Here is a 54,652-nt window from a genome sequence, read left to right on the forward strand (position 1 = left end):
ACCTCATTATTTTCACGACGGGTAACGAGCTGATGGGCATGGGGGACTTTACTGGAAAGAGCCAAGCCTACCTTGAAAATCATTGGAAGCAGGTGATATGTAAGCGCATTTGCATCGAAATTGGTCGGAAAATAGATTTTGCTGTTACTGATTTGGAAATGTCTTTCGTAGAAGCTGCGGAGTTAGAAGGCTATAAAGACCTGAATATCTTGTCGGCGCTTACTGAGCGAACTGGCGGGATGCTGCAAAAAGTGCTTAGTGCGGTGGGTGGCGCTAACATTATCGAAGGAACTAAGAAAAGAGGCGTTGAAAACGCTGAGCAGGCCTTGAAGAATTTCCAGAGCAAAGGTGAGCGAACCGTGTGGTTATTCATCGATGACATTGATGCAAAATATATTGATGATGACGATCATCAGCAGCGTGTAGGAGCCTTTTTCAGCGCACTACGAGCGCTCGCGTTTGGTGTGTCTGGGTTGCGTTTGCGAGCTAGCGTAAGAACTGATGTTTGGCGTAACCTCAGAAAGATGGAGGACCAAGATAAGCTGCGTGAATTCATTACGGATATATATTGGAATGACAACGCTCTTAGCTCGATATTTACCCGTAAAATACTGACATATTTGAGGAGGGAGAATTTTTTGCCTGCTTTTAAATGGAATGAGACGCAAAATTATCCTGACTTAATGGACCAGATTTTTCGAGGTCGATTCCATTGGTCGGGTTCTGCCGTTGACCCTTTTATTCCAATGAAGTTTCTTGCGGGTAGTCGGCCCAGATGGATGGGGCAGTTGGCAAAAATGGCGGGAGCGCATGCAGGAGCAAGACGTATCGATGAAAATAATGTCTATGCGGCAATGAGGGATTTTGGGCAAGAGAAAATTTCCGATATTCAAAAGGAGCATTCCCATCAATTTTTGCAGTTGGATAAGCTAATTCAGTCGTTTAGAGGTGGTAAGCGTGAATATAATCGCTATCAACTTTTAAAAGCCATATCCGAAAAATTTGTTGGCAAGATTGTTTCTGTCCCTGCTGTTAATGGCTTTCCATATCAGAATGTAGAACAATTGGCTGAATTTCTTTTTGAGATTGATTTTTTAGTTGCTCATCGCTCTGTCAATTCGGATTTCATCACTTACAGCAACGACCCGGACTTATTTTCTACTGAGGAAAATAATCAAAATAAAATTATGTGGACCGTGCATTCAAGCTATCGAAATTTTTTGGGAATAAATTGATAGATAGATTGCTATCTCTTGGCTTAATCGGAATTGAACCGGCGTCCGCAACCTTGGCCCGGTCCCTAGGGGCACACCGTGGGATACACTCCGGGGGCACACTTTTCAACGCCCTCGACGTGCCTAACGTAGTGGAGTTTTGTAGCTCAGCTCTAAGTTGTTGAAAACAATGGTTTTTTAGGTGGGGGAACACTCGGGACTTCGCTCCCGCCAGCTCCACCACTCAAGACACCGCCACACTCTGGAATCCCCGGGGCTGTGGCGGTTTTTCTTTGCTCCGGCCAGTGATTCGGTTTCAGGGAAGTCGCGCGCACAGCTCTTTCCTGCTCACAGGCCGTTTGCACCGCGCCCCGGCATCGGTTGCAGTCAGCAGCGACGGGAGTCAAGACACAGCCCTGAGCCTGACGGAGTTCACTTGGCGTTCTGGTGCACCGGACCGAGCCGGGCGCAGACGGATCCCGCCCTTCCAGCAAACCTGCAAGCCCTGCGGGCTCCGCATCACTGCGCTGCCACCCGCTCCAGTCGGGCCACGGCCTCCTGCGGCAGGGTCAGGCTGCCCGCCGCCAGGTTCTCATGCAGGTGCGCCCCCGAGGACGTTCCGGGAATCAGAAGGATGTTGGGCGATCGCTGGAGCAGCCAGGCCAAGGCCACTTGCATCGGGGTGGCCTCCAGTTGCTTCGCCACTTCCGACAATCCGGCGGACTGGAGCGGCGAGAAGCCGCCCAAGGGAAAGAAGGGCACATATGGCACCCCCTCGCTGGCCAAGCGGTCGATCAAGGCATCGTCCTCACGGTGAGCGATGTTGTACTGGTTCTGCACGCAAGCGATGCGGCATATGCGTTGGCCGTCGGCAATCTGCCTTGCAGTGACATTGCTAAGGCCGATATGCTTCACCAGGCCCTGCTGCTGCAACTCTGCGAGGGCGGTCAAAGGCGCCTCGAGCGAGCCCTCGGCGGGGCCATGTACATCGAACATGGCGCGCAGGTTCACCACCTCCAGCTTCTCCAGTCCGAGGTTGCGCAGATTGTCGTGCACCGCCTGGCGCACCTGATCGGGCGACAGCGCGGCATCCCATGAGCCGTCTGCGCCCCGCAGGCAACCGATCTTGGTCACGATCAACAGGTCATCCGGGTAGGGATGCAGGGCTTCACGGATGAGCTGGTTCGTGATGTGGGGCCCGTAGAAGTCGCTGGTGTCGATGTGGTTCACGCCAGCTTCAACGGCGGCCCGCAGCACGGCGACTGCGGCGGCACGGTCCTTGGGCGGGCCGAAAACGCCAGGCCCGGCCAGCTGCATGGCGCCGTATCCGATGCGGCGCACGCGGTGGTCGCCAAGAAGCAGGGTGGTGGGTGCGGCTGTCGCCAAGGTCATCGTGCAATCCGTGGGGTTGAGGTGAATGGCGTTCACTCTATTCGTCGATCGATTGCCTGATAAGGCGGCACAATCCGCACGGTCTGTGCAGGATTTGAAACAATGAACATCGACCTGGGTGACCTCAACGCGTTTATGGCGGTGGCGCGCATGCGGGGGTTCCGTGAAGGTGCCCGGTCCATCGGTAGCAGCGCTTCGGGCTTGAGCCTGGCAGTGCGCCGGTTGGAGTCTCAACTGGGGGTGCGGCTGTTGCACCGCACGACCCGGAGCGTGGTGCCCACGGAGGCCGGTCAGCGCCTGCTTGAGCGCCTGGGCCCGGCGTTGGGCGAAGTGGCAAGCGCGCTAGATGTGGTGAATGGCTTCCGGGACAAGCCGGCCGGAACACTCCGCCTGAACGTGCCTATGGGCGCATCCCGTCTGGTGCTGCCGGCCTTGGTGCCGGAGTTCTTGCAAGCCTTCCCCGACATCCAGTTGGACGTCGTCGTCGAAGACGGGTTCGTGGACCTGCTGGCCAGTGGTTGTGACGCGGGCATCCGCTACGACGACCGCCTGGAGCAGGATATGGTGGCCGTTCCAATCGGCCCGCGCGTGCAGCGCTTCGCGGCAGCCGCGTCGCCTGCCTACCTGGATCGCCGCGGGCGTCCAGCGCACCCCCGAGAGTTGCTGCAGCACGATTGCCTGCGGGGGCGTTTCGCCAGCGGCACCGTGCCGCCCTGGGACTTCGAGCGCGCGGGCGAATCGGTTCGTGTGGACCCCGTGCCGCGCATGGTGGTGCGACTGGGCGCGGCGGCCGACCTCGCGGTGGACGCCGCCGTGGGCGGCGCGGGTGTCATCTACATGTTCGAGGACTGGTTGCGGCCGTATCTCTCCAGTGGCCAGCTGGAGCCGGTACTGGCCGAATGGTGGCCGAGCTTCTCCGGGCCTTTCCTGTACTTCTCGGGCCGCACCTTGTTGCCAGCGCCCTTGCGGGCGTTCGTCGATTTTGTGCGAGAGCGGTCCACGCCGGATGGGGCAGTGTCTCTCGCCGTCGCCCGCCAGGCCGGCCGGCGCCCGCTGTGCTGACAACCCTCGGCCACGCGAGCCCGCACCAACGCATGCGGGCCTGGCAGAAACAGATCAGCCCACTGCAACGCGTGGGCTGATGGAATCGGGCGCACCGCCGGCCCGCCCTGGGCTGGCGCGGCGGGGTTACTGCGGGCCCAGCTTGTCGATCAATGCTTTGAGTTCTTCCATCTCCGAGGGCTTCAGATCGGACAGCGGCGCACGCACCGGACCGGCGTCACGGCCGACGATCTTGGCGCCGGCCTTGATGATGCTGACGCCGTAGCCTTCCACGCGGTTGCGGATGTCCAGATAGGGCATGAAGAACTCGCGCAGCAGGCGGTGCTGCGTCGCCATGTCGTCTGCAGCCACCGCCTTGTAGAACTCCATGGCGGTCTTCGGGATGAAGTTGAAGACGGCCGACGAATACACCGGCGTGCCCAGCGCTTTGTAGGCTGCCGCGTAGACCTCTGCGGTAGGCAGGCCGCCCAGGTAGGAGAAGCGGTCACCCATCTTCATGAAGATCGAAGACATCGTTTCGATGTTGCCCACGCCGTCCTTGAAGCCGATCAGGTTGGGGCAGCGGTCGGCCAGGATCGCCAGTGAGTTGGGCGTGAGCTTGGTGCGGTCGCGGTTGTAGACGATGACACCGAACTTGACGCTGTTGCACACCTGGGCGACGTGTTCGATCAAGCCAGCCTGGCCGGCTTCGGTCAGGTAGTGGGGCAGCAGCAGGATGCCGTGGGCGCCCAGGCGCTCGGCCTCCTGGGCATGGGCGATGGCGGTGCGGGTCGGGCCGCCCGCGCCCGCGATGATCGGCACCTTGCCGCGGCAGGTGTCCACCGCCGTCTTCACGACACGGCTGTACTCTTCTCCCGCAAGCGAAAAATACTCGCCGGTGCCACCTGCGGCGAACAGTGCGCTCGCGCCGTACGGAGCGAGCCATTCCAGGCGGGCCGCGTAAGACTTCGCGTTGAATTCGCCCTGCGCGTCAAAGTCGGTGACGGGGAAGGACAACAGGCCGGAGCCCATGATGGACTTGAGTTCTTGAGGTTGCATGGCTGCGCTCTGAGGGTGGGTGATATCTTGGGTGGAAAGCGACGGAAGGGGCGAGGGGCCGGGGCGGGCGGTCAGGGCCGGAGCCGTGCCCAGCGCGGCCGGTCCAGGCGCCTTTCGCGGAAAAATGGTCAGTCGAGTCGGATGTTGGCGGCCTGGACCACCGTCGCCCAGCGAGCGCGTTCCTTGGCGAAGAACTGGTCCTGCTCGGCAGGGGTCATCGTCACCACCTCGGCGCCCTGGCCGGCCAGGCGCGAGCGGATGTCGGCCGAGCGGATGACCGTGATGAGGGCCTTGTTCAGCTGCTGGACGACCGCATCGGGCGTGCCCTTCGGCGCGAGGATGCCTTGCCAGGTACCGGAATCGAAGCCGGTCACGCCCTGTTCGGCGATCGTCGGCACATTGCCGATGAGCGGCATGCGCGTGGCCTTCGACACGCCCAGCACTTTCAGCTTGCCGCTTTGCACATGCGGCAGGGTGGCCAGCATGCCGTTCATGAGGATCTGCGTCTGGCCCGCGACCGTGTCCTGGATGGCGGTCACGCCGCCCTTGTAGGGCACGTACTGCCACTTGGCGCCGCTGGCACGCTCCAGGGCCACGCCTGCCAGGTGGGGTGCGCTGCCGGTCGCCGTGACGGCGAAGTTCAGGTCCTCGGTCTTGGACAGCGCGATCAGCTCTTTCAGGTTGTTGGCCTTGACCGAGGGGTGCACGACCAGCAGGTGAGGCGAATACGCCAGCATGGTCACGCCGCGCAAGTCCGCCGAGGGATTGAACTGCAGCTTGGTGTAGACCGAGGGGCTGATCGCCAGCGCGCCGACATCGCAGAGCAGCAGGCTGTATCCGTCAGCCGGCGCCTTGGCCACGAAGTCCGCACCCAGGTTGCCGTTGGCACCTGGTTTGTTCTCCACGATCACCGGCTGCTTGAGCAGCTCCGACAGCGGCTGGCTGATGGAGCGGGCAATGATGTCCGAGCTGCCACCGGGCGGGTACGGAACGATGAGCCGGATCGGCTTGGAAGGCCAGGCGGCAGGCTGGGCGAATGCGGCGGTCGCGGACAGCAGGGCAGCGGCGCCCACCAGTGCCGAACGGCGGTTCAAAGTCATCGATGTCTCCTGGTTTATGTTGTAGGTCATCATACAACCAAAGATTTTGCAATGGCAAGGGGGTTTGTGGCTATGACTGGTGCGGAAGGGGCCAGGCGAAGGGGGGGGGGCGCTGGGTGCACGACATCAGGCCGTGGCGCCGCAGCGGCCTGGCCGTCGCGGAGAAGGTTGCCGGGTTTCGTCTGCCGAGGGCTTGCTTGCAGCGAAAGGTGATCGCTGGACTGGCGATGGGCGATGCGCGAAGACTGATTCAGTGCGTGCGTGCGTGCGTGCGGGCAGTTGCGGTCGCAGGGCGGCCGGCATTGCGATCGGCATCGCGGGCTGCGCGTTCTCGATGTGGCGGCGCATGCCTGCGGTGGACCATCCAGATCCAGCGCCTGCGCCCCGAAGGCGATGGGTTTTTGTGTCCGCCGCGCCCGGACGGTCAGACGGCTTTGGCGGCCTGCTGGGCCAGCCGCAGCCGTTCGCGGCTGTTGGTCAGGTGAATGCGCATGGCCGCGCGCGCCGACTCGGGGTCTTGCCGGGCAATGGCCATGAAGATCTCTTCGTGCTCGCGGTTGACGCGGTGCAGATAGGCGTCCTCGGGTGGTGCGTTGCGGATCGCCGCGATGCGTGTGCGCGGTATGAGCGTCGTACCGAGGTGGTTCATGATGTCGGCGAAGTAGGGGTTGCCCGTCGCCTGCGCGATCTGCAGATGAAAACGGAAGTCGTGCGTCACCGCATCGCCGCCTTCGGCCATGCTGCGGGCAAAGTCGTCCAGCGCGTTGCGCATCGCCGCCAGGTGCTCGTCGGTGCGGCGCTGCGCGGCCAGTCCGGCGGACTCGGTTTCAAGGCTGATGCGCAGCTCCAGCACGGCGAGCACATCGACCGACGCCGCCAGCTCCGAGGGGTCGAGCCGGAACACACCGCCGGCACGCGGGGGCAGCACGAAGGTGCCTATGCCGTGGCGGGTTTCCACCAGGCCCGCCGCCTGCAGCTTGGACAGGGCCTCGCGCACCACCGTCCGACTCACGTCATGCACGCGCATCAGCTCAGATTCGGTCGGCAGCTTGTCGCCCGGGCTCAAGACCCTGTCACGCACCTGGGCGCAGAAATGGTCCACCAGCACGTTGGCCAGGCCCCGAACGCGGCGGGGCGGCAGGGCGGCGGACGCCGTGGCGACAGCGTCGGGCGTGTATGCGGGTAATCCCTTTGGCAGCGTGCTCATCGTCTGATGATAATCCCCCTCACGTTGTACGACAACATATAACAAATCGCTGAAACTGTGCCATGAGCCAAAACCTTCGTGTCCACCGCCTCCTGTTGACCGGCGCCGCCGGCGGCCTGGGTTTTGTCCTGCGTGAGCGCCTGGGCGCCTTCGCGGACATCGTTCGCCTCTCCGACATCGCCCCCATCCCGCCCGCTGCCACCGACCGTCAGGCCGCCGAGGAGATCGTGCCCTGCAATCTGGCCGACAAGGCCGCGGTGGATGCGCTTGTGCAAGGGTGCGACGCCATCGTGCACCTGGGCGGCGTCTCCGTTGAACGCCCCTTTGAAGAGATCCTGGAGGCGAACATCAAGGGCGTCTTCCACATCTACGAGGCGGCCCGCCGGCACAACGTACGGCGGGTGGTGTTCGCCAGTTCCAACCACGTGATCGGTTTCTATCGGCAGACGGAGCGCATCGACGCGAATGCGCGCCGCCGGCCCGATGGCTACTACGGACTGTCCAAGTCGTTCGGCGAGGACATGGCCAGCTTCTATTTCGACCGCTACGGCATCGAAACCGTCAGCCTGCGTATCGGTTCCTCGTTCCCTGAACCGAAGGACCGCCGCATGATGAGCACCTGGCTGAGCTATGACGACCTGACCCAGCTGGTCGGCAAGGCGCTGTTCACGCCCAACGTGGGCCATACGGTGGTGTTCGGTGCATCCGACAACCGGGATGCCTGGTGGGACAACCATGCGGCCGCGCACCTCGGCTATCGGCCGCAGGACAGCTCCGAACGCTTCCGCGCCCAGGTCGAGTCCCGGCCCGCGCCTGCGGCCACCGACCCGGCTGCCATCTACCAGGGGGGTGCCTTCACCGCCCAGGGTCCCTTCGAGGGCTGAGGCGGCCATGTCGTCTTTCTCTGCCGCCGACGGCGCGGAACTGGTGCTCGATGCGCGTTGCGCCACGGGGGAGAGCCCGGTGTGGCGTGCGCAGGAGCAAGCGCTGTACTGGACCGATATTCCGGCGCGCGTGCTGCATCGCTGGGCGATGGGGCAGGGCGCCGCGCAGCGGGGTGCTGCACACCCGCTGTCGGTGGGCGCCGCGCCCGATGCGCAGCGCGCAGCTGCGCCGCACGACGCGCACCGGCAATGGCAGGCGCCCGAAATGGTGGCCTGCATGGCCGCAGTCGAAGGTGTACCCACCGGCCGCTGGATCGCGGGCCTGGAAACCGGGGTCTTCCTGCTGGAGCTGCCCGAGGACGCGGGCCTGGACACCCTGGCCGCGCAGCGTCTGGCTGCCGCTCCACATGCCCGGGACGGCATGCGTTTCAACGACGGCCGCTGCGACCGCCAGGGCCGCTTCATCGCCGGCACCATGCTGCAGGACATGGGCGCTGCAGCGCGCGTGGGCCGGGTGTACCGCTGGGGCCCGCAGGAGGTCGCCAGCGGCCGTCTGGCGGACCTGGAGCTCGGCGAGCTGATCGTGCCCAATGGCATCGCCTTCAGTCCGGACGGCCGCACCATGTACCTGTCGGACTCGCATCCGCAGGTGCAGGCCATCTGGGCCTTCGACTACGACACCGACACCGGCACGCCGCACGGCCGGCGGCTGCTTGCCGACATGACGGCGCTGCCGGGCCGGCCCGATGGCGCGGCGGTGGACGTGGACGGCGGCTACTGGATCTGCGGAAACGACGCCGGCCTGGTGCACCGCTTCACCCCCGACGGCCGGCTCGACCGATCGCTGGCCGTGCCGGTGAAAAAGCCCGCGATGTGTGCCTTCGGCGGCGCATCGATGGACACGCTTTACGTCACGTCCATCCGCCCTGGCGGCATCGACCTGGCCGACCAGCCGCTGGCCGGCGGCGTGTTCGCGCTGCGGCCGGGCGTGCAGGGCATGCCGGAGCCCGGGTTCCGCTTCGCTGGCTGATCTGCCGCAGGCGCCCCCGACCATCCAACCGTTTTCCTGAAGCCGAGCGGAGCACCTTTCCTTCTCACCGCGCGGACCGACGCACCCTTTTCCTTCTTCCAACGACTCCACAAGAGCAGAGGCAAACACCATGAAACCATCGACTTTCAAGGCCACGCTGGCAGCCATCGCCGCAAGCCTGTGCGCCCTCGGCGCCGGGGCCACCGAGTTCCGCTCGGCCGACATCCATCCGGACGACTACCCCACCGTCACCGCCGTGAAGTTCATGGGCGAGCGGCTCAAGGCGCTGTCGGGTGGCAAGCATTCCATCAAGGTGTTCAACAACAGCGCTCTGGGCAACGAGAAGGACACCATCGAGCAGGCCAAGATCGGCGCGCTGCAGATGGTGCGCGTGAACATCGCGCCAATGAACAACATCTGCGCAGAGACGCAGGTGCCGACGATGCCGTTCCTCTTCCGCTCGGTCGATCACCTGCACAAGGTGCTGGACGGCCCCATCGGCGAGGAGATTCTGAAGAGCTGCGAGAAGCAGGGCTTCGTCGGCCTGGCCTTCTATGACAGCGGCGCGCGCTCGATGTTCACGGCCAAGAAGCCGGTGCGCAGCTTTGCCGACATGAAGGGCCTGAAGGTGCGGGTGCAGCAGTCCGACCTGTGGGTGAGCATGATCGAGGCGATGGGCGCCAACGCCACGCCCATGCCCATGGGCGAGGTCTACACGGGCCTCAAGACCGGGCTGATCGACGCGGCCGAGAACAACTACCCGACCTACGAGAGCGCCCGCGCCTTCGAGGTCGCCAAGTACTACACCAAGACCGAGCATTCGATGGCGCCCGAGATGCTGCTCTTTTCCAAGCGTGCGTGGGACCGCCTCTCGCCAGAGGAGCAGGGCTGGATCCGCCAGGCCGCCAAGGAATCGGTGCCCTACATGCGCAAGCAGTGGGCGGAGCGCGAGATCAAGTCGCTGGCGACGGTGAAGGCCGGCGGCGCCGAGATCATCGAGATCGACAAGGCTCCGTTCCAGGCTGCGATGAAGCCGGTGTACGACAAGTTCATCACCGACGCCAAGTTGAAGGACCTGGTCAAGCGGGTGCAAGACACGAAGTGATCTCGCGGCGGCCCGGCGGCGCGTCTCCCGCAGACGCGTCGCCAGGCCGATTGCTCCTGGTTTCATAGCTGCAGGCGCTTGATACACGGGCGCTCGTGGCCTATTTCACCTCAAAATTATGTACACAAGACTGTGTCGCACGCTGGCGCGTGCGTGCATGTGGCTGGGCATCATCGGTCTCGTCGCCGTGATCTGCGCGGTCAGCTGGCAGGTGTTCGGCCGCTACGTGCTGAACAACACGCCGACCTGGGCGGAAAGCCTGGCTTTGCTGCTGGTGCTCTACGTCACGATGTTCGGAGTGGCCGTGGGCGTGCGCGACGCCGGCCACATCGGCCTCGAATCGTTCCTGGTGCTGGCGCCGGACTGGCTGCGGCTGAAGATGGAATACCTGATCCACGCGCTGATCCTGGTGTTCGGCGCCGTCATGGCCTGGAGCTGCGCGTCGCTCGCCGAATCGGTGTGGAGCTATCGCCTGCCCACGCTGTGGATCTCCGAAGGCTGGAAGTACGTGCCGGCAGCCATCGCCGGCGTCCTCATCGTGATGTTCTCCATCGAACACATCATCGCGCTGGCCCATGGCCGCGAAGTCGAACCCGCCTGGGGCTGAAGCGAAACAAGCCATGACCATTCCACTCCTGATCCTGAGCCTGTCCTTCACGGTCTTTCTGCTGCTGGGCGTGCCGGTCGCGTTCTCCATCGGCCTGTCGGCCCTGGCCACGCTGCTCTACGAAGGCCTGCCTCTGGAAGTCGGCTTCCAGCAGATGACGTCCGGCATGGGCATCTTCTCCTTTCTCGCGATTCCGTTCTTCATCTTTGCCGGCGAGCTGATGCTGTATGGCGGTATCGCCGACCGCATCGTCAACTTCGCGCGGGCCCTGATCGGCCACGTGCGTGGCGGCCTGGGCATGTCGAACGTGGTGGCCTGCACGCTGTTCGGCGGCGTCTCCGGCTCGCCGGTGGCCGACGTGTCGGCCATGGGCGCGGTGATGATCCCGATGATGAAGAAGGAGGGCTACCACGCCGACTACGCCGTCAACGTGACAACGCACGCGGCACTGGTCGGCGCACTCATGCCCACCAGCCACAACCTGATCATCTATGCGCTGGCGGCCGGCGGCAAAGTGTCGATCGCGGCGCTGATCCTGGCGGCCCTGGTGCCTGCACTGGTGCTCACCGTCAGCAACCTGGCGGCGGCCTACCTGGTGGCGGTCAAGCGCGGCTATCCGAAGGGCACCTTTCCCGGCTGGCACATCGTGGCCCGCTCGTTCGCAGCGGCGCTGCCGGGCCTGTTCATCGTCGTGCTGATCCTCGGGGGCATTCTCTCGGGCATCTTCACCGCGACCGAGTCCGCCGCCGTGGCGGTGCTCTACGCGCTGGGCCTGACGATCTTCCTCTACCGCACGCTGAAGTGGGAACACTTCATCAAGGCGGCGTCGAAGGCGGTGCGCACCACGGGCGTCATCCTGCTGCTGATCGGCATCTCCAGCACCTTCGGCTACCTCATCAGCCTCTACGGCGTGGCCGAATTGACGGGCAAGATGCTGGCGGAGGTGACCACCACCCCGTGGATGATCTTCCTGCTGATCAACGTCATCCTGTTCGTGCTGGGAACCTTCCTGGACATGGCGGCCACCATCCTGCTGTGCACGCCCATCTTCCTGCCGATCGCGCAGGAATACGGCATGACGGCGGTGCAGTTCGGCATCGTGATGTTGGTCAATTGCGCCCTGGGGCTGAATACGCCCCCGGTGGGCACCACCCAGTTCGTCGGCTGCGCGATCGGCGGGGTCTCGGTGGGCACGGTGATGCGCACGATCTGGCCGTTCTATGGCGCGCTGATCTTCGCGCTCGCGCTGGTGACCTTCGTGCCCACGTTCTCGACCTGGCTGCCCAGCCTGTTCATGGTCGTGAAATGATGTTTTAGTCCGGGCCGGCCCCTGGCGGCACAGCGCGCCAGGGGTGCCGGCCAGGCGCGCGAATGGCGCAGAAAAGAAGGGTGGGGCATCCCTGCGCCAGCACGCTGCGCGCGCTGTGAAGTCCATCCCCAAAGCACAAGGCCCAGTGAAGACTGGGCCTTGTGCTTTGGCGCTGCGGTGCCAGCGCTTCAGGTCGCCGCCGCCTGGACTCTCAGCGAGGAGGCATCCGTGGCCAGGGCATTCAGCGAACCGTCGCCGCCCATGCGGAAGTACGCGGCCGGGCTGTTGGCCGTCATGATGTACGCGCCCAGGCAACTGGCCGGCAGGGTCATCGTGCCGACGGCTTCGTCCTCACCGATGTGGAAGGTGGCAGCGGGCAGATCGGCTGCCAGCGTGAAGCCGATCAGCAGCACGGTCGCGCGCGTGGCGACGCGATTGCCGATGATCTCGATGCAACCGACCGCCTGGTTGAGCACGTACTCGCGGTCTGAATAAGTGGCGTGGCCGGACAGGGTGATGACGCGGACGCCACGCACCTTGATCACTTCGCCGTTGTCCCAGGTAGGAGACAGGTCAAGCGGGGTGAATTGCTGGAGCAGCCCCTTTTGCTGTCGGGTTCGCAGTGGATAATTTCCCATGGTGTTCGCATTCGTGAAGCCGAGGGCCTGTCCCGCCGTCAGCGTGCCTGAGAGGGACGGCAAGTCAACGGTATTGTGGGAGGCCATGGATGGAGATCCGTGGAAAGTTTTGAAAAGAACTGCCCCTTTGCAGCCCGTAAGTGAGTCTCGGTCCCGTGTCCGCGGCGGATCGTAAGAACCGTCTTACATGGGGGTCATCCAATGCCGATGTCTGCTTACAAAGTAAGCAATCGTGTATTTTTTGTCAATTCACGCCCGTGCGCAACCTCCTGCGACCGCCGCAGCTTGGGCCTCCTGCCAACCGTGGCAGCCCCCGCAATCACGCTGTAAGCAATCCACGGATCAGCCACCACGCCCGGCCGCGCGCTCAGGGTAATCCTTGCGCGGCGCGGTCCGGCGCAATCCCTAGAATGGCCCGGAGCGCAATTTGATGGGGCACGATGCCCGGAGGAGCCAGCTGTGCCAGAAGACAACCAATCCACCGCCGCCCCGGCAACCACCGCACAGCGACTGATCAAGAAGTATCCGAATCGCCGCCTCTACGACACCTCCACCTCCACCTACATCACCCTGTCGGAAGTCAAGCAGCTGGTGATGGAGGGCGAGCCCGTGGCGGTCCGCGATGCGAAGACGGGTGACGACCTGACGCGCAGCATCCTGCTGCAGATCATTCTGGAGGAAGAAGCCGGCGGCGCTCCCATGTTCACCGAAGCGGTACTGGCCAACATCATCCGGTTCTACGGCCATGCCATGCAGGGCTTCATGGGCAGCTACCTCGAGAAGAACGTACAGGCCTTCACCGAGATCCAGGCCCGCATGACCGAGCAGTCGCAGGTCATGACGCCCGAGATGTGGAGCAAGTACATGCATCTGCAGTCCCCGATGCTCCAGGGCATGATGGGCAGCTACGTGGAGCAGTCGCAGGCCGTCTTCACGCAGGTGCAGGAACAGATGCAGAAGCAGACCGAGCAGATGCTCGGCGCGTTTGGCATCAAGCGCTGAACTTTTGCTGCGGCCTGGCCGCGTTCTCCAGTCGAGCGGCGGTACCGGGCTCAGTCCGGCCGCTCGCCCGGCAGCAACTGCATGCCGGTCCTCTTCACCAGCTCGGCATAGCTGATCGGCCGGCCCACCTGCGCGCTCGGCGCGTTCTGTTGCCAATGCGCCCAGCTCCTGCCCGTCGATGGATCGAACACCAGCTTGAACAGGTGCGATGGCACCGCCACGCCGCCGGCCCCGATGCGCTGCGCGCCCGGCTCGAACACCGGTCCGGTGATGACGTAGACGTCGCCCTGCGCACGCATGGCGTAGCGGCGGGTGTCCGCCTCGATCTTGGCCCAGGCCCCGCCGTTCTGCTTCGGGTCCTGCGGGACCATGTTCGCCAGGCTGAAGCTCTGCGCCATGGCGCTGGGCGTGCCCATGTCCGCCGCGGGCGCCATATGTCCCCGTGACCAGCCGGAGCCCTTGTAGTCGGCCAGCTCGGCACGCTCGCCGCGCGGCAGGCGGGCATCGGCATAGAACTTGTCCGAGCGCTTCAGGCCGTCGCCTGCCTGCAGGATCTGCCGGTTCAGGCGTTCAGCCACGTAGACCGGGGTGCGCGTGGCGCCGCTGTGGAGCACGGCAAACGCGTCGAAGCACAGCTCGCGCAACTGAGGTGCATGCGGCGTGACAGGGGCCATCCAGCCCGCGAAGTGCTGGGGGCACGAGGCAAAGGCGGTGGAGGTGGATGTGGTGGATGTGGTGGATGTGGCTGAGGCGGCAGGGGCTGTGGACGTGGTGGGCGGGGCAGGTCGCCGGGCCTGCGCCGGTCCGAGTCCGGGTGTGATGCCGCAGCTGGTGGCCTGCAGTCCGACGACACCGAACGTGAACAAAGCCATCAGCCACCGCCTGGCGCGGCTGCTGGAGCGAGGAGTGAGGAGGGAGGTCGATGGTCTGGCCGGCTTGCGTTTGCGCGTTTTGCTCATACGCCGGCAGTCTAAATGTCAACCAACTGTCAAACTGAGGCGCAGGCCATTCTTTGGGTGGAAGCAGCCCTCTCGCGTGTTCCGGCCGAGCACGCGAATCTCCCCCGCCAGCCCGCCAGCCCGCCAGCCTTGGCCGAGCAACCCGTGCATGCTCTCCAGGGCCTCCCTGCGCCCGTGCCGGCGTAGCAACTCCCTGCAGGGCGGGCTTCACCCACGCAGGGCTTCCCGCTGCCGGCCGTGACGGCTGGGATGGCGGCATTTACAATCGGCGCCAGTTGCGCCCGGGCCTGGATCGGCTCGGCGCTTGAGAGCCGGTCCCGCCCCTCTACGACAAGCATCGATCCCGCTGCGAACCGTCCGGCCTCAATCCCCGACACGGCGTGTTGCAGTGGCCCGGCTGGCCTCGGTGCCTGGCGGCCTGCCGGCCGGCCTCGGCCCGGCATCGCGATGCTTGTCGTTCTGCCCCAGACCGGTGCCCCACTGCCCACTTCGTTGCGCATGTCCACTGACGCCATCGGCTGCGCACATTGCTCTGGCGCGGGTGAGGCAGACCCAGACAGCCACAGACAAGACCTTCCACGATCGACCCGTACATGACTGAAACCGTTGCACAACCGGCCCGCGCACCGCGCATTGGGATGGTGTCCCTTGGCTGCCCCAAGGCGCTGACCGACTCCGAACTCATCCTCACGCAGCTGAGCGCCGAGGGCTACGAAACCTCCAAGACCTTCCAGGGCGCTGACCTGGTGATCGTCAACACCTGCGGCTTCATCGACGACGCGGTGCGGGAAAGCCTGGACACCATCGGCGAGGCACTGGCGGAGAACGGCAAGGTGATCGTCACCGGCTGCCTGGGCGCGCGCGCGGGCGAGGGTGGCAGCAACATGGTGCGCGAGATGCATCCGAGCGTGCTGGCCGTCACCGGCCCCCACGCCACGCAGGAAGTGATGGACGCAGTCCACCTGAACCTGCCCAAGCCGCACGACCCCTTCCTCGACCTGGTGCCCGGTGGCTTCGGCGTGGCGGGCATCAAGCTGACGCCCAAGCACTACGCCTATCTGAAGATCAGCGAAGGCTGCAACCACCGCTGCACGTTCTGCATCATCCCTTCGATGCGGGGCGACCTCGTTTCGCGTCCGGTGGGCGATGTGCTGAACGAAGCCCGCGCACTGTTCGAAGGCGGCGTGAAGGAGCTGCTGGTCATCAGCCAGGACACGTCGGCCTACGGCGTGGACGTGAAGTACCGCACCGGTTTCTGGGACGGCAAGCCGGTGAAGACGCGCATGCTGGACCTGGTCGCGGCGCTGGGCGAGATCGCCGAGCCCTACGGTGCCTGGGTGCGGCTCCATTACGTCTACCCGTATCCCAGCGTGGACGAAGTCATCCCCTACATGGCCACCGGCAAGGTGCTGCCGTACCTGGACGTGCCGCTGCAGCACAGCCATCCGGACGTGCTCAAGCGCATGAAGCGGCCGGCCAGCGGCGAACGCAACCTGGAGCGCATTCAGCGCTGGCGCGAAGCCTGCCCGGAGCTGGTGATCCGCAGCACCTTCATTGCCGGTTTTCCGGGCGAGACGGAAGAAGAGTTCCAGCACTTGCTCGACTTCATGCGCGAAGCCCAGATCGACCGTGCCGGCTGCTTTGCCTACAGCGACGTGAATGGCGCCGCTGCCAACGAATTGCCGGGCATGCTGCCGATGGCCTTGCGCGAAGAGCGTCGCGCCCGCTTCATGGCGGTGGCCGAGGAAGTGTCCATCGCACGCCTGCAGCGCCTCGTGGGCGCGACCATGCAGGTGCTGGTGGACCACGCGCCGGCACTGGGCCGCAAGGGCGGCACCGGCCGCAGCTATGCCGATGCGCCCGAGATCGACGGCGTGGTGCACCTGCTGCCGCCCGAGAAGATCAGCAAGCAGTTGAAGGTCGGCGAGTTCACCCGCGCGCAGATCGTGGGCGTGCAGGGGCACGATCTGGTCGCCCGGCCGATCTGAGCGCCCGCTGGGTCGCGCCGGCTCCATCGCCTGCCAGCAGGGCGCTGGCAGCCTGGCGAGGCCGGACCCATCGCGTTGGCTGGTGCGGCCGGCTGTGGGCCCTGCGATCTGGGAGGCCCGAGCGGCTTCGTCCGCCACGTGCCGCTCCAGCGAGGCCGGGGCGACTGCCTGCCAGCCAGGCCACGAGACCTGGGAACACCGGATGCCAGGGGCTTTGGAAGCGTGGCCGCTATTCGCGCGATAGCCACGTTTGCCTCGCAAGGCCGTGCCATTTCCCTAAGATCGCGCGATGTTCTTCCCGCTGCCGCGCACCGCTACCGCACCGTTTTGCCCGTCCGAGGTCAAGGGCTCCGTCCGCATCGACCCCGGCCTGCCGTTTCACAGAAAGCTGCTGCGCTATGCCGGGCCGGGCCTGCTGGTGTCGGTGGGGTATATGGACCCGGGCAACTGGGCCACGGACATCGAGGCCGGTTCCCGGTTCGGCTACGGCCTGCTGTTCGTGGTGCTGCTCGCCAGCCTGGCCGCCATGCTGCTGCAGACGCTGTGCGTGCGTCTGGGGCTGGTAGCGCAGCGTGACCTGGCCCAACTGTGCCGCGAACGCTACGGGCCCGTGGCCAACCGGTTGCTGTGGGCGGGCGCCGAACTGGCGATCATCGCCTGTGACCTGGCCGAGGTGCTGGGAGGCGCGTTGGCGCTGCACCTGCTGTTCGGCGTGTCGATTCCCGTGGGCATCGGCATCACGGCGTTCGACACCCTGCTGGTGCTGGGGCTGCAGGGTGCGGGTTTCCGGCGCGTCGAGGCCATCGTGCTGGGCCTGGTGGGCACCATTGCGGCCTGCTTCGCCGTGGAGCTGGCGTTTGCCCAGCCCCTCTGGTCGCAAGTCGCCGTGGGGTTCGCGCCCAGCCTGGAGCGGCTGCAACAGCCCGGTGCCCTCTATCTGGCCATCGGCATCGTCGGCGCGACGGTGATGCCGCACAACCTGTACCTGCACTCATCCGTGGTGCAGACGCGGCTGGTGGAAGATACCGACGCCGGCCGCCGGGAGGCGATCCGCTTCTGCACGCTGGACGCCGTCATTTCCCTGTCCCTGGCCATGCTGGTGAATGCCGCCATCATGGTGCTGGCCGCCAGCGCTTTCCACGGCACAGGTCACCAGGACGTCGCCGATATCGCAGACGCCTACCGGCTCATCGAGCCGCTGGTGGGCAGCGCGCTGGCCGCCACGCTCTTCGGCGTCGCGCTGCTGGCCTCCGGTCAAAGCTCCACCTTTACCGGCACCATCGCCGGGCAGATCGTCATGGAAGGCTTTCTGAACCTGAAGATTCCCTGCTGGCAGCGCCGGCTCATCACCCGGGTGCTGGCCCTGGTGCCGGCGCTGGCGGGCGTCTGGTGGCTGGGCGACGACAGCATCGGCAAGATGCTGGTGCTGAGTCAGGTGGTCCTGAGCTTCCAGCTGCCCTTTGCTATGTGGCCGCTGATCCGTTTCACGAGCGACCGTGCGCTGATGGGGAGCTTCGCGAACGGACGCGCGTTGCGGGTGCTGGCCTGGGCGCTGTTCGCGGTGATCTCGGTGGCGAACGTCTGGCTCGTGGGAGTGGTGCTGGCGGGGTGAGAGCGGCTGCCACGACGCGTCTGGTGTCGTTGCCGCCATCCTGAGTGGATCGTGGGCGGGGCGGAGGTTCCCGGCCCTTGGGCGGGGCCATGACCCTGATCCACTGCTGACCGGCGCGCCACCAGTTGGCGCCCGGGCACTGCACGCGCTCGTCAACATGCGCAAAGCGGCGCTGCTCGATGCGCTGGATGCGGCGCGCATCGCGAAGCTGGGGATGGATTGGACGGCGGTCCGGCAGGGTTGCCGGACGAAGTGGACGGCGCGCACCCGCGTCTGCTGCCGCGATGACGACGCACTGCGGCGCTTACGCGTGTACGCGCTGCCGATCAGGCCGGCCAGCGTGCTGGTTCGTCGGCGCCTGCTCCGCTGCGGCCTCCGGCTCACACCCTGCGGCGCAGGCTGCCGATCCGCCAGCCGAAGTGGGTCCCCGCCACGGCCCAGAGGATCGCTGCCGCACCGGCTATCTGCACCGGACCCAGCCAGTGTCCGAAGGCCCAGGCATCGACCAGAATCGCCACGATGGGATAGATGAACGACAGCACGCCGATCGTGGACGTCGGCAGCTTCTGGATGGCGCTGTAGAGCAGCGTGGACATGAGTCCCGTATGGATGGCCCCGATCGCGGCCAGCAGGGCCCAGACGGCCGGAGACGAGGCGCCGGCGGGCAGGCCGGCGAACGGCAGCATCAGCACGCTGCCTACGACGAGCTGGATCAGTACGATCAGTCGGGCCGGCACATCGCGCAGCTTCTTGGTGAGGGCGGCCGCCAGCGCATAGAAGAATGCCGCCGCCAGCGCGAGGCCGAAACCGGCAAGGTAGGCAGGCGACGGCGTGCCGGCCGTCGCGCCGCCGATGACGATGAGCACCAGCCCGATGAATGCCAGGCCCAGCCATCCCCCTTGCGAAGGCGTCATCCGCTCGCCGAAGAGCATCGCACCCAGAGCCGCCAGCATGAACGGCTGGGTGTGGTAGGTGACGGTGGCAATCGCGATGGAGGCATGCGAAAAGGCTGCGAAGAGCAGAGTCCAGCTGGCGGCGAGCGCCACGCCGCCGACGGCCGCGATGCCGGCCTGCCGCAGGCCGATGCGGCGGACGCGCGCCTCGGGCGTGCCCAGGCAGATCGCCGCCAGAGCCGCGGCGCCGAACGCACAGCGCCAGAACACCACCGACGCCGCCGGCATTCCGGTCAGCAACACGCACCAGCCCACGGTGCCGGCAATGGCCATGGCCGTGCTCATCTGCAGCATGCCTGCCGTTCTGGGGTTCATCTGCGGGCTCCGTATGCTTTGCGCCGCAGCCGGCGTCAGCGCGAGGGAAGGAATATCCGTTGTTGTTCGTTAAAAAGAACGATTGAGCGATATGATGAATTTCTCTCGGTCGTTCGTCAAGTCGAACGATTGTTTGATTTGTTGGATAAGCCCCATGAATGTGTCCCCCGTCTCGTCTCCCATCGATCTGGTGGCCGCTGCCCTCCGCCGTGAACGGGAGCGATTGGGACTCTCTGTGTCGGAATTGGCCAAGCGCGCCCGGATCGCCAAATCCACGCTGTCGCAACTGGAGGCGGGCAGTGGCAACCCCAGCCTGGAAACGCTGTGGGCGTTGGCAACGGCATTGGGCGTGCAGGTGACGCGGCTGATCGCCGAGCCTGCAGGCCATGTGCACGTCATCCGGGCCAACGAAGGCGCCGCCCTGGCGTCCGCGCAGGCGAATTACGCCGCAACGCTGCTGGCGGTGTGTCCGGCCGGCATGCAGCGTGATCTCTACCGCCTGGCGGCGCAGCCCGGGCAAGCCCGGACATCGGACAGCCATCTGCCCGGTACCGTCGAGCACGTCGTGCTGTGCAGCGGCCGTGCCCTGGTCGGGCCTGCCGACCGGCCGGTGGAACTGGCCCCGGGGGACTACGCCCGTTATGCGGCGGATGCGAGGCATGTGTTCGAGGCGCTCGAGCCGCACACCACGGCAGTCCGGCTGATCGAGCATCCCTGAGGCTTTCGCACGCCGGCCCCGGGGAGCCAATGAAAAAGGCACCGGCCATGGGAATGGCGGGTGCCTTTTTCAGGGGAGAGCGAGGGGGCGCGCCGGTGGGCGCGCAGCCCGCTCAGACGCGCTTGCGGTATTCGCCGGTGCGGGTGTCGATTTCGATCTTGTCGCCTTGGCTGACGAACAGCGGCACGGGCACTTCGAACCCGGTGGCGATCTTGGCGGGCTTGAGCACCTTGCCGGACGTGTCGCCCTTGACGGCGGGTTCCGTCCAGGTGATTTCGCGCTCGACGCTGGTGGGCAGTTCGACCGAGATGGCCTTGCCGTCGTAGAACACCACTTCGAGGGCCATGCCGTCTTCCAGGTAGTTCAGCGCGTCGCCCATGTTTTCGGCTTCGACTTCGTACTGGTTGTATTCGGTGTCCATGCAGACGTACATCGGGTCGGCGAAGTACGAGTACGTGCATTCCTTCTTGTCGAGGATGACGTTGTCGATCTTGTCGTCGGCCTTGAACACGTTTTCTGTGCCGAAGTTGCCGATCAGGCTCTTGAGCTTCATGCGCACCGTGGCAGCGCCGCGGCCGCCGCGGGCGTATTCGGTCTTCAGGACGACCATGGGGTCCTTGCCGTGCATGATGACGTTGCCGGCGCGGATTTCTTGAGCGATTTTCATAGCAGATTGCTGGGGTTGAAGCCGCTCTACGTGCTGAGGCGCGCGGGGTGCCTGCATCCACCAGGCTTCAAATCATGGTGTTGCAGGCCCGGCGCCAGCACATGTTCCGCGGCGGGGTGCACCGGCTGGGCGCCCTGATCGTCTGACCAGGAGCTGCCGCCTTCAATTGGCGCAAAGCCGTGGATTTTAGCTTTTTTCGGCCACGAACCCCATCAGTTGCGTCAATAGATCGTCCTGCGCCAGCAGACGCGCCCGGGCGGCCTGCACGCAGGCCTGCCAGTCGGCCAGGGTGGCGGCGGTGATCGCGGGCAGCGCGACGTCGCTGCCTACGCCGTTCCATGCGGCGTGGAAGCGTCGCAGCGACTCGGGCGCGTCCAGCCAGTCGAGGAACGCCTGCAGCTTGGCGTGGTGGGCGTCGTCGTCCTGCGGGTAGATGTGCCACACGAACGGCCGCCCGGCCCAGAGGGCGCGCACCAGCGAATCCTCGCCACGCACGCAGTTGAGATCGCAGGCCCACAGCATTTCGTCGAAGGCCGGTTGGGGGCAGGGGGCGAGAAACTCCACTGTCAGCGTCGGATGCGCGGGCTGGAGGGCTTGCACCGCCGCCGCCGCGCGGCCCGGCGTGGCCAGCAGCCGTGCATTCCCGCGGGCTGCCAACTGCGCAACCAGGGCCGGCAGTCCGGCCGGCTCGTAGCAAAAGAGCGACACCGCCAGCTGTTCTGCGCCGATGCCGCGGCGGGCGCGCCATGCGGAACGGTCGAAGGCGGCCTGCCGCTGCAGCAGGTCCGCCTCGCGCAGCAGCCCGCCGGTGCGCGGAGTGAAGCCCGGGTAGAAGAACCAGCGGGTGCAGCCCGCCCCCGGGCCGCTGGACTGCAGGGAGGGCAACCGGTGGCTGCGCTCCACGAAGGGCTCGGCGGACAGGTATTCCAGGTTGATCCAGAGCGGTTTGGAGTGTTTTGAGCCTTCTGCGCCCATGGAATGGGCGATGGATGCTATGAAATCAGGAGCGATTTCGCAGCCGAAGGCTTCAACGACCACATCGCCCGGCCCGCCCGGCGGCGCCGAGGTCGGCCAGGGCAGCACCTGAACGTTGGGCGCTCCCGCGGGCGCCATCCACGCCAGGGCGCTGGCGTCATCGGTCCACAGTCGGACGCGCTCGCCCCGCGCCGCCAGCTGCGCGCACAGCCGCCAGCACACGCCGATGTCCCCGAAGTTGTCGATGACCTGGCAGAACACGTCCCAGAGGCGCGAGTGGGAAGAAGGGTGGGGCGTCACGCCACGGCCTCCTCGGGTTCGGGGGCAGGGCCGCGCAGGTGGTCCACCAGCAGCCGCGCCACGCTGGAGAGCGATTCGCCCGAACGCACGCACAGCGACAGCCGCCGTTGCGCCCAGGTCTCGCGCAGCGGCACCACCCGCACCGGGAGGGCGCCGCGGTAGAGCTGCGCGCTGCCGCGCGGCATCACGCCCACGCCCAGGCCGGCGGACACCATCAGGCAGAGCGCGTCGTAGCCCGTGACCTGGATGCGCAGGCGCAGCGGGCGCTCCAGCTCTGCGGCGGCCCGCGTGAGCACGTGGTTGATGGCGCTGCCCGGGTGCATGCCGACGAAGTCGCAGTCGATCGCGTCGGCCAGGCGCACCCCGCCGCGCCGCTTGGCCAGCGGGTGCCCGGCGGGCACGACCAGCACCAGTTTGTCCTGGCGATAGGGCAGCAGCGCCACGCGGTCGCCGTAGCTGCCGTGGTTGAGGATGCCGACGTCCGCCGCGTTCTCCGCCACCGACCGGGCGACGGCGGTGCTGATCTGTTCCTGCAGCTGCACCTGCACCTGCGGATGGGAGGCCATGAAGCGCTGCAGCTCGGTCGGCAGGAACTGGGTGATGGCCGAGATGTTGGCCACCACGCGCACCTGGCCGCGCACGCCCGCCCGGAAGTCGCTCATCTGCACGGCGATGCCGTCCAGGTCGTTGAGCACGCCGCGCGCCATGTCCAGCAGCGCGAAGGCAGCCGCCGTCGGTTCGGTGCCGCGGTTGCTGCGCGTGAAAAGCTCCACCCGCAGTGCGGCTTCCAGCTCGGCCAGGCGCCGGCTGGCCGCCGAAGGCGCGATGTGCTCGCGGGCGGCCGCGCGGGCGATTGCGCTTTCCTCCATCACGGCGACGAAGAGGCGCAGGGAGACCGGGTCGAGCTTCATGGCCGGGATGGTAGCGCCGCCATGCCGTTTTGCGATGGCAGCTTCGCGCATCAGCGTTATGCACCGCCCGCGCCGGGCGGCATCATCCGACGCAACTTCCAGGGGCAGAGCGAGACATGACGATGACGACGGATTCAGCGGCCACGGCCGATGGCATTTCCTCTGCGGCAGCCACGCCCGCGGCGCTGGGCGGCGTGCGTGTGATCGAGATGGGCCAGCTGATTGCCGGCCCTTTCTGTGGCAAGACGCTGGGTGAATTCGGTGCCGACGTGGTGAAGATCGAAGCCACCGGCGCTGGCGACCCGCTGCGCAACTGGCGCATGCTGCAGGACGGCACGTCGGTGTGGTGGCAGGTGCAGTCGCGCAACAAGCGCTCGGTGGCGCTCGATCTGCGCCAGCAGGAAGGGCAGGACATCGCGCGCCGGCTGATCGCCGAGGCCGACGTGCTGATCGAGAACTTCCGGCCAGGCACGCTGGAAGGCTGGGGCATGTCGCCCGACGAACTGCACGGCCTCAACCCGGGGCTCGTGATCTTGCGCATCTCAGGCTACGGCCAGACCGGCCCCTACCGCGATCTGCCGGGCTTCGGCGTGATCGGCGAAGCCATGGGCGGGCTGCGCCACCTGACCGGCGAGCCCGGCCGGGTGCCGGTCCGGGTGGGCGTGTCGATCGGTGACACGCTGGCCGCGCTGCACGGGGCCATCGGGGTGCTGACGGCGCTCTACCACCGCAAGGTGAGTGGCGGCAAGGGGCAGGTGATCGACGTGGCCCTGCACGAGGCCGTGTTCAACGTGATGGAGAGCCTGATTCCCGAATACAGCGCCTTCGGCGCGGTGCGTGGCGCCGCAGGCAGCGCGCTGCCGGGCATCGCACCCTCCAACGCCTACCCGTGCACGGACGGCTGGGTGCTGGTGGCGGGCAACGGCGACAGCATCTTCAAGCGGCTGATGGAGTCCATCGGCCGGCCCGACCTGGCCGCAGCGCCCGACCTGGGCGACAACGCGGGCCGGGTGGCCCGCGTGCAGGAGATCGACGCCGCCATCGGCGCCTGGACGCAGCAGCGCACGGTGGCCGAGGTGATGCAGACGCTTTCCGCGGCGCGCGTTCCGGCCGGCAAGGTCTACACCGCACAGGACATCGCCGAAGACCCGCACTACCGCGCCCGCGGCATGCTGCTGCCGCAGACCACCCGCGATGGCCACACGCTCGAAGTGCCGGGCATCGTGCCCAAGCTCTCGGCCACGCCCGGCACCATCCGCTCCAGCGCCCCGCGCCTGGGCGACGACACCGATGCGGTGCTGCGGGAGGCAGGCCTCAGCGAGGCGCAGATCGCGCTGCTGCGTGACAAGGGGGTAGTGCAATGAACGAAGACCAAGCTGCGGGCAACGTCTGGCACGGTGCGGGTCGCCGCATCCACATGCAGGAAGTCGGCACCCGCGACGGGCTGCAGATGGAGCAGGCCTTCGTGCCGACGGAAGACAAGATCGCGCTGGTGGACGCGCTGTCGGAGACGGGTCTGGCCAAGATCGAGGTGACGGCGTTCGTGTCACCCGCTGCCATTCCTGCGCTGCGCGACGCGGAGATCGTGCTGCGCGAGATCACCCGGCGCCCCGGCGTGGTCTACGCCGCGCTGGTGCCCAACGTGCGCGGCGCGGAGCGCGCGATCGAGGCGCGCACCGACGAGCTGAACCTGGTGATGTCCGTCAGCGAAACGCACAACCTCGCCAACCTGCGCATGACGCGCGCCCAGTCGTTCGCGTCGCTGGCCCAGGTGGTGGCGACGGCGCAGGCCGCGGGTGTGGCGGTGAACGTGTCGCTGTCCTGCGTGTTCGGCTGTCCGATGGAGGGCGACGTGCTGCAGGGCGACGTGTTCGCCTGGGTGCAGCGTTTCGCGGATCTGGGCGTGGGAGGCATCACGTTGTGCGACACGACGGGCATGGCGCACCCGGCGCAGGTCGCAACCCTGGTGGCCGCCGCGCGTGCGCGCTGGCCGGGCCTTGCGTTCACGCTGCATTTCCACAACACCCGCGGCATGGGGCTCGCCAACGTGCTGGCGGCCATCGGCGCCGGTGCCGACCGGTTCGATGCCTCGCTGGGCGGGCTGGGCGGCTGCCCTTACGCCCCGGGCGCTTCGGGCAACGTCTGCAGTGAAGAGGTCGTGCATGCGCTGGAGCTCATGGGCTACGACACGGGCGTCGATCTGGCGGCGCTGCTGGCGGCGGCCCGGCGCCTGCCCGCGCTCATCGGGCACGACATTCCGGGCCAGCTGGCCAAGGCGGGCAGGCGCCTCGACCTGCACCCGGTGCCCGCCGATTTCGAGGCCATCCGGGAGCGGGCCCTGGCGCGGTGAAGCGCAGCGCACACCGCCCGACACGATCTTCCCCATAACGACATCAGGAGACAAAAACCATGGACACGTTCGATCTTCAGGCCGGCCGGCTGCCGCGGCGCCGCGCGCTGCAGGCTCTGGCCGCCGGGCTCTGCACGCCCTCATTCGCGTGGGCGGAAGACCGCTACCCGTCCAAGCCCATCACGCTGGTGGTGCCGCAGGCGGCCGGGGGCGCCAACGACGCCATAGCGCGGGTGGTGGCGCAGCGCCTGTCGGAGCAGATGGGTCAGAGCGTGGTGGTGGACAACCGCGCCGGCGCGGGCGGCACGCTGGCCACTGCGGCCACGGCACGCGCCAAGCACGACGGCTACACGCTGCTGCTCACGGCCGACAGCGCGCACGTCATCGGCCCGGCGCTCTACCGCAACCCCGGCTTCGATCCGGTGAAGGATTTCGAGCCCGTGGCGCCGGTGGCCACGGCCGGCTATGTGCTGGTCGCGCACCCTTCGTTCCCCGCCAACGACATCGCCGGCCTCATTGCGCTCGCCAAGGCCAAGCCGGGCGAATACGCCATCGCCTCGGCAGGCAACGGCACCCTCAACCACCTGATCGGCGAGATGCTGCAGAAGGCTGCGGGCATCCGGCTGCAGCACGTGCCCTACAAGGGCTCGGCGGCAGCGGCGACGGATGTGGCCGGCGGTCAGGTGCCGTTGTCGGTGCAGAGCCTGCCTTCGTGCATCGCCTTCATCAAGGCCGGCAAGATGAAGGTGCTGGGCGTGGTCAACAGCCGGCCCGTGGCCGCGCTGCCCGGCGTGCCGACCATCGGCCAGACCCTGCCGGGCTTCGGCCAGTCGCCCTGGTATGCGCTCTTCGCGCCCGCCGGCACGCCCGCGCCCATCATTGCGCGCCTGCAGACGGAAGTGGCCCGGGCGCTGGAGCAAAAAGACGTGGTGGACAAGCTGGCCAACGTGGGCTGCGAGCCGTTCAAGGGCACGTCCGCCCAGCTGGGCGCGCTGGTGCAGGCCGAACTGCCGCAGTGGGCGCGCGTGGTGAAAGACACCGGAGCCACGGTGGACTGACGGCCCCGGCTGCGCGTGCCGCAGCGCCACGACACAGGCAACGACACAGACAACGACACAAACCAGGAGACAATGACATGCAACCATCCCTTCCTCGCCGGCTTGCGCTGGCCACCCTTGCAGCAGCGGCCTGTGCCGCGCTGCCGCTGGCCGCCGGGGCCCAGGCGGCCTATCCGGCCAAGCCGGTCACGCTCGTGGTGCCCACGGCTGCTGGCGGCACCACCGACCTGTCGGCGCGCATGCTTGCGCAAACCCTCGGGCCGGTGCTGGGGCAATCCGTGGTGGTCGACAACAAGGGCGGCGGCAACGGCAACATCGCCGCTGCGGCCGTGAAGCGCGCCGAACCGGATGGCTACACGCTGCTGATGCAGTACTCGGGCTACCACGTGATCTCTCCGCTGCTGACGGCGCAGAAGAGCTGGGACACGGCCGATTTCCAGCCGGTGGCGAACGTCCTCTCGGCCCCGCAGATCATCGTGGTGCGTGACGGCTTGCCGGTGAAGACCCTGGGAGAGCTGATCGCGTACGCGAAGGCCCACCCAGGCAAGCTCAACTACGCCTCGTCCGGCAACGGCTCGCTGCAGCACGTGACCGGCGCCATGCTGGAGCAGCAGGGCGGCGTGAAGATGGTGCACGTGCCCTACAAGGGCACCGGCCCCGCGCTGCAGGACCTGCTGGGCGGGCAGGTGGATCTGACCTTCGGCACGGCGCCGCCCTTCATGCCGCACATCCAGGGGGGCAAGCTGCGCGTGCTGGCCGTGACGGGCAAGGAGCGCCTGCCCAGCCTGCCCAACGTGCCGACCACGGCAGAGGCCGGCTATCCGCAGGTGAACGCCACCTCCTGGTTCGCGTTGTTTGCGCCTGCCAACACGCCCAAGCCGGTGATCGACAAGCTGGTGGCCGACGTACGCACCGTGGTGCAGAACCCTGCCTTCCAGCAGAAGGCGCAGGAGCAGGGCGCCACGGCCGACTACCAGGCCCCTCAGCAGCTCGCCGCCCGTGTCAAGACGGATCTGGCGGATTGGGCGCGGGTGATCAAGGCGGCGAACATCCAGGCCGACTGATGCGCCAAGCACGCCTCCTTATGCGGAATTGATACCAGCGATACGGGTTTTCCATATCAGTGAAAACCTAGGGATCGACCGGCCTCCATGCACCACATGGAGGCCTTTTTCATTGGAGAACGCACCATTTGGGTGCGGTTTTGAAAATGCTATCAATGATTGATTTTTTTCTTTAACATTGGTTCGTTGTAAATTCTTTGTCAACTTGACTGCGCTTTTCACGCTCTCCCTGTCGATGAAGACTGCCGCCGTCCGTCCCTCTTCCGCTTCCACCCCGCCGCCCGCCGCCCGTTACCGATGTCAGATCTTCCAGAACTCGCTTCCGATGCCGTATCCATTGCGATCCGCATCGGCCGCGCACGCCATCAGCTGACGCCTTCGCACCAGCAGATGGCGGACTACGTTCTGGCGCACCCGCTGCAGGCGGCCACCATGCCGATCGACGAGCTGGCCGGCGCGGTCGGGGTGTCGATCGCGACGGCCAACCGCTTTGCCCGGGCCATCGGTCTGGAGGGCTATCCCATGTTGCGGGCCGAGCTGGTCAAGGGGTTCGAGGCCATGCTGGCGCCCATCGAGAAGATGCGCATCAAACTGGAGAAGCCCACGTCCATCCAGGAGGTGTTCGCAGCCGCGCTGGAGGAAAGCCAGCGCAACATCGCCGCCACCCGCGACGCGCTCGACCCTGCTGCGTGCGAACAGGCGGTGCAGGCGCTGCTGGGCGCGCGCCGCATCTATCTGGCGGGCTACGGTGCCAGCGGCTGGCTGGCCGGCCTGCTGCAGCGTGGGCTCGACGCGTACTGCGACAACGTGCACCTGCTGGCCGGGGTGGGCGGTGCTTCTTACGGCGCACGGCTGCTGCCGCGCATGGGGGAGGGCGACGTTCTGGTGGCCATCAGCTACCCGCGCTACCTGACCGACACCGTGCTGCTGGCGCAGGGCGCGTTCGAGCGGGGCGTAAAAGTGCTGGCGCTGACCGATGGGCCGCATGCGCCCATCCTGCCGTTCGCCCACGTCTGCCTGTTCGCCCAGACCGAAAACCAATACGCGGCCAACTCCGAATCGTCGGCGCTGGCCTTGATCGAGGCGCTCACCAGCGCGGTCGCTCACCAGTCCAAGGAGTCGGTGCTGACCGCCGCCCGGATGACGGAGGCCGTGCTGCCGTGGCTGCACGACAGCGCCCGCAGCCGGCTGGCTTCCCGCTCCGCAGAGTCCGGCGGCAGGCGCTCGGAAGGGCGGGGCGGTGGGCGTTGAGCCACGCCGTGCGCCCTGCCAATCCTTTCACCGGCCGTGCCTGACCGCCCCGTTCATCTGCCGCGTTGTCTCGCGGCCCCGTGACTGACCCTTCCAGAGCCTTTCCCTGCTTCTTCCGCTTCCTTTGCATTTCCCGTTTCCCCTCGTGCCCGCATGACCGCCTTTCCCGCCCCTGCCTCTGATTCCCGTCCTGTCCCCGTGATTGCCATTCACGGCGGGGCCGGCACGCTGAGCCGCGCGACCATCAGCGTTGACCAGGAGCGGGCGTACGAAGCCGCGCTGCAGGACGTGCTGCGCGCCGGCCAGGCCGTGCTGGCCCAGGGTGGCAGCGCGGTGGATGCGGTCTGCGAAGCCGTCCGCCTGCTGGAGGAATGCCCGCTCTTCAATGCAGGCCACGGCGCGGTCTTCACGGCCGATGCCACGCATGAGCTGGATGCCGCGGTGATGGATGGCGCCCACCTCGCAGCAGGCGCGGTGGCGGGCGTGACGCATGTGCGCAACCCCGTGCTGGCTGCCCGCGCCGTGATGCTGCACGGCCAGCACGTGCTCATGGCAGGCGACGGCGCCGAGCGGATGGCGCGCGACGCAGGGCTGGAAATGGTCGAGCCCTCCCATTTCTCGACCGATGCACGCCGCGCGCAACTCGAAGCTGCGCGCGCAAGCCAGCGTGGCGCCGTGCTGGACCACGACGGTGCTGCGGCGCTGGCGGGCCGTGCGATCGACGAAGACCGCAAGATGGGCACGGTCGGCGCCGTCGCGCTGGACGCGCAGGGCCATTTGGCTGCCGCCACCTCCACCGGCGGCATGACCAACAAGCGCCCCGGCCGCGTGGGCGACAGCCCGCTGATCGGCGCGGGCACGTATGCAGACGACCGCACGGCGGCCATCTCCTGCACCGGCCACGGCGAGAGCTTCATCCGTGTCGTCGCCGCGCATGACATCTGCGCGCGCATGGAGCACGGTGGCGCTGCGCTGGCCGATGCGGCCGACGCCGTGGTGCACGGCACCCTCGCCGCCATCGGCGGCACCGGCGGCTTGATTGCCGTTGACCGCCACGGAAACGTGTGCCTGCCGTTCAACACCGAGGGCATGTACCGAGGCTTCGCCCGCGTGGGCGCATCACCCGAGACCTTCATCTACCGCTGAGCGCGCCGCACCGCCGCACCGCCGCTTCGTTGCGCCACGACCGAATCTTCTTCCCGCCTGCCATGAAATCCACCGCTGCTACCCCGTCCTCGACCCTCGCCCTGCCAGAGCAGCGCGTGCTGGCCGTGGACGATCTGACCATCCGCTTTGCCAACTCCGAGCGCACGGTGGATGCCGTGCGCAACCTGTCCTTCCACGTGGACCGTGGCGAAACCCTCGCCATCGTGGGCGAATCGGGCTCGGGCAAATCCGTCACCTCGCTGGCGCTGATGCGGCTGGTGGAGCACGGCGGCGGCCGCATCATCAACGGCTCGGTGGCGCTGCGCCGGCGCAACGGCCAGGTGCTGGAGGTCGCGCGGGCCAGCAACGCCGTGATGCGCAGCGTCCGCGGCGCCGACGTGGCCATGATCTTCCAGGAGCCGATGACCTCGCTCAACCCGGTGTTCACGGCGGGCGACCAGATCGCCGAATCGATCCGCGTGCACCAGGGCAAGGACCGCGCCGCTGCCCGCGCCGAAGCGCTGCGCATGCTGGAGCTGGTTCGCATTCCCGAGGCGCGCAACGTGCTGGACCGCTTTCCGCACCAGCTGTCCGGCGGCATGCGCCAGCGCGTGATGATCGCCATGGCGCTGTCGTGCAAGCCGCAGCTGCTGATCGCCGACGAACCCACCACCGCGCTGGACGTGACCATCCAGGCGCAGATCCTGCAGCTCATCCGGCAGCTGCAGGACGAGATGCACATGGGCGTCATCTTCATCACCCACGACATGGGCGTGGTGGCCGAGGTCGCCGACCGTGTGCTGGTGATGTACCGCGGCGACAAGGTGGAGGAGGGCCCGTCGGACCAGGTGTTCGCAGCGCCCCAGCATCCCTACACGCGCGCACTGCTCTCGGCCGTGCCCAAGCTGGGCGCCATGCAGGGCACGGACCTGCCGCGCCACTTCGAGCTGATCGGCGCCAGCGGCACGGCCGACGCCGAGGGGGTGCTCGAATCCACGCCGGCCGACACTCGCCCCGCTGGCGCCAAGCCCATCCTGCGCGTGAAGGATCTGGTGACGCGCTTTGACCTGCGTTCGGGCCTCTTCAACAGCGTGAAGCGCCGCGTGCATGCGGTGGAGCGCGTGAGCTTCGACCTCTATCCCGGAGAAACGCTGGCACTGGTGGGAGAGTCCGGCTGCGGCAAGTCCACCACCGGCCGGTCGCTGCTGCGCCTGGTCGATAGCCAGAGCGGCGCCATCGAGTTCGGTGGCCGCAACATCCTGGACTTGCCCACGTCCGAAGTGCAGGCCTTGCGCCGCGACATCCAGTTCATCTTCCAGGATCCGTTCGCCTCGCTCGACCCCCGCCTGACGGTGGGCTTCTCGATCATGGAGCCGCTGCTGGTGCACAAGATCGGAACCCGCGAGGAAGCGCAGGCCCGCGTGGACTGGCTGCTGGAGAAGGTGGGCCTGCCGCGCGAGCATGCGCAGCGCTACCCGCATGAATTCTCCGGCGGTCAGCGCCAGCGCATCGCCATCGCGCGGGCCCTGGCCCTCAATCCCAAGGTGGTGGTCGCCGATGAGTCGGTGTCGGCGCTCGACGTCTCCATCCAGGCGCAGATCGTCAACCTGATGCTCGACCTGCAGCGCGAGCTGGGCGTGGCCTTCCTCTTCATCTCGCACGACATGGCGGTGGTGGAGCGCATCAGCCACCGCGTGGCCGTGATGTTCCTGGGCCAGATTGTGGAGATCGGCCCGCGCCGCGCGATCTTCGAGAACCCGCAGCACGCCTACACCAAGAAGCTCATGGCCGCCGTGCCGATCGCCGACCCGGCGCGCCGCCACCTCAAGCGGGCGCTGCTGGGCGGAGAGATCCCGAGCCCCATCCGCGCCATCGGCGACGAGCCGGCGGTGCAGCCGCTGGTGGAGGTCGGCCCGGGGCATTTCGTCGCTCGCCACGCCATTGCCGATCTGTACTGACCCTGACGCGCCAGGGCCCGTCCGCCCCGGCCTTTTTTCCTGTTCCTTCCTGCCTTCGTTCCTTTTTCAACCGGAGTCCACCATGAAGAAAACCCTGCATTCCCGCCGTGTCGCAGCCGGCCTCCTGGCCCTTGTGGCCGTGGCCGCATCCGGCTCCGCGCTGGCCGCCGGCAACGCCGTGCTGGCCATCTACCAGCAGCCCGAGACGCTGGACCCGTACAACACCAACACGACCATCACCACGGCCGTCACCAAGACGTTCTATGAAGGCCTGTTCGGTTTCGACAAGGACATGAAGGTCAAGAACGTTCTGGCCGAGAGCTACGACGTCTCGAAGGACGGCCTGGTCTACACGTTCAAGCTGCGCTCGGGCGTGAAGTTCCATGACGGCACCGACTTCAATGCGGCCGCTGCCAAGGCCACGCTGGACCGCGTGATGGACCCCGCCAACCGCCTGCTGCGCGCCAACCAGTTCAACCGCGTTGCCAAGGTCGAGGCCGTGAATCCGCAGACGCTGCGCATCACGCTGAAGGAACCCTTCGGCCCCTTCATCAACGCGCTGGCGCACGCCTCCGCCGCGATGATCTCGCCCACCGCGCTGGCCAAGTGGGGCAGCAAGGACATCGCCTTCCACCCCGTGGGCACCGGTCCTTTCGAATTCGTCGAGTGGAAGCAGACCGAAGCCATCGTCGGCAAGAAGTTCGCCAACTACTGGAAGAAGGGCTACCCGAAGATCGACCAGGTCACCTGGAAGCCGGTCACCGAAAACAACACCCGCGCCGCCATGCTGCAGACGGGCGAGGCGGACTTCGCCTTCACGCTGCCCTATGAGCAGATCGCCACGCTGAAGAAGAGCGACAAGGTGGATGTGGTGACGGCGCCCTCCATCATCCAGCGCTTCCTGACGTTCAACATGCTGCAAAAGCCGTTCGACAACCCCAAGGTGCGCGAAGCCATCGGCTACGCCATCAACAAGGACGCGCTGTCCAAGGTCGCCTTCAGCGGCTACGCCTTCCCGGCCCAGGGCTTTGTGCCCCAGGGCGTGGAATACGCGGTGAAGATGCAGCCCATCCCCTACAACGTGGCCAAGGCCAAGGAACTGCTGAAGGAAGCCGGCTACCCTAACGGCTTCGAGAGCACGCTGTGGAGCGGCTACAACAACACCACCAGCCAGAAGGTGATCCAGTTCCTGCAGCAGCAATTGCAGCAGGTCGGCATCAAGGTGTCGGTGGAGGCACTGGAGCCCGGCAAGCGTGCCGAGCTGGTCGATGCCTGGCCCGACCCCAAGACCGCCAAGGCACGCCTCTACTACATCGGCTGGTCGTCCTCGACGGGTGAAGCCGATTGGGCGTTGCGTCCACTGTTCTCCACCGAGTCGTGGGCGCCGAAGCTGGCCAACTACGCCTTCTACAGCAACCCCGTGGTCGATGAATCCATCGCCAAGGCCCTGCTGACCACCGACGGATCCGAGCGCGCCACGCTGTACAAGACGGCGCAGGAGCAGATTGCCAAGGATCTGCCGCGCATTCCGCTGGTCACCGAAGAGGTGCTGTACGCCCACTCCAAGCGCCTGTCTGGCGTGTACGTCATGCCTGACGGCAACATCAACAGCGACGAAATCTCGCTGAAGTAAAGCCCTCCGGGCTTGAGGCCCCCGCCGCGTGCGGGGGCCCGGTTTTCCGTTTCCGTTCCGTGTCCGTTTCCCCATCGCTGCGCACTGCAGCGCCGCATCCATGCTGAACTATTTCCTCAAACGACTGCTGGGGCTTTTGCCGACGCTGCTGATCGTGGCGGTACTGGTGTTCCTCTTCGTCCACATGCTGCCGGGTGATCCCGCGCGTCTGGCCGCAGGGGTGGACGCCGACGAAGCCACCGTGCAGATCGTCCGCCAGGAGCTGGGCCTCGACAAGCCGCTGCCCGAGCAGTTCGTGCACTTCTTCTCGCGCATGGTGCAAGGGGATTTCGGCACGTCGATCCGCACCCGCCGCCCCGTCGCCGCCGAGATCGGCGAACGCTTCATGCCGACGCTGCTGCTCACCATGGCCGCCATGGCCTGGTCGGTGGTGCTGGGGATGGGCATCGGCATTCTCTCGGCCGTGTACCGCAACCGCTGGCCCGACCGGCTCGGCATGACGCTCGCGGTGTCCGGCATTTCCTTTCCCGCCTTCGCGCTGGGCATGACGCTGATGCAGGTGTTCTCGGTGGAGCTGGGCTGGCTGCCCACGGTGGGCGCCGACAGCTGGAAGCACTACATCCTGCCCTCCATCACCCTGGGCGCTGCGGTGGCCGCGGTGATGGCCCGCTTCACGCGCGCCTCCTTCGTCGAGGTGGTGCAGGAGGACTTCGTTCGCACGGCGCGCGCCAAGGGCCTCAACGAGCGGATCGTGGTGCTCAAGCATTGCCTGCGCAATGCGCTCATCCCGGTCGTCACCATGATGGGCCTGCAGTTCGGCTTTCTGCTGGGCGGCTCCATCGTGGTCGAAGCCGTCTTCAACTGGCCCGGCCTCGGCCGCCTGCTGGTGGACGCCGTGACCATGCGCGACTACCCCGTCATCCAGACGCTGGTGCTGCTTTTCTCGCTGGAGTTCATCCTCATCAACCTGGTGGTGGACATGCTCTACGGCTTCATCAACCCGACCATTCGCTACAAGTGAAGCGCACGGACCGGAACCACCCCACTGACGAAGACACGGTATGACGACCCCCTCCATTCCCACGCCGCCCGACGCCGCCCAGCTGGCCGCCGCCTCGGTGGCCGCGACTGTCAGCAACGCATCGGCGGTACGCACTCCCTGGCGCGAGTTCTGGCGCAAGTTCAAGAAGCAGCACGTCGCGGTGGCCGCGCTGGTGTTCGTCGTGCTGCTCGTCGCCGTGGCCGTGCTGGCCCCGGTGATCGTGCCGTTCGACGCGGAGAACTTCTTCGACTACGACCGGCTGAACGACGGCCCCTCGGCCATGCACTGGTTCGGTGTCGATCCACTCGGCCGCGACATCTTCAGCCGCATCCTGATGGGCGCGCGCATCTCGCTGGCCGCAGGCTTCCTGTCGGTGGCGATCGGCTGCCTGATCGGCACCACGCTGGGCCTGCTCGCCGGCTACTACGAAGGCTGGTGGGACCGCATCGTGATGCGCATCTCCGACGTGCTGTTCGCCTTTCCTGGCATCCTGCTGGCGCTAGGCGTGGTGGCCATCCTCGGCAGCAGCATGACCAACGTGGTGGTGGCCGTGGCGGTGTTCAGCGTTCCGGCCTTCGCGCGGCTGGTGCGCGGCAACACGCTGGTGCTCAAGCAGATGACCTACATCGAATCCGCGCGCAGCATCGGCGCATCGGACTGGACCATCATCGTGCGGCACATCCTGCCCGGCACCATCTCCTCCATCGTCGTCTACTTCACGATGCGCGTGGGCACCTCGATCATCACGGCCGCCAGCCTGTCGTTTCTCGGCATGGGCGCGCAGCCGCCGACGCCGGAGTGGGGCGCCATGCTGAACGAAGCGCGTGCCGACATGGTGAACGCACCGCACGTCGCGCTGTTCCCGAGCCTCGCCATCTTCCTGACCGTGCTGGCCTTCAACCTGCTGGGCGACGGCTTGCGCGATGCGCTGGACCCCAAGATCGACCGCCAGACATGACGCCCCCCCGCGCCTCTGCCGCCACTGCGCTGCCGCGCATCGGCCTGCTGGACGCAGGGCCGCTGGACGCCATCACGGACGTGGCGGGCGTCACCGTCGGGCACGTCACGCTGGCGGACGGCCCCGTGCAGACCGGCGTGACCGTCATCCACCCGCATGCGCTCGACCCGTACCGCAACAAGGTGCCGGCGGGTGCCGCCGTCATCAACGGCTTCGGCAAGAGCGTGGGCCTGGTGCAGCTGGAAGAACTCGGCCAGCTGGAGACGCCCATCGCGCTCACCAACACTTTCTCCGTGCCCGCCGTGGCGCAGGCGCAGATCCGCGAATGCGTGCGCGCCAACCCCGAGACAGGCCGCGCGCTGCCCACGGTCAATCCGCTGGTGCTGGAGTGCAACGACGGCTTCCTGAACGACATCCAGCGCATGGCGTTGGGGGACGACCACTACCGCGCCGCCTGCGACTGCGCGGGTGCCCAGGTGCCGCAGGGCGCCGTGGGTGCCGGCCGCGGCATGTCGAGCTTCCAGTTGAAAGGCGGCATCGGCACGGCGTCGCGCCGCGCGCCGGTGGGCGGCGCTCGTTACACCGTGGGTGCTCTGGTACTGGCCAATTACGGGCTGCTGCAGAACCTGGTGTGGGGCAGCGCGCCGATAGGGGCCTCGCTGTCGGCCGCCCTGGAGGCCGAAGCGCGCGCCGCTGCGGCCGGGCCTGAGAAGGGCTCCATCATCATGGTGTTGGCGACCGATGCACCGCTGGACGCCCGCCAGCTGGGTCGCCTGGCGCGGCGCGCCGCTGCGGGTTTGGCGCGTACCGGCTCGGTGTATGGCCACGGCAGCGGCGACATCGCCCTGGCGTTTTCCACCGCCTACACCCTCCCGCACCTGCCGGGCGCGGCCATGCCTGCCGTGGCGCTGGTGCACGAAACGCTGCTCGACGGCCTGTTCCAGGCAGCTGCGGACAGCGTCGAGCAGGCCATCGTGCACGCGCTCTGGCATGCGGAGACGGTCACCGGCAGGCAAGGCCATTGCCGCCGCGCCTTGCGCGACCTGCTGGCCCGCGCCGCCGGCTGATGGCCCCTTCGCAGGCCTGCCCTTCCGCGTTTTCTTCATCTGCGCTTCCGAGCTGACTGCGGCCTCCTATGAAAATCCTCATCTCCGTCGATATTGAAGGCGTGGCGGGCGTCTACCACCCGGAACAGGTCCGCGCCGGCAACCCCGAGTACGAGCGTGCGCGGCGCCTGATGGCCGCAGAAGCGAATGCAGCCGTCGCGGGCGCGTTCGAGGGCGGCGCCGCGGAGGTGTTCGTCAACGATTCGCACGGCGGCTTTCGCAACATGCCGCCCGACCTGCTCGATCCGCGTGCCCAGGTCATCCAGGGCAAACCCCGCTACCTGAGCATGGTTTCGGGCGTGGAGCTGGGCGTGGATGGCGCCTGCTTCATCGGCTACCACGCACGTTCGCGCGCCCACGGCATCCTGGCCCACACGATCAACAGCTTTGCTTTCGCTCGGGTGTCGCTCAATGGCCGCGAACTGGGCGAAGCCGGCATCTACGGCGCGTTGGCGGGAGAGTACGGCGTGCCGGTGATCGCTGCGTCGGGCGACGATGCCTTCATCGCCGAGACGCGCGATCTGTTCCCGCACGCGACCTTCGTGCAGACCAAGCGCGCCAGCGGCGCCAACTGCGGCATCAGCCTGTCGCCCGAGCGGGCCTGCGGCGCAATCCGGGAGGGAGTGGCCCAGGCCATGGCCCAGGTACGTACCGCCCGCCCATTCCGCATCGACGGGCCCGTGACGGTGGACCTGGTGGCCCAGTCGGTGGCACTCGCAGACCTGTTCTGTCAGTGGCCGACGCTCGAGCGTTCCGCGCCCGACGCGCTGCGCTTCACCGCAGAGAACACCGAATCGGCGGTCCGGATGATCAATGGCCTCTCGGCGATGTCCAGCATGTTGAGATAGAGCGCACCTCTCTGAGGTGCTGCGGGTCTTCCCCCCGCTCTTGCCGTGCTGCGCACGGCGTGCAGGGGGCGATGCTGGTGGCCCGGCGGAGCCGGTTCCACGGCGTCTGCTGGCGTGGCGTGCTGCGCGGCCTTCTGAGTGTTGCGCCAGCGCCGGGTGCCTGGATTGCGCACAATGCTGATGTTTCCTGAGTCAAAGAAATGAACGCACTTGAGAATTCGTCCGCGGCCGTCGTGCCCGCGATGACCGTCGGCATCGTGGCCGGTATGGGGCCTGCCGCCGGCGTGGATTTCGCGCGCCTGTTCGTGCGCGCCTCGGAGCAATGGTTGCGCGATCATGGCCATGCCGTGCGCGACCAGGCGTTCCCCGAGCATTGGATCGCGCAGGTGCCTGTGGCAGACCGTACCCAGGCGCTGCGAGACCCGGCGGCGCCCCAGCCGCTGGAAGGCCTGGTCTCGGCGCTGGAACGGCTGGTAGCCGTCGGCGCCCGCGCGGCCGCCATGTCTTGCAACACGGCCCATGCCTGGCATGCGGCGCTGCAAGAGCGCGTGCCCGGCGTCGAACTGCTGCACATCGCGGGCGAAACGGCCGCCGAACTCCAGCGCCGCGGGATCCGGCGCGCTGCGCTGCTGGCTACCCAGGGCACGTACGGCATGGGCCTCTACGACGAAGCGTTCGCCCGCCACGGCGTGGAATGCGTGCTGCCTTCCGCCGAGGCGAAGGAGTGGCTGATGGCTGGCATCTACGACGGTGTGAAGGCCGGCGACCTGGCGTTGGCGCGCCGCCGCTTCGCCGACGTGGGCGAGGCCGTGCGCGCGCAGCATGGCGACGTGCCGCTCGTCATGGCCTGCACCGAGATCCCTCTGGCACTGCCCGATGCGCCTGAGGCCGCGGGCTGGACGCTGGTCGATCCCTCCGAGATCCTTGCGAAGGCCCTGGTGCGCAGAGCCTACGGGCAGGGCTGACTAAGCCCGAGCGGGCAGGGTGCATTCGCCAGGCCGCCAACGGCGCCGCCGGTGCCCACCGGCCACAATACGCACATGTCCGATGTGCACTCCGCTGAATTGCTGGCCCAGGTGGCTGCCTTGCCTCCGCTTCCGGGCGTCTACCGCTATTTCGATGCCCAGGGGGGGCTGCTGTATGTGGGCAAGGCGCGCAACCTGAAGAAGCGGGTTTCCAGCTACTTCACCAAGACCCACGGCGGCACCCGTATCGGCCACATGGTGAGCAAGATCACGCGGCTGGACACGACGGTCGTGCGGTCGGAAGCCGAAGCGCTGCTGCTGGAAAACAACCTCATCAAGTCGCTGAACCCGCGCTACAACATCCTCTTTCGGGACGACAAGAGCTATCCCTATCTGAAGATCACCGGCGTGGCCGCGCGAGACGGCAGCGGTGACTATCCGGGCCAGCAGTTTCCGCGCATGGCGTACTACCGCGGCGGGGTGGACAAGCGCCACCGCTACTTCGGTCCCTATCCCGGCGCCTGGGCCGTCAAGGAAACCATCCTGCTGCTGCAGAAGGTGTTTCGGCTGCGAACCTGCGAGGACACTGTATTCGCCAACCGTACCCGTCCCTGCCTGCTCTATCAGATCAAACGCTGCAGCGGCCCCTGCGTGGATCTGATCTCGCCCCAGGCCTACGCCAGCGACGTCCACCATGCCGAGGCCATGCTGCGCGGCGAGACGCAGGAGCTGTTGCAGGCGATGGAGGCGCGCATGATGGAGCATTCCGGCAAGCTCGAATTCGAGCAGGCGGCCGACGTGCGCAACCAGATCTCGGCGCTCTCGCGCGTGCTGCACCAGCAGGCCATCGAAACCACGTCGGACAAGGACGTGGACATCCTCGCCGTCAAGGTGCTGGGAGGCCGGGCCTGCGTGAACCTGGCCATGGTGCGCGGCGGGCGCCACCTGGGGGACCGCGCGTATTTCCCCGTGCACGTCGAAGACGCGGTGGCGGTGTTTCAGGCGGAAGAGCCGCAGGAGCCGGATTCAGCGGACGGGGCAGGCGAGGGCGGTGCAGCGGCCGAGTCGGTGAATGCGGACGCGGCGGCCGACCAGGCTGGGTCCGCGCCCATGGCCGCCCGCTCGATCGAAGTGCAGGTGCTGGAGGCCTTCATCGCGCAGCACTACATCGGCGTTCCGGCACCCCCCGTGCTGGTGACCAGCCACCCCGTCGACCGCGCCCTGCTGGCGGCGCTGTCGCAACAGGTGGGTGTGCGCATGTCGGCGATCCACCAGCCCCGCGAGCAGCGCCGCGCCTGGCTGGAGATGGCGCAGAAGAACGCCGACATCCAGCTGGCCCGCCTGCTGGCGGAAGAAGGCTCGCAACAGGCGCGCACCCGGGCCCTGGCCGATGCGCTCGATCTGGAGGTGGACGACCTGGCGACCCTCACCATCGAGTGTTTCGACATCTCGCACACGGCGGGCGAATCCACGCAGGCGTCGTGCGTCGTCTTCCATCACCACAAGATGCAGAGCAGCGAATATCGCCGCTACAAGATCGAAGGCATCACGGGCGGGGACGACTATGCCGCCATGCGGCAAGTGCTCACGCGCCGCTACAGCAAGGTGGCAGAGGCCCAACGCGAGGCGGGCGGCGCCGACCCCTCCCCCGGGCAGGCACGCTTGCCCGATCTGGTGCTGGTGGACGGCGGCAAGGGTCAGGTCAGCATGGCGCGCGAAGTCTTCACCCAGCTCGGTCTCGACCTGACCCGGATCGTCGGGGTGGAGAAAGGGGAGGGTCGCAAGGTCGGGCTGGAAGAACTGGTCTTCGCCGACGGGCGCGATAAGGTTTACCTGGGCCGTGATTCCGCTGCGCTGATGCTGGTGGCGCAGATCCGCGACGAGGCCCATCGCTTCGCCATCACCGGGATGCGTGCCGCACGCGCCAAGGTGCGGGTCGGCGGCGGGCAGTTGGAAGAAATCGCAGGCGTGGGGCCGAAGAAGCGCGCCCGGCTCCTGCAACGCTTCGGCGGGGTGCGGGGCGTGGCAGCGGCGAGTGTGGAAGATCTGATCACCGTGGACGGCATCTCGCGCGACCTGGCCGAGGAAATCTACCGCGCGCTGCGCTGAGCGCGCCAGCCCGCGCGTGCAACAATCCGCCCCATGTTCTTCACCATCCCCACCATCATGACCTGGACGCGCATCGTCGCGATACCCTTGATCGTGGGGGTGTTCTATGCGCCGCTGGAGCCAGCCACCCGCAACCTCATCGCCACGGTCATGTTCGTGGTGTTCGCCGCGACCGACTGGCTCGACGGCTACCTGGCGCGCAAGCTCAACCAGACGTCGTCGTTCGGCGCCTTCCTCGATCCGGTCGCCGACAAGTTCCTCGTGTGCGCCTCGCTGCTGGTGCTGGTGCATCTGCAACGGGCCGATGTATTCGTTGCCCTCATCATCATCGGGCGCGAGATCGCCATCTCCGCCTTGCGCGAATGGATGGCGCAGATCGGCGCGAGCAAGAGCGTGGCGGTGCACATGCTGGGCAAGCTCAAGACGACCGTGCAGATGGTCGCCATTCCGTTCCTGCTCTATGACGGGCGTGTTTTCGGTGTCGTCGACACGGGCGTCTGGGGCACCTGGCTGATCTGGATCGCAGCGGTGCTGACGGTGTGGTCGATGGTGTATTACCTGCAGAAGGCACTGCCGGAAATCCGCGCGCGCGTGACGCGGTGAAGCGTCGCCTGCGGCACCCGAAACCGTGTGTAAATACGACTAGAATCGCCACCCGCGCCCCTGCAAAGCGACTGTCCTTATTGACACCCGCAAACCCGGTGGCTCTAATCCCAACAGCTTGAGCTGTTGTCGCTTTCACCCTCCCTCCGCACACTGCCCCTGGCGCCTCTGCCGCGTCCGGTGGCGCCGAGGCTGTGGTGAAGCCAGATTTGCCAAGACATTCCACCCACTCCTTTCCCGAGAGGCTTCTTGTGAATAAAACTGAACTGATCGAGCACATTGCCAACAACGCCGATATCTCCAAGGCCGCCGCTGCACGCGCGCTGGAGTCCACCATCGAAGCGGTCAAGAAGACCCTGAAGAAAGGTGGCACGGTGTCGCTCGTCGGATTCGGTACGTTCGCCGTGGGCAAGCGCGCAGCCCGTACGGGCCGCAATCCCCGCACCGGTGATACGATTAAGATCAAGGCTGCTAAAGTTCCGAAGTTCCGTCCAGGCAAGGCATTGAAGGATGCCCTGAACTGATGGGTAGTTTCCGGTGGGGTGCTTAGCTCAGTCGGTAGAGCGGCGCCCTTACAAGGCGTAGGTCGGCGGTTCGACCCCGTCAGCACCCACCACCACCCCTGAAAAGGCGAACGAAAGTTCGCCTTTTCTTTTGCCGCCATTGAAAGATCGATTATGTTCGAATCCATCCGCAAGCACTCCAAGATTGTGATGATCCTGCTGTTCTTGCTGATCATTCCTTCGTTTGTGCTTGTGGGTATCGACCACAACTACTTCTCCGAGAAGAGCCCGGTCGTCGCACGCGTGGACGGCCATGACATCACGCAAGCCGACTGGGACAATGCCCACCGGGCCGAGTCCGACCGCATCCGCGCGCAGTCGCCCCAGATCGACGGCAAGCTGCTCGACTCGCCCGCTGCGCGTTACGCAACGCTCGAGCGCATGGTCCGCGACCGGGTGTTGCAGACGGCGGCCAAGAAGCTGCACCTCGGCGCCAGCGATGCCCGCCTGGCCCGCGAACTGCAGAACATCCCTGCCATTGCCAGCCTCAAGCGACCGGACGGCAGCCTCGACGGCGAGGCCTATCGTGCATTGGTTGGTGCCCAAGGCCTGACGCCGGAAGGATTCGAAGCCCGCGTGCGCAACGACATCTCGGTGAACCAGGTGATGGGCCCGGTCATCTCGTCGTCTTTCGTCAGCAAGGCCGAGTCCCAGCTGGCGCTGGACTCCCTCTACCAGCGTAGAGAAGCCCAGGTGGTGCGGTTCAACCCGGCCGACTTTGCGGGCAAGGTGAGCCCGAGCGACAGCGATCTGCAGGCCTACTACCAGTCGCACACGGCGCGCTTTCAGCAGCCAGAGCAGGCAACGGCCGAGTACGTGGTGCTGGACCTCGACGCAGTCCGCGCCGGCGTCACGCTGAGCGAAGACGACCTGCGCACCTATTACAAGGAGAACCTGGCGCGTCTGGCCGGCAAGGAAGAACGCAAGGCCAGCCACATCCTGATCAATGCCCCCAAGGACGCGCCCGCCGCCGACCGCGAGAAGGCCAAGGCCCGTGCCACCGAGCTGCTGGCGCAGCTGCGCAAATCTCCCGGCAGCTTTGCCGAACTGGCCAAGAAGGAATCGCAGGATCCAGGGTCTGCGGCTTCGGGCGGTGATCTGGGCTTCTTCGGTCGCGGTGCGATGGTCAAGCCTTTCGAGGACGCCGCATTTGCGTTGAAGAAGGGCGAGATCAGCGACGTGGTGGAAAGCGACTTCGGCTACCACATCATCCAGTTGACCGATGTGAAAACACCGCGCCAGCCCACGTTTGAAGAGTCACGTCCCTCGCTGGAAGCCGAGCTGAAGCAGCAGCAAGCCCAGCGCAAGTTCGCCGAAGTCGCCGAGGCCTTCGCCAACGGTGTCTACGAGCAGTCCGACAGCCTGCAGCCCGTCGCCGACAAGCTGAAGCTGAAGGTGCAGACGGCCAGCGACGTGACCCGCACGCCCCAGCCGGGCGCCAAGGGCCCGCTCGCCAGCGCCCGATTCCTGGAAGCGCTGTTCCAGCCCGACTCGCTGCAGAACAAGCGCAACACCGAGGCCGTCGAGATCGCGCCGAGCACCATGGCTGCCGGCCGTATCACCGCCTATTCGCCCGCGCAGACACTGCCCTTCGACAAGGTGCGCAGCCAGGTGCGTGAGCAATACGTGGCGGAGAAATCGGCTGAACTGGCGCGCAAGGAAGGCGAGGCCAAGCTGGCGGCCTGGAAGGCTACGCCGTCGACGGCCACCGGCCTGACGCCGCCGCTCGTGTTCTCGCGGGACCAGCCGCAAGGGCAACCCCGTGCCCTGGTGGACGCCGTGCTGCACGCTCCGGTCGACCCGCTGCCTTCATGGTCCGGCGTGGATCTGGGCGCCTTGGGTTACGCCGTGGTGAAGCTCGATCGCGTGCTGGATCGCCCCCCTGTGGATGCCGCCACCGCCCAGCAACAGCACCAGCAGTTCCAGCAGTCGTGGGGCTCGGCAGAAGCGCTGGCGTACTACGAGTTCCTGAAGCAGCGGTTCGAGGTGCACATCAAGCCTCCACGGCCCGCCGCCGAATGAGTTTTTGAATAATGCGGCGATTTCCTGGAAGCGCCGTTTTTTCTGGCTATAATTCAAATCTACGGTGGCTGTAGCTCAGTTGGTAGAGTCCAGGATTGTGATTCCTGTTGTCGTGGGTTCGAGCCCCATCAGCCACCCCAAGTAAATCAAGGCGCCCCAGCTATCTTATTGATAGCGTGGGGCGTTTCTATTTCCCACGGTGGGAAATCACAGCGCTCTGCGACGGACTTCGCGGCTGCGCTCGTAGACCCCGGCGGTCGTCGCCGGGTCGGCGTGCAGTTCGGGCAGCTCGCCGAATCTCAACTTGAAGTAGGTCGTGTAGTGCGCTCGCAAGTCGTGGAAAGTGAAGCGCTCAGCCACAACTTTTTCAGCGATTGCTGACGCCATCAGGCGTGCCCACATGGCCTTAAACCCCGCCTCTGAGTACGGGTTATTAGTCCTCGGTGCTCGAAACACCGCGCCCATTGGGTTGTATCCAGGCAGGGCGCGCATCCGGTCCAAGACCTCGCGCAAGGCATCGCTGATGCCGACCAGTTCGCGCTTCGTGGCGTTGCCCCGTTGCTTGGCCCGCTGCAGCCGCACGATCTCATCGTCGACCTGCGGCCAATGCAGTTGCAGGAACTCAGCACGCCGGTTGCCGGTAAGGGCAGCGAACTGGGCCATGCTGACCAGTACCACTGCGCTTGGGCCTTGGAGCAGCGCCCACGCCACGAACGGCTCGAACTCGTGCACCTCGACCAATCGAGTGCGTGGTGCTTCACGGTTTCGGCGCACTTCCTTGCAGGGATTGCGGTCGATGTCACCGCGCTCGATGGCAAGGTTGAAAAGGTTCGACAGCACGGCCACCTCGCGGTTTGCGACGATGGGCGCCTCTGCACGGTAGACCCGGAGGTACTTGGCGATGTCCGCCGGCCGGATGGCTGCCACTACCCCGCGCTCCCAGACCTTGGCCAAGCGAGTCCAGTACTCGGCGTACTGCTTGCGCGTGAGTTCGGAGAGCCGCTTGAAGTCGGCAGTGTTGACGTACGCGCGCCAGAGCTCCCCCACCGTGCCGGCGTCGGTCGACCGGCCGTTCAGGTCCAGCACTTTGCGGATCGCATCAGCGCGGTCGGTTCCCAGGTTGATCGGTTTTCCTCGCAACGGGTGGTAGCGATAGGTGACCTTGCCGTCCTTGCGCGGCCGGGCCTCCATCAGCGGCAGCAGGCCGGTCGCCGATTGGCGGTCGCGCGGGCGGCTCATGCGGCGTGGCTCCAGTCAAGGCCGTTGGCAGCTGGGCGCGTCGTGGTCGGCGTGCCCTTGATGTCGTCGCGGATAACCAGCAGGGTGCCGTCGAGTCGCCGGCGGTAGGGTATCCCCACGGCGTCAAGTGCGCGGGCCTGGGCCGCCGGGCGCTCGCGATGGGTCAGTTCTCGCACCTCATCGTCGGCCAAGAAGGGGAGAGGGGTCGTGCTGCTCGCAGTTGCGGGGGGATGGACCGTGGTCATGGTGCTCATGCTGCCTCCAAAAATGAAAGCCCGCTCAAGGCGGGCTGTGGGTCTGTGGGGTTGGGAGCGCGGTGGGCGCGCGGGGCGGGGCGGCTTGGGGTGGCGGGTCGTGCTGCTGGCTGTCGGTGCGGCCGATCACCGTGGGCGACGACTGCAGGGCCAGGCCCAGGCCGTCGAATATGGCGGCGATGGAGAGGGATAGGACGTTCTTTTTCATGCTGCGCCCTCAAGCCGCACGCCGGCGACGCGGGGCTTCAGCCAATACTGGGTGCAGTAGTCGCCTTCGCAGCGTGCACAGTGGGCGCAGTCGCATTCGAGGTCCGTTTCCCACAGCCAGCAGCGGCCGTCTTGGGCAACGAACTCGTGGGGGCCGTCGTGTCCCTCGGGCAGCACGCACCCATACTTGTCTTCCGCAGCCGAATGACCGTCGCTGTGAATGATGGCGCAGGCGACCGCCGTCATGCTGTGCCTTTCTGGCTCTGGGCGGACATGGCGTCCCGGCATGCCTCGTCAGGCGTGTCACCCTGCCCGGACAGCAGCACCTTTCGATTAGGGCTGATGACCGGAGGCATGCACAGCGGCTTGTCCGTGATCCAGGCCATCCAGCCGGTGGCGCGGTGATACGCCAGCTCGAAATAGGCCGACTCATTGCCTTCAAGTTCCTCGGCGTGGCGGGCGATCAGGGCGCGGATCGCATCCGGGGCTGGCGCTTCCCCACCGGGGGTGGCGCCGATCTCGGGTAGGCCATCGGTCAATTCCTGCATCTTCTCCATCATCTGAGGCGTCCATGTCGGGTGACCGGCAAACCGGACGAGCAGGGCATAGGCCGCGTCGTAGACGTACTCTTTGAGGTCGGTCTGCCCCTCCTTGACGGTAAAGCCATGCTGCAGAAACACCTCGCGGATTTGGTCCCGCGTGGCCGGCGCCGCTTGCTCGGTGGTGGGGGCCGGGGCTGCGAGGGCTGCGACGAGTTTGCAGGCCCTTTCGGACGCGCGGCTTTTCACCGCCTCACTGCCTACCAGGGGCCACGCCGCAACGTGGTCAATGATGGCCTTCATATGGTCGTTCGGGGTGCCTTTCGCACCGGGCATGCCGAGGATGTAGCGCACCGTCGAAAAAGCCAAGTCGGCCTCTGCGGCCGCGCCGGGCGGCTCTGCCTGGGTGTGGGCTGGTGCTGCTGCATGGGTGGCGGCGCCATAGCCCAGGCGGATCAGACGGCATTCCTCATCGCTCGGGTTGCCGATCTGGAGAAGGTCGCAAATCTGTTCGTGGTTGGGCAGCGCCTCCGGCACGGCGGCGGGCGGCTGGGTGGGGGATGGGTTGGGGGCGTTCATGATGGTTCCTTGGCAATGAATCCGATACTTCCGTCCAGAATGGCCGCCTTGATGGCGTTGAGTTCGCGGCTATAGACCGTGGCGTCCACATAGACGCGGAGCCCTTCGCGGTAGTCGTGGCCCTTTCGCCGGATGAAGGCTTCGGCGGCATCTCTCGTGAAATGCTGGCAGACGAATTCCCAACGCTCTTCGGCGTGGTACAGGGTCGAGTCGGGGTGAAGGCGTTCGATGGCCTGGGCTGCGTCGTAGCCGTCTGCCTTGAGAAACTCGCCGTCTACGGCTTCGTTCAGTGCGGCCTGCTGATCGGACTCAAGGTCGTTGAAGAACTGGTCGAGCGGTTCGTCGTGCCCATCTGTGTAGATGCGCAGGATGTCGGAAAGCTCATCAGGAACCGTTTGCCACACGCGTTTTTGCACAAGAAACGCTGCATCGGCGGTGTAGTGCCGATCAACGCCTGCCCCCACGCAGTCATGCCTCAGCCGCGCGACGAAGTCGGCCCAAGTGTCAGCGGTCAGCGCTGCCCCGGTTGCCAATGAATCAGCCATTGCTGGCCTCCTTTCTTGCATTGAGGGTGGGAGGGACGGGAAGTGCGTGCATGTGCGTGTAGTCCCAAAGCCGCTTGTGACTCCACGCCTCATGCCAACCTCGACCTTCTGCATCGGGGTGATCCTCGTTCAGCCATACTGCGGCGACGACGCCGAAAGCGTGCTTAAACAGGAGCGCCTCGCCGTCATCGTCGTAGCCCAGCTCCTTGATCGGCACCCACCCATCAGCCAGCGCTGCATTGGGCTGGGGTGCATCCAGCGCAAAGTCCGCGCCGAGCGTGAACGCCTCCGCAAACAGGCGCTCCGATTCCGCGGTGCGCTGCAGGTGCCCGCGGTGGCCGAAGTAGGCGTCGCGCGATGAGGTGATCGCGTCGATCAGGTCTTGGGATGGGGTGGTGTCAGCCATTGGCGACCTCCGGCTTCGTGTAGCGCCCGCCGGGGTGCCGCACGGCGCCGATCCGGCGCAGCACGGGCACGATGGGCGCGCTGTTGTAGGCCCAGTCGCGGCGCACCCGGTATGCGATCTCCGTGGGGCCGATGGGCTCGCTGGCTGCGTTCAGCACAGCCAGCACCTGCTGGTTTCGTTCTTCGGTGGTTGCCATGCGGCCTCCAGAGGGTTTGTGCCCCGGGTGGGGCGGGGATCAGGCGGCGGCCATCCAGGCCGTCTCGTGGGAGAAGTTCGATCGCACCAGCGCTTCAGACATCGGAGGGCTGACGCTGTTGCCGCACATCCGCACCTGGGCGGTGGTGCTCAGCGGGATGCGCGGCACGGCCAGCGGCGAGTCCGTGGCCTGCTTGCCATCCGCGAAGAGCAGGGCAGGGTCGGGAATCTCCTGGAACTGGTAGCCGGCCGGAAAGCCCTGCGCCAGATACAGCTCGCGCGGCTTCAGCATGCGCAGCGTGATGTCCACCAGCACCCACCACTGGCCCGCGTGATGCATCAGCACCATGTCGGCCGGACTTGCGGGCGCGCTCGGCGTGCTCGGGCGCCAGCGCAGCGGCCGGCATCTGCACGGTCTGCACCAGGCCCAAGCGGTCCTTGCTGGTGATGGTGGATGCAGGGGCGTGAACCGTGTGGTGGTTCTCGCCCATGCCGTAGTACTTCACCATGTAGGCATTGATCAGCCGCTGGTTGCTGCCGGCGGCGGTGATCGTGGACATCGGCGCATCCGCCGCGCGGCCGTCGCCGTCGTAGAAGCCGCCGTTGGCCTGCTCCAGGCAGGCGGCCACCAGTGCGCTTGTGGCGCCGCTGGCCGTCACGGTGTTGAGCGGCATCTCGATGCTGCGGATGCCATGGCTGAAGCGCTTGGTGCCGCACTTGCCCTCGCCGTGGCCCATGTCCACCAGGTGGGCCGCTACCAGCGCCTGCTCGCCGCGGTGAGCGCCTGTCACGGTGCGCAGCGGCTCGCGCGGGTCGTGCCCGCTGCGCTCGCCGTGGTGAGTCAGGTGCGTCAAGTGAGCCGCCACGACCGCCGACTTCACGCCGCCTGCCACCACAGTGCCCAGCGGCTGCTCGATTGACTGCGCGCGCGGATCCTGGCCGGGCCTTTCGCCGTAGCCCACCGTCACGAGGTGCGCGCCTACGAGGCCCTGCGTGATACCGGTGCTGGGTCGCTTCGGCGCGCCGCCGGCCGTGATCGTCGGTAGCGGCGCATCCACCGCACTCCCCACGCTGCCGGTGTTGAACTTGGTGATGTGCGCCGCTACCAAGGCGTGGTGCGTGCCGCCGGCGGACACTGTGGACAGTGGCTGCTCCACGCTGTGCCCGATCAGGTGCTGCTCGGACGTGCCGCGCAGCGGGGCCAGCGTGGGAGCCACCACGGAGAAGTGGCCGCCCTTCACCTGCGCGCACTGTGTCCGCATGGGCTCATCGGCGGGCATCGTGCGCTGGTTGCTGGCGTTCGCGTGCTCGGTCAGGTAGGGCGTCAGGATCGGCTGGGCCACGCAGCTGTCGGCCTTGGCCGTGATGGTCTGCGCCGGGCTATTCACGCTGCGCGCTGGGCTCTGGCCCATCCGGCCGCCCACGCCCACGATGAACGGGCTGGCGCTGCTGAGCACATGGCGCATCAGGCCCTTCGCCACGCGGCGCATGGTGTTGTCCACCAGCGGGCGCTTGCGGCCGAACACGCTCTCTGCGGGCAGCTCGAAGTCGATGCACTCGGCCGCCGTGCGGTAGGGCGCCAGCTTGCCTNGTGTTGTCCACCAGCGGGCGCTTGCGGCCGAACACGCTCTCTGCGGGCAGCTCGAAGTCGATGCACTCGGCCGCCGTGCGGTAGGGCGCCAGCTTGCCTGCCAGTACGCGGCGGTCGGTGGGCTCGGCATGCGTCTGCTCAGGCCAGGCGATGGGCAGGCCGTCGCGGCGCGCGATCAGGAACAGGCGCTTGCGGATCGTGGGTGCGCCGTGGTCGCAGGCGCGCAGCTCGCGCCAGTCCACCGTGTAGCCGTGGCCGCGCAGCTGGCGCACGAATGACTGGAACGTTTGGCCCTTGCGCGCGGGGTCCGGGCGGGCCAGGCCGTCGGCGCCCACCAGCAGCGGGCCCCAGGTCTGGAATTCCTCGACGTTCTCGAGCATCAGCACGCGCGGCTTGCAGAGCGCCACCCAGCGCATTCCCACCCAGGCCAGGCCTCGGATGTGCTTCGCCACCGGCGTGCCGCCCTTGGCCTTGCTGAAGTGCTTGCAGTCGGGCGACAGCCACACCAGCGCCACCGGCTGGTTGCGGGTGACCTCGATGGGATCCACGTCCCAGACCGACTCGCACAGGTGCTGCGTGTGGGGGTGGTTCAGCGCGTGCATGGCCAGCGCCTCGGGGTCGTGGTTGATGGCGATGTCCACCGGGCGGCCGAATGCGCGCTCCAGACCGGTGCTGGTGCCTCCGCCGCCGGCGAAGTTGTCAACGATCAGCTCGCCGGGGAAGGCGAGGGGCAGGGTGAAGGCGTCACGCTTCATGCGGGCTCCTGAAATGAGAAAGCCCGCAATGCGGGCCGGGGGGGTGAGAAATCAATTCGCCGCCCCGACTGTCGGGGCGATACCATCGCGCCTTCACTACAGGGGCCGAAATGCTGGGGAATGTGATTTGCCGGAACGCGGCCGCTGTCGCGCTATCTGTCGCCTGCGCAGGAGCTGCGCACGCAGCAGTCGTCTATGACACTTCGGCCGCACCCGGCGCCATCAGCGGCTACACCGCGAGTGGAAATTTGCAACTCGCGGCTAAGATCACCCTCGACACAGCCGCGGTCGTGGATTTGTTGACTCTCCAGCTGTTTGAATTCGTCGTGCCTTCGGTGATCTCGGTGCGGGTTTGCGCCGACGGTCTCAACGGGGCTCAGCCTGATCTGACCAACTGCACAGCTTTCCGACAAATTGAGCCGCTGCCCCGAAGTGGCGGTAGCTATGGCCGGACGCGCTTCGTCGGCGAGCGGACTTTTTCTCCGGGTGTGCCCGGCTGGGTCGTCCTGAGCGCCTCTTCGGGCGGAGCAGCTTGGGCATTCACCTCGGTAGTGGCGCCGGGGAATGCTTATGTAACAGACCCATCTGGTTCGCCTGCCTGGCAGCCCAGGCCCGCGAACTTACTACTGCGCCTGGAGACGGACGCCGCAGCTGCCGCTTTGGCTTCACTGCGGCCGACACCGGTCCCAGGTATCGGCATGCCAGGCCTGTTGGCGTTGTCGGCCGCTCTGGCGCTTGCCGGCATCGCCGCTTCAAGGCGGCGCGCCTGAGCCTTCTTAGGCGTGGCTGGGAATGTTCCGAACCGCCCGCGCTGGGGCGGGTAGGTCAGGGGCTATCTGCCGGGGTGGGTTACAGCACCAGGTGTGCACCTCGGTAGCTGAGCGGGTCGCGGAAGGGAATGTCGCCCTCGTCCATGTCGTCAAATCCCGATGAGGCGCGCGGCGCCGGTGCTGGGGCTCGGGGCGCTGGAGCAGGCCGGCGTGCGGCAGGCGCCGTCGCCGGAGCGCGCTGCGAGTCGTCGGGCACGCCGCCGCGGGTGAACTCGATGTTCGCCACGCGGCCTACCAGCTTGACACCCTGGCCGCCGTCGCGCTTCTCGTAGGTCTCGACGTGCAGATCCTCGATGTGCATGAGGAACTGAGCGCCCTTGACCAGCCATTGCTGCAGCTTCGGCCCGCGGTCACCCCAGAGCGCGGCGTCGATCCACTGCGTGGGCTGCTTGCCGCTCTGGTCCTTGCGCCCGTAGTTGTAGGCCAGGGCCAATCCGGCTACGTCGTCGCCGCCTTGCGTGGCGCGCAACTCGGCGTCTCGACCCAGCGTGAAGAGTCCAATGAGGGTTGCCATGTGTCGTGATCCTTATGCGGCCTGCTTGGCCTGTTCGTCGTTGGTGGCCAGCGCGGCGCGCAGCGTGTCTTCGTAGCCCTTCACCAGCCGCGCGAACGCCAGCAGGTCGGCCTCGAGCGCCTCGATGGCGTCCTCGTCGCGCGTGATGCGCTTGATGACCATGTGGTTCAGGTCGGGCACCCACAGCACGAGATCCACCCACTGGCGGCCCAGCAGCCAGAGGTAGCCCAGGCACTGGTCCATGTACGCGGAGACATCGCCCTCGGCAACGGCGGTGAAAAGCGTGTCGCTGCTGACCATCGTCTTGATCTCCAGCACGCCGTCGTCATCGATCAGGCCATCCGGGCTCAGGCCGTAGAGGCCGTCTTCCGTGGTGAAGAAGCCCACCTCGTCCACCAGGTTGCCGGTGCGGCGCTCGTACGCCAACCGGGCCAGCGGCTCCTGCTCCGTGCCGGAACGCATTGCGGCGTTCTGGAACTTCGCCGGGGCGCGGCCGCCCACGCGCTCGCGCGCCGTGTCCATGGCGTAGGCCAGGCAGTTCTTCGATGGCCCGCCCTTCGCCAGCTTCTCGCGGCAGTCCTTGAAGCGCGACCCGGTGATGCAGCCCTTGCGCGCGGCCAGCCAGGCCTCGGAGCCCTGTTCGTGGTTGTGGTGGATCATTGCTTGGCTCCTTGCTGGTCGGCGGCCTTGGCAGCCTTCTTCAGGGCGTAGCTCTCGGGCTCAAGCGCTTCGCGGTCGGCAGGCGAGAGACTCTTGATGTGCGCGCTCAGGGAGGCCCAACCGCCCATGGCCGCCTCGCGCGCGGCGGTGATGAGCGCTAGGGGCACGGTGGCGGCGGGCGTGTTGCCGTCGGTGTCGTCTCCGCCTTCGGCCACGCCGCAGATGGCCTTGAGGGTGTAGCGCTCCAGGTAGCTCTTCGTGCTGGCCCGGGCCTGCAGCGGGTTCTTCGCGCCGCCCGCGTCCGGCGGACCGCCCATGCTGACCGTTTCGGAATGGCCGCCCACGTGCTTCAGCGTGCACGTCACCTCCAGCCAGTCCTTTTCGTCGCGTGTCAGCTTCCACGAGGTGCTGAGCCCGTGGCGAGAGAGGGCCGGCGTCACCGCGTCCACCACGTCGTGCAGTTCGGCGTATTCCTTGCCGCGCAGTGGGCCGTCCGTTACCTTGCGGCCCTTCACGATGCGCACGGCCTCGGCCTTGAAAGCGGCGAACGCAGAGTTGTAGGCCTTCTCGGCTTCCTTGCGCTCCCAGCGGTCCTGCAGGTCCATCATCTTCTCGACCTGCTCCAGGCTGGCGCCCTGGTTCATCGCGGCCATCATCATGGCGGCGGGGGAGTTGGCAGCCAGTGCGCCCTGGTGCTGAGTTGCCAGTGGCTGCGCAGCGCGCGGGGCCGTCTCAAGCTCCAGCACTTCGGTGTCGGTTGCTGTGGTCATGTGATCCTCAATGTGGTGGTGGCAGGAATGCGGTGATGACGCCGGCCGCGAAGCCAGCGGCGGCGAAGCAAGCGAGCGTCAAGGCTGCGAGCTGGATGGTGCGGAGGATGGTCAACGGGACAGCTCCGCGACTTGCTGCAGAAACTCCTGGCGGGCCTGCGCGCGGGCGGCGACAGGCGCAGCTTCGACTTCTTCCGCTACGGCCTGGGCAGTCTCCAGTTCGTCAGGGCCGTCCAGCAGGTGGCTTGTGCCCAGAAGGAGCGCCACGGCAAGTGCTGCGGACCAGAGCTTGATGTTCTCGATGGGTGGCATGTTCGATCCTTCAGGTGGTGGCCCGGAAGAGGGCGATGCGCGCCCGGAGCTGGGCGGCGGGTGTGTCGGTGCAGCCGGCGAGAGCGGCTTCGGCCTCTGCCAGCAGTGCGCGGGCGGCGTCGAGGCTCTTGGCCTCACGCTGCGCGCGCTGGCTGGCGCGGATGACTGCGGGCGACGGCAGCGACCAGGTGCGGCGGGTGACGTCGGCTGTCATCCGCCCATCCCAGGCTGCGCCGCAGCGCGGATCTGCAGGTTCAGCGCCACGCTGTCGCGGATGCCCTCGCGGTGCTGCATGTGCTCGATGTCGGCCTGCGCTCGGTGGTCTTCGTCTGCCGGTGTGCCAGGCGCGATCCACACGCGGTGCAGATCGGTGCGGCGGACGGTGGGGTGCTGGTTCATGGTTCTCCCTGCATGAAAAAAGCCACCTCGGTGGGCGGCCTGGTGGGTCAGTGGGATTCGTTCGCCGAGATGGCGTCGGGCCAGGGGATGCCTGACGCGACCGCTGTAGCGACTCGCTCACGCCCCATTGCCGTCATCGTTGGGTGCGTGTGGAGGCAGCAGTCCGCGGCTTCCTCGAAGGATTCAGCGCGCGCAAGACAGATAGGGCACTGCATCGGCTGACTGCCGCCGGCTGTCGGATGGCAATCTGCTGCGTCTGCCTCTTCGCGGTAGACGGACCGGCAGGCCGAGCATCGAAAGCGCTCGTAGACATCCGGCCTGCAGCAGCTCCTTGCGTCGTCCTCGTCGTCATGCGACTCATCGCATATGCTGCAGACCCAGACCATTTCGGTGGGGCCTTCGCAGGTCGCCAACATGTTCGGGCCGTCAGTGTTGAGCTGGGCCAACCGGGTGAAGAAGCCAGCAGAAGCCATTGCGCGCTCCAATGAAAAAGCCCGCATGCGGCGGGCTGGTGTGGTGTAGAAAGACCGCTGCCCCGAAGGGCAGCCGCCGCAGGGTTCGTGGTCCTGCAGCGGCGCGGTGAAGGGCGGCTCTAAGCGGAGACGCCGAAATAGGTGCAGGGCTTCCACCTGCTGCGCTCACGGCCAGGAACTCCCGACCCGCTCTTGATGGTGGCCGGTGCTGATCTCCGGCTTGCTTCCGCGTGCGGTGGGTCCGATCCCCGCGTGCGCCCGCCAAGGTTGATACGCACGTCGTTTGGCTGGGGGTTGCCTGTTTCCCGGTTTTTGATTGAAGGCCGGCACCTTCTTTGCCGTGGGCGGTGTCCCGCTGTGGCCGCTTCCAGTCCCCTAGACACTTGCGCATCAGCCTGCGCATTCACCATCACATCGGCACACTGCGAGACTCCCCGCCCTCGGTTGCTATCCGAGCCTGACGGTTCGACGCGGCATTGCTGCGCGCAGCTGATCAGGCTGCGCCAGTGGGCCGATGTGATGGCCCTCCAAAGAGGGCATTCATTCGCGAACTGATCCCGGCCCAGCTCGCTTGCTTGCCTCCACCCTCGGGCTAGATGGGCGTGCACCTCGGCGGGCACTCAGCTACGGGATTCCTTCGCTGCCATCAGTCGTTGCCGTCATCGCTTACCAGTCGGAGCTGGGGTGGCGATGGGTGAAGTTTAGCCATCACGCAACTAACA

At 66.6% G+C, this 54,652-nt stretch carries 54 protein-coding genes, 2 tRNA genes and 1 pseudogene (1 of these 57 running past the window's edge); 32 read left to right on the forward strand and 25 right to left on the reverse strand.

The window, feature by feature from the left end; translation table 11 throughout:
- Positions 1 to 1,235: the 3' portion of a P-loop ATPase, Sll1717 family gene (locus ASF94_RS21050; protein WP_156382396.1), read on the forward strand. 223 nt of this gene lie to the left of the window's left edge; only the last 1,235 of its 1,458 coding nucleotides appear in the window; the start codon falls outside the window, past its left edge; its stop codon occupies positions 1,233 to 1,235.
- Positions 1,236 to 1,733: 498 nt separating this feature from the next.
- Here ASF94_RS21050 and ASF94_RS02510 read toward each other — a convergent pair whose 3' ends face one another.
- Positions 1,734 to 2,606, reverse strand: coding sequence for an aldo/keto reductase family oxidoreductase (locus ASF94_RS02510; RefSeq protein ID WP_056661097.1), 873 nt, complete (start codon positions 2,604 to 2,606; stop codon positions 1,734 to 1,736).
- Between the two features lie 102 nt (positions 2,607 to 2,708).
- Between ASF94_RS02510 and ASF94_RS02515 the strand changes: the two genes are divergently transcribed.
- Positions 2,709 to 3,668: a LysR family transcriptional regulator gene (locus tag ASF94_RS02515; RefSeq protein ID WP_056661100.1), complete on the forward strand. Its 960-nt coding sequence runs from the start codon at positions 2,709 to 2,711 to the stop codon at positions 3,666 to 3,668.
- 126 nt (positions 3,669 to 3,794) lie between these two features.
- On the opposite strand, the gene kdgD is transcribed toward ASF94_RS02515, so the two are convergent.
- The 3 genes from kdgD to ASF94_RS02530 form a co-directional block, all read right to left on the reverse strand.
- A complete protein-coding gene (gene kdgD, locus ASF94_RS02520) occupies positions 3,795 to 4,706 on the reverse strand; it encodes a 5-dehydro-4-deoxyglucarate dehydratase (protein WP_056661103.1) in 912 nt (303 codons plus the stop codon).
- Between the two features lie 128 nt (positions 4,707 to 4,834).
- Positions 4,835 to 5,806 carry a tripartite tricarboxylate transporter substrate binding protein gene (locus ASF94_RS02525; protein ID WP_056661386.1) on the reverse strand — a complete coding sequence of 324 codons (972 nt, stop codon included), beginning with the start codon at positions 5,804 to 5,806 and terminating at the stop codon, positions 4,835 to 4,837.
- 424 nt (positions 5,807 to 6,230) lie between these two features.
- On the reverse strand, positions 6,231 to 7,013 hold the full coding sequence (locus ASF94_RS02530; RefSeq protein WP_056661105.1) for a FadR/GntR family transcriptional regulator: 783 nt from the start codon (positions 7,011 to 7,013) through the stop codon (positions 6,231 to 6,233).
- A gap of 62 nt (positions 7,014 to 7,075) precedes the next feature.
- Here ASF94_RS02530 and ASF94_RS02535 point away from each other — a divergent pair, with 62 nt between their 5' ends.
- From ASF94_RS02535 to ASF94_RS02555, 5 genes are all read left to right on the forward strand, one after another.
- Positions 7,076 to 7,897 carry an NAD(P)-dependent oxidoreductase gene (locus tag ASF94_RS02535; protein ID WP_056661108.1) on the forward strand — a complete coding sequence of 274 codons (822 nt, stop codon included), beginning with the start codon at positions 7,076 to 7,078 and terminating at the stop codon, positions 7,895 to 7,897.
- Between the two features lie 7 nt (positions 7,898 to 7,904).
- On the forward strand, positions 7,905 to 8,927 hold the full coding sequence (locus ASF94_RS02540; protein WP_056661111.1) for an SMP-30/gluconolactonase/LRE family protein: 1,023 nt from the start codon (positions 7,905 to 7,907) through the stop codon (positions 8,925 to 8,927).
- A gap of 130 nt (positions 8,928 to 9,057) precedes the next feature.
- Positions 9,058 to 10,032 carry a TRAP transporter substrate-binding protein gene (locus ASF94_RS02545; protein WP_056661114.1) on the forward strand — a complete coding sequence of 325 codons (975 nt, stop codon included), beginning with the start codon at positions 9,058 to 9,060 and terminating at the stop codon, positions 10,030 to 10,032.
- 118 nt (positions 10,033 to 10,150) lie between these two features.
- Positions 10,151 to 10,639, forward strand: a complete 489-nt coding sequence (locus tag ASF94_RS02550) for a TRAP transporter small permease (RefSeq protein WP_056661117.1) — start codon at positions 10,151 to 10,153, stop codon at positions 10,637 to 10,639.
- Between the two features lie 13 nt (positions 10,640 to 10,652).
- Entirely contained in the window at positions 10,653 to 11,948 is a 1,296-nt protein-coding gene (locus ASF94_RS02555; protein WP_056661120.1) for a TRAP transporter large permease, read from the forward strand.
- A 188-nt stretch (positions 11,949 to 12,136) separates the two neighbouring features.
- Here the strand turns inward: ASF94_RS02555 and ASF94_RS02560 are convergent, their stop codons facing one another.
- Complete coding sequence (locus ASF94_RS02560; protein WP_156382397.1) at positions 12,137 to 12,673, reverse strand: hypothetical protein; 537 nt, start codon at positions 12,671 to 12,673, stop codon at positions 12,137 to 12,139.
- 372 nt (positions 12,674 to 13,045) lie between these two features.
- Here ASF94_RS02560 and phaR point away from each other — a divergent pair, with 372 nt between their 5' ends.
- Entirely contained in the window at positions 13,046 to 13,588 is a 543-nt protein-coding gene (gene phaR / locus ASF94_RS02565) for a polyhydroxyalkanoate synthesis repressor PhaR (protein WP_056661126.1), read from the forward strand.
- A 50-nt stretch (positions 13,589 to 13,638) separates the two neighbouring features.
- Here phaR and ASF94_RS02570 read toward each other — a convergent pair whose 3' ends face one another.
- Positions 13,639 to 14,460, reverse strand: coding sequence for a DNA/RNA non-specific endonuclease (locus tag ASF94_RS02570; RefSeq protein WP_056661129.1), 822 nt, complete (start codon positions 14,458 to 14,460; stop codon positions 13,639 to 13,641).
- A gap of 680 nt (positions 14,461 to 15,140) precedes the next feature.
- Here ASF94_RS02570 and rimO point away from each other — a divergent pair.
- Together rimO and ASF94_RS02580 are read left to right on the forward strand one after the other, a co-directional pair.
- Entirely contained in the window at positions 15,141 to 16,535 is a 1,395-nt protein-coding gene (gene rimO / locus ASF94_RS02575) for a 30S ribosomal protein S12 methylthiotransferase RimO (RefSeq protein WP_056661132.1), read from the forward strand.
- A 289-nt stretch (positions 16,536 to 16,824) separates the two neighbouring features.
- Positions 16,825 to 18,147 carry an Nramp family divalent metal transporter gene (locus ASF94_RS02580; protein WP_056661135.1) on the forward strand — a complete coding sequence of 441 codons (1,323 nt, stop codon included), beginning with the start codon at positions 16,825 to 16,827 and terminating at the stop codon, positions 18,145 to 18,147.
- Between the two features lie 380 nt (positions 18,148 to 18,527).
- Here the strand turns inward: ASF94_RS02580 and ASF94_RS02585 are convergent, their stop codons facing one another.
- Positions 18,528 to 19,415: a DMT family transporter gene (locus ASF94_RS02585; RefSeq protein WP_056661138.1), complete on the reverse strand. Its 888-nt coding sequence runs from the start codon at positions 19,413 to 19,415 to the stop codon at positions 18,528 to 18,530.
- Positions 19,416 to 19,569: 154 nt separating this feature from the next.
- Between ASF94_RS02585 and ASF94_RS02590 the strand changes: the two genes are divergently transcribed.
- On the forward strand, positions 19,570 to 20,133 hold the full coding sequence (locus ASF94_RS02590) for an XRE family transcriptional regulator (protein WP_056661141.1): 564 nt from the start codon (positions 19,570 to 19,572) through the stop codon (positions 20,131 to 20,133).
- Between the two features lie 112 nt (positions 20,134 to 20,245).
- Here the strand turns inward: ASF94_RS02590 and efp are convergent, their stop codons facing one another.
- From efp to ASF94_RS02605, 3 genes are all read right to left on the reverse strand, one after another.
- Positions 20,246 to 20,800 carry an elongation factor P gene (gene efp / locus ASF94_RS02595; protein WP_056661144.1) on the reverse strand — a complete coding sequence of 185 codons (555 nt, stop codon included), beginning with the start codon at positions 20,798 to 20,800 and terminating at the stop codon, positions 20,246 to 20,248.
- 186 nt (positions 20,801 to 20,986) lie between these two features.
- Positions 20,987 to 22,075 carry an elongation factor P maturation arginine rhamnosyltransferase EarP gene (earP, locus tag ASF94_RS02600; RefSeq protein WP_056661147.1) on the reverse strand — a complete coding sequence of 363 codons (1,089 nt, stop codon included), beginning with the start codon at positions 22,073 to 22,075 and terminating at the stop codon, positions 20,987 to 20,989.
- On the reverse strand, positions 22,072 to 22,986 hold the full coding sequence (locus tag ASF94_RS02605; RefSeq protein ID WP_056661150.1) for a LysR family transcriptional regulator: 915 nt from the start codon (positions 22,984 to 22,986) through the stop codon (positions 22,072 to 22,074). Before ASF94_RS02605 ends, earP begins: the two co-directional genes overlap by 4 nt.
- 116 nt (positions 22,987 to 23,102) lie before the next feature.
- On the opposite strand from ASF94_RS02605, the gene ASF94_RS02610 reads away from it, so the two are divergent.
- From ASF94_RS02610 to ASF94_RS02700, 19 genes are all read left to right on the forward strand, one after another.
- Entirely contained in the window at positions 23,103 to 24,350 is a 1,248-nt protein-coding gene (locus ASF94_RS02610) for a CaiB/BaiF CoA transferase family protein (protein ID WP_369818622.1), read from the forward strand.
- A complete protein-coding gene (locus ASF94_RS02615; protein WP_056661154.1) occupies positions 24,347 to 25,336 on the forward strand; it encodes a hydroxymethylglutaryl-CoA lyase in 990 nt (329 codons plus the stop codon). The genes ASF94_RS02610 and ASF94_RS02615 overlap by 4 nt, the downstream gene beginning before the upstream one ends.
- A gap of 59 nt (positions 25,337 to 25,395) precedes the next feature.
- On the forward strand, positions 25,396 to 26,394 hold the full coding sequence (locus ASF94_RS02620) for a tripartite tricarboxylate transporter substrate binding protein (RefSeq protein WP_056661157.1): 999 nt from the start codon (positions 25,396 to 25,398) through the stop codon (positions 26,392 to 26,394).
- 77 nt (positions 26,395 to 26,471) lie between these two features.
- Positions 26,472 to 27,458, forward strand: coding sequence for a tripartite tricarboxylate transporter substrate binding protein (locus ASF94_RS02625; protein ID WP_056661159.1), 987 nt, complete (start codon positions 26,472 to 26,474; stop codon positions 27,456 to 27,458).
- 297 nt (positions 27,459 to 27,755) lie between these two features.
- A complete protein-coding gene (locus ASF94_RS02630; protein WP_056661162.1) occupies positions 27,756 to 28,709 on the forward strand; it encodes a MurR/RpiR family transcriptional regulator in 954 nt (317 codons plus the stop codon).
- 153 nt (positions 28,710 to 28,862) lie between these two features.
- Entirely contained in the window at positions 28,863 to 29,855 is a 993-nt protein-coding gene (locus ASF94_RS02635; protein ID WP_056661165.1) for an isoaspartyl peptidase/L-asparaginase family protein, read from the forward strand.
- A gap of 62 nt (positions 29,856 to 29,917) precedes the next feature.
- Positions 29,918 to 31,813: a dipeptide ABC transporter ATP-binding protein gene (locus ASF94_RS02640; protein ID WP_056661168.1), complete on the forward strand. Its 1,896-nt coding sequence runs from the start codon at positions 29,918 to 29,920 to the stop codon at positions 31,811 to 31,813.
- 82 nt (positions 31,814 to 31,895) lie between these two features.
- Positions 31,896 to 33,446: a glutathione ABC transporter substrate-binding protein GsiB gene (gene gsiB / locus ASF94_RS02645; protein WP_056661171.1), complete on the forward strand. Its 1,551-nt coding sequence runs from the start codon at positions 31,896 to 31,898 to the stop codon at positions 33,444 to 33,446.
- Positions 33,447 to 33,546: 100 nt separating this feature from the next.
- Positions 33,547 to 34,467 carry a glutathione ABC transporter permease GsiC gene (gene gsiC / locus ASF94_RS02650; protein WP_056661174.1) on the forward strand — a complete coding sequence of 307 codons (921 nt, stop codon included), beginning with the start codon at positions 33,547 to 33,549 and terminating at the stop codon, positions 34,465 to 34,467.
- Between the two features lie 40 nt (positions 34,468 to 34,507).
- The gene (gene gsiD, locus ASF94_RS02655; RefSeq protein ID WP_056661177.1) at positions 34,508 to 35,446 is read left to right on the forward strand and encodes a glutathione ABC transporter permease GsiD; all 939 of its coding nucleotides are present in this window, start codon (positions 34,508 to 34,510) and stop codon (positions 35,444 to 35,446) included.
- A complete protein-coding gene (locus tag ASF94_RS02660; RefSeq protein ID WP_056661181.1) occupies positions 35,443 to 36,513 on the forward strand; it encodes a P1 family peptidase in 1,071 nt (356 codons plus the stop codon). Before gsiD ends, ASF94_RS02660 begins: the two co-directional genes overlap by 4 nt.
- A 68-nt stretch (positions 36,514 to 36,581) precedes the next feature.
- Positions 36,582 to 37,400 (forward strand): M55 family metallopeptidase, encoded by an 819-nt coding sequence (locus ASF94_RS02665; protein WP_056661183.1) that lies wholly within the window; start codon positions 36,582 to 36,584, stop codon positions 37,398 to 37,400.
- A gap of 200 nt (positions 37,401 to 37,600) precedes the next feature.
- On the forward strand, positions 37,601 to 38,365 hold the full coding sequence (locus ASF94_RS02670) for an aspartate/glutamate racemase family protein (protein ID WP_082492938.1): 765 nt from the start codon (positions 37,601 to 37,603) through the stop codon (positions 38,363 to 38,365).
- A 75-nt stretch (positions 38,366 to 38,440) separates the two neighbouring features.
- Positions 38,441 to 40,474 carry an excinuclease ABC subunit UvrC gene (gene uvrC, locus ASF94_RS02675; RefSeq protein WP_056661394.1) on the forward strand — a complete coding sequence of 678 codons (2,034 nt, stop codon included), beginning with the start codon at positions 38,441 to 38,443 and terminating at the stop codon, positions 40,472 to 40,474.
- Between the two features lie 33 nt (positions 40,475 to 40,507).
- Complete coding sequence (gene pgsA / locus ASF94_RS02680; protein ID WP_056661186.1) at positions 40,508 to 41,077, forward strand: CDP-diacylglycerol--glycerol-3-phosphate 3-phosphatidyltransferase; 570 nt, start codon at positions 40,508 to 40,510, stop codon at positions 41,075 to 41,077.
- A gap of 251 nt (positions 41,078 to 41,328) precedes the next feature.
- Positions 41,329 to 41,601 (forward strand): HU family DNA-binding protein, encoded by a 273-nt coding sequence (locus tag ASF94_RS02685; protein ID WP_007858657.1) that lies wholly within the window; start codon positions 41,329 to 41,331, stop codon positions 41,599 to 41,601.
- 16 nt (positions 41,602 to 41,617) lie between these two features.
- Positions 41,618 to 41,693: transfer RNA gene (locus ASF94_RS02690), tRNA-Val, on the forward strand.
- A 61-nt stretch (positions 41,694 to 41,754) separates the two neighbouring features.
- Positions 41,755 to 43,662 (forward strand): SurA N-terminal domain-containing protein, encoded by a 1,908-nt coding sequence (locus ASF94_RS02695; protein ID WP_056661189.1) that lies wholly within the window; start codon positions 41,755 to 41,757, stop codon positions 43,660 to 43,662.
- A gap of 64 nt (positions 43,663 to 43,726) precedes the next feature.
- A tRNA-His gene (locus ASF94_RS02700) sits at positions 43,727 to 43,802 on the forward strand.
- Between the two features lie 67 nt (positions 43,803 to 43,869).
- Here ASF94_RS02700 and ASF94_RS02705 read toward each other — a convergent pair.
- From ASF94_RS02705 to ASF94_RS21670, 9 genes and pseudogenes are all read right to left on the reverse strand, one after another.
- Positions 43,870 to 44,901, reverse strand: a complete 1,032-nt coding sequence (locus ASF94_RS02705; protein WP_056661192.1) for a tyrosine-type recombinase/integrase — start codon at positions 44,899 to 44,901, stop codon at positions 43,870 to 43,872.
- Positions 44,898 to 45,155 carry a DUF4224 domain-containing protein gene (locus ASF94_RS02710; RefSeq protein WP_056661195.1) on the reverse strand — a complete coding sequence of 86 codons (258 nt, stop codon included), beginning with the start codon at positions 45,153 to 45,155 and terminating at the stop codon, positions 44,898 to 44,900. Before ASF94_RS02710 ends, ASF94_RS02705 begins: the two co-directional genes overlap by 4 nt.
- A gap of 25 nt (positions 45,156 to 45,180) precedes the next feature.
- Positions 45,181 to 45,363, reverse strand: coding sequence for a hypothetical protein (locus tag ASF94_RS02715; RefSeq protein ID WP_056661198.1), 183 nt, complete (start codon positions 45,361 to 45,363; stop codon positions 45,181 to 45,183).
- The gene (locus ASF94_RS02720; RefSeq protein WP_056661201.1) at positions 45,360 to 45,608 is read right to left on the reverse strand and encodes a hypothetical protein; all 249 of its coding nucleotides are present in this window, start codon (positions 45,606 to 45,608) and stop codon (positions 45,360 to 45,362) included. Before ASF94_RS02720 ends, ASF94_RS02715 begins: the two co-directional genes overlap by 4 nt.
- The gene (locus tag ASF94_RS02725) at positions 45,605 to 46,480 is read right to left on the reverse strand and encodes a hypothetical protein (protein ID WP_056661204.1); all 876 of its coding nucleotides are present in this window, start codon (positions 46,478 to 46,480) and stop codon (positions 45,605 to 45,607) included. The genes ASF94_RS02720 and ASF94_RS02725 overlap by 4 nt, the downstream gene beginning before the upstream one ends.
- Positions 46,477 to 47,025 (reverse strand): hypothetical protein, encoded by a 549-nt coding sequence (locus ASF94_RS02730; protein ID WP_200932999.1) that lies wholly within the window; start codon positions 47,023 to 47,025, stop codon positions 46,477 to 46,479. The genes ASF94_RS02725 and ASF94_RS02730 overlap by 4 nt, the downstream gene beginning before the upstream one ends.
- Positions 47,018 to 47,431, reverse strand: coding sequence for a hypothetical protein (locus ASF94_RS02735; protein ID WP_056661210.1), 414 nt, complete (start codon positions 47,429 to 47,431; stop codon positions 47,018 to 47,020). Before ASF94_RS02735 ends, ASF94_RS02730 begins: the two co-directional genes overlap by 8 nt.
- Complete coding sequence (locus tag ASF94_RS02740; protein WP_056661213.1) at positions 47,424 to 47,627, reverse strand: hypothetical protein; 204 nt, start codon at positions 47,625 to 47,627, stop codon at positions 47,424 to 47,426. Before ASF94_RS02740 ends, ASF94_RS02735 begins: the two co-directional genes overlap by 8 nt.
- A 1,590-nt stretch (positions 47,628 to 49,217) precedes the next feature.
- Positions 49,218 to 49,972: pseudogene (locus ASF94_RS21670) on the reverse strand (DNA cytosine methyltransferase); the annotation flags it as partial.
- 110 nt (positions 49,973 to 50,082) lie between these two features.
- Between ASF94_RS21670 and ASF94_RS21065 the strand changes: the two are divergent.
- Positions 50,083 to 50,742 (forward strand): hypothetical protein, encoded by a 660-nt coding sequence (locus ASF94_RS21065; protein ID WP_156382398.1) that lies wholly within the window; start codon positions 50,083 to 50,085, stop codon positions 50,740 to 50,742.
- A 79-nt stretch (positions 50,743 to 50,821) separates the two neighbouring features.
- Here ASF94_RS21065 and ASF94_RS02750 read toward each other — a convergent pair whose 3' ends face one another.
- The 6 genes from ASF94_RS02750 to ASF94_RS02775 form a co-directional block, all read right to left on the reverse strand.
- Positions 50,822 to 51,316, reverse strand: coding sequence for a single-stranded DNA-binding protein (locus ASF94_RS02750; RefSeq protein ID WP_082492940.1), 495 nt, complete (start codon positions 51,314 to 51,316; stop codon positions 50,822 to 50,824).
- A 12-nt stretch (positions 51,317 to 51,328) separates the two neighbouring features.
- Positions 51,329 to 51,976: a lambda exonuclease family protein gene (locus ASF94_RS02755; protein ID WP_056661219.1), complete on the reverse strand. Its 648-nt coding sequence runs from the start codon at positions 51,974 to 51,976 to the stop codon at positions 51,329 to 51,331.
- Complete coding sequence (locus ASF94_RS02760) at positions 51,973 to 52,746, reverse strand: ERF family protein (RefSeq protein ID WP_082492941.1); 774 nt, start codon at positions 52,744 to 52,746, stop codon at positions 51,973 to 51,975. Before ASF94_RS02760 ends, ASF94_RS02755 begins: the two co-directional genes overlap by 4 nt.
- Positions 52,747 to 52,857: 111 nt before the next feature.
- Positions 52,858 to 53,058: a hypothetical protein gene (locus ASF94_RS02765; RefSeq protein WP_056661221.1), complete on the reverse strand. Its 201-nt coding sequence runs from the start codon at positions 53,056 to 53,058 to the stop codon at positions 52,858 to 52,860.
- 10 nt (positions 53,059 to 53,068) lie between these two features.
- Positions 53,069 to 53,272 (reverse strand): hypothetical protein, encoded by a 204-nt coding sequence (locus ASF94_RS02770; RefSeq protein WP_056661225.1) that lies wholly within the window; start codon positions 53,270 to 53,272, stop codon positions 53,069 to 53,071.
- Entirely contained in the window at positions 53,269 to 53,457 is a 189-nt protein-coding gene (locus tag ASF94_RS02775; RefSeq protein WP_056661227.1) for a hypothetical protein, read from the reverse strand. Before ASF94_RS02775 ends, ASF94_RS02770 begins: the two co-directional genes overlap by 4 nt.
- Before the next feature lie 366 nt (positions 53,458 to 53,823).
- Here ASF94_RS02775 and ASF94_RS21070 point away from each other — a divergent pair, with 366 nt between their 5' ends.
- On the forward strand, positions 53,824 to 53,979 hold the full coding sequence (locus ASF94_RS21070; RefSeq protein ID WP_156382399.1) for a hypothetical protein: 156 nt from the start codon (positions 53,824 to 53,826) through the stop codon (positions 53,977 to 53,979).
- Positions 53,980 to 54,652: the final 673 nt, after the last annotated feature.

It is taken from the genome of Acidovorax sp. Leaf160, from assembly GCF_001424265.1.
Lineage (GTDB): Bacteria > Pseudomonadota > Gammaproteobacteria > Burkholderiales > Burkholderiaceae_C > Paracidovorax.

Bases quoted from the DNA above. Each gene is read 5' to 3' on its own strand.
- ASF94_RS02510 (WP_056661097.1), bottom strand. From the start codon at position 2,606: ATGACCTTGGCGACAGCCGCACCCACCACCCTGCTTCTTGGCGACCAC.
- ASF94_RS02515 (WP_056661100.1), top strand. From the start codon at position 2,709: ATGAACATCGACCTGGGTGACCTCAACGCGTTTATGGCGGTGGCGCGC.
- kdgD (WP_056661103.1), bottom strand. From the start codon at position 4,706: ATGCAACCTCAAGAACTCAAGTCCATCATGGGCTCCGGCCTGTTGTCC.
- ASF94_RS02525 (WP_056661386.1), bottom strand. From the start codon at position 5,806: ATGACTTTGAACCGCCGTTCGGCACTGGTGGGCGCCGCTGCCCTGCTG.
- ASF94_RS02530 (WP_056661105.1), bottom strand. From the start codon at position 7,013: ATGAGCACGCTGCCAAAGGGATTACCCGCATACACGCCCGACGCTGTC.
- ASF94_RS02535 (WP_056661108.1), top strand. From the start codon at position 7,076: ATGAGCCAAAACCTTCGTGTCCACCGCCTCCTGTTGACCGGCGCCGCC.
- ASF94_RS02540 (WP_056661111.1), top strand. From the start codon at position 7,905: ATGTCGTCTTTCTCTGCCGCCGACGGCGCGGAACTGGTGCTCGATGCG.
- ASF94_RS02545 (WP_056661114.1), top strand. From the start codon at position 9,058: ATGAAACCATCGACTTTCAAGGCCACGCTGGCAGCCATCGCCGCAAGC.
- ASF94_RS02550 (WP_056661117.1), top strand. From the start codon at position 10,151: ATGTACACAAGACTGTGTCGCACGCTGGCGCGTGCGTGCATGTGGCTG.
- ASF94_RS02555 (WP_056661120.1), top strand. From the start codon at position 10,653: ATGACCATTCCACTCCTGATCCTGAGCCTGTCCTTCACGGTCTTTCTG.
- ASF94_RS02560 (WP_156382397.1), bottom strand. From the start codon at position 12,673: ATGGCCTCCCACAATACCGTTGACTTGCCGTCCCTCTCAGGCACGCTG.
- ASF94_RS02570 (WP_056661129.1), bottom strand. From the start codon at position 14,460: ATGGCTTTGTTCACGTTCGGTGTCGTCGGACTGCAGGCCACCAGCTGC.
- rimO (WP_056661132.1), top strand. From the start codon at position 15,141: ATGACTGAAACCGTTGCACAACCGGCCCGCGCACCGCGCATTGGGATG.
- ASF94_RS02580 (WP_056661135.1), top strand. From the start codon at position 16,825: ATGTTCTTCCCGCTGCCGCGCACCGCTACCGCACCGTTTTGCCCGTCC.
- ASF94_RS02585 (WP_056661138.1), bottom strand. From the start codon at position 19,415: ATGAACCCCAGAACGGCAGGCATGCTGCAGATGAGCACGGCCATGGCC.
- ASF94_RS02590 (WP_056661141.1), top strand. From the start codon at position 19,570: ATGAATGTGTCCCCCGTCTCGTCTCCCATCGATCTGGTGGCCGCTGCC.
- efp (WP_056661144.1), bottom strand. From the start codon at position 20,800: ATGAAAATCGCTCAAGAAATCCGCGCCGGCAACGTCATCATGCACGGC.
- ASF94_RS02605 (WP_056661150.1), bottom strand. From the start codon at position 22,986: ATGAAGCTCGACCCGGTCTCCCTGCGCCTCTTCGTCGCCGTGATGGAG.
- ASF94_RS02610 (WP_369818622.1), top strand. From the start codon at position 23,103: ATGACGATGACGACGGATTCAGCGGCCACGGCCGATGGCATTTCCTCT.
- ASF94_RS02615 (WP_056661154.1), top strand. From the start codon at position 24,347: ATGAACGAAGACCAAGCTGCGGGCAACGTCTGGCACGGTGCGGGTCGC.
- ASF94_RS02620 (WP_056661157.1), top strand. From the start codon at position 25,396: ATGGACACGTTCGATCTTCAGGCCGGCCGGCTGCCGCGGCGCCGCGCG.
- ASF94_RS02625 (WP_056661159.1), top strand. From the start codon at position 26,472: ATGCAACCATCCCTTCCTCGCCGGCTTGCGCTGGCCACCCTTGCAGCA.
- ASF94_RS02630 (WP_056661162.1), top strand. From the start codon at position 27,756: ATGTCAGATCTTCCAGAACTCGCTTCCGATGCCGTATCCATTGCGATC.
- ASF94_RS02635 (WP_056661165.1), top strand. From the start codon at position 28,863: ATGACCGCCTTTCCCGCCCCTGCCTCTGATTCCCGTCCTGTCCCCGTG.
- ASF94_RS02640 (WP_056661168.1), top strand. From the start codon at position 29,918: ATGAAATCCACCGCTGCTACCCCGTCCTCGACCCTCGCCCTGCCAGAG.
- gsiB (WP_056661171.1), top strand. From the start codon at position 31,896: ATGAAGAAAACCCTGCATTCCCGCCGTGTCGCAGCCGGCCTCCTGGCC.
- gsiC (WP_056661174.1), top strand. From the start codon at position 33,547: ATGCTGAACTATTTCCTCAAACGACTGCTGGGGCTTTTGCCGACGCTG.
- gsiD (WP_056661177.1), top strand. From the start codon at position 34,508: ATGACGACCCCCTCCATTCCCACGCCGCCCGACGCCGCCCAGCTGGCC.
- ASF94_RS02660 (WP_056661181.1), top strand. From the start codon at position 35,443: ATGACGCCCCCCCGCGCCTCTGCCGCCACTGCGCTGCCGCGCATCGGC.
- ASF94_RS02665 (WP_056661183.1), top strand. From the start codon at position 36,582: ATGAAAATCCTCATCTCCGTCGATATTGAAGGCGTGGCGGGCGTCTAC.
- ASF94_RS02670 (WP_082492938.1), top strand. From the start codon at position 37,601: ATGAACGCACTTGAGAATTCGTCCGCGGCCGTCGTGCCCGCGATGACC.
- uvrC (WP_056661394.1), top strand. From the start codon at position 38,441: ATGTCCGATGTGCACTCCGCTGAATTGCTGGCCCAGGTGGCTGCCTTG.
- pgsA (WP_056661186.1), top strand. From the start codon at position 40,508: ATGTTCTTCACCATCCCCACCATCATGACCTGGACGCGCATCGTCGCG.
- ASF94_RS02695 (WP_056661189.1), top strand. From the start codon at position 41,755: ATGTTCGAATCCATCCGCAAGCACTCCAAGATTGTGATGATCCTGCTG.
- ASF94_RS02705 (WP_056661192.1), bottom strand. From the start codon at position 44,901: ATGAGCCGCCCGCGCGACCGCCAATCGGCGACCGGCCTGCTGCCGCTG.
- ASF94_RS02710 (WP_056661195.1), bottom strand. From the start codon at position 45,155: ATGAGCACCATGACCACGGTCCATCCCCCCGCAACTGCGAGCAGCACG.
- ASF94_RS02715 (WP_056661198.1), bottom strand. From the start codon at position 45,363: ATGAAAAAGAACGTCCTATCCCTCTCCATCGCCGCCATATTCGACGGC.
- ASF94_RS02720 (WP_056661201.1), bottom strand. From the start codon at position 45,608: ATGACGGCGGTCGCCTGCGCCATCATTCACAGCGACGGTCATTCGGCT.
- ASF94_RS02725 (WP_056661204.1), bottom strand. From the start codon at position 46,480: ATGAACGCCCCCAACCCATCCCCCACCCAGCCGCCCGCCGCCGTGCCG.
- ASF94_RS02730 (WP_200932999.1), bottom strand. From the start codon at position 47,025: ATGGCTGATTCATTGGCAACCGGGGCAGCGCTGACCGCTGACACTTGG.
- ASF94_RS02735 (WP_056661210.1), bottom strand. From the start codon at position 47,431: ATGGCTGACACCACCCCATCCCAAGACCTGATCGACGCGATCACCTCA.
- ASF94_RS02740 (WP_056661213.1), bottom strand. From the start codon at position 47,627: ATGGCAACCACCGAAGAACGAAACCAGCAGGTGCTGGCTGTGCTGAAC.
- ASF94_RS21065 (WP_156382398.1), top strand. From the start codon at position 50,083: ATGCTGGGGAATGTGATTTGCCGGAACGCGGCCGCTGTCGCGCTATCT.
- ASF94_RS02750 (WP_082492940.1), bottom strand. From the start codon at position 51,316: ATGGCAACCCTCATTGGACTCTTCACGCTGGGTCGAGACGCCGAGTTG.
- ASF94_RS02755 (WP_056661219.1), bottom strand. From the start codon at position 51,976: ATGATCCACCACAACCACGAACAGGGCTCCGAGGCCTGGCTGGCCGCG.
- ASF94_RS02760 (WP_082492941.1), bottom strand. From the start codon at position 52,746: ATGACCACAGCAACCGACACCGAAGTGCTGGAGCTTGAGACGGCCCCG.
- ASF94_RS02765 (WP_056661221.1), bottom strand. From the start codon at position 53,058: ATGCCACCCATCGAGAACATCAAGCTCTGGTCCGCAGCACTTGCCGTG.
- ASF94_RS02770 (WP_056661225.1), bottom strand. From the start codon at position 53,272: ATGACAGCCGACGTCACCCGCCGCACCTGGTCGCTGCCGTCGCCCGCA.
- ASF94_RS02775 (WP_056661227.1), bottom strand. From the start codon at position 53,457: ATGAACCAGCACCCCACCGTCCGCCGCACCGATCTGCACCGCGTGTGG.
- ASF94_RS21070 (WP_156382399.1), top strand. From the start codon at position 53,824: ATGCTGCAGACCCAGACCATTTCGGTGGGGCCTTCGCAGGTCGCCAAC.